General features: G+C 39.8%; 42 protein-coding genes (2 of these 42 only partly in view). 27 read left to right on the forward strand and 15 right to left on the reverse strand.

The features are described 5' to 3' along the window. Both I5349_RS06060 and rbfA read right to left on the reverse strand, forming a co-directional pair. A protein-coding gene (locus I5349_RS06060; protein WP_226389849.1) for an ABC transporter permease crosses the window boundary here: on the reverse strand, positions 1-1,013 show its 5' portion. Its footprint begins 214 nt before the window's first position; 1,013 of the gene's 1,227 nt are visible here — the first part of the coding sequence; its start codon is at positions 1,011-1,013; its stop codon lies beyond the left edge, outside the window. A gap of 10 nt (positions 1,014-1,023) precedes the next feature. Further along, complete coding sequence (gene rbfA, locus I5349_RS06065) at positions 1,024-1,407, reverse strand: 30S ribosome-binding factor RbfA (protein WP_226389850.1); 384 nt, start codon at positions 1,405-1,407, stop codon at positions 1,024-1,026. A gap of 133 nt (positions 1,408-1,540) precedes the next feature. Between rbfA and I5349_RS06070 the strand changes: the two genes are divergently transcribed. Continuing rightward, complete coding sequence (locus tag I5349_RS06070; protein ID WP_226389851.1) at positions 1,541-2,923, forward strand: glycosyltransferase family protein; 1,383 nt, start codon at positions 1,541-1,543, stop codon at positions 2,921-2,923. Here I5349_RS06070 and rpiB read toward each other — a convergent pair. Genes rpiB through glyA form a run of 3 tightly spaced genes read right to left on the reverse strand, consistent with a single transcriptional unit; the run spans position 2,920 to position 5,493 of the window. Further along, positions 2,920-3,348: a ribose 5-phosphate isomerase B gene (gene rpiB, locus I5349_RS06075; RefSeq protein ID WP_226389852.1), complete on the reverse strand. Its 429-nt coding sequence runs from the start codon at positions 3,346-3,348 to the stop codon at positions 2,920-2,922. The genes I5349_RS06070 and rpiB overlap by 4 nt on opposite strands. A gap of 31 nt (positions 3,349-3,379) precedes the next feature. Next, positions 3,380-4,168: a twin-arginine translocase subunit TatC gene (gene tatC / locus I5349_RS06080; RefSeq protein ID WP_226390151.1), complete on the reverse strand. Its 789-nt coding sequence runs from the start codon at positions 4,166-4,168 to the stop codon at positions 3,380-3,382. 56 nt (positions 4,169-4,224) lie between these two features. Then, positions 4,225-5,493, reverse strand: coding sequence for a serine hydroxymethyltransferase (glyA, locus tag I5349_RS06085; RefSeq protein WP_226389853.1), 1,269 nt, complete (start codon positions 5,491-5,493; stop codon positions 4,225-4,227). A gap of 183 nt (positions 5,494-5,676) precedes the next feature. On the opposite strand from glyA, the gene I5349_RS06090 reads away from it, so the two are divergent. After that, positions 5,677-6,219: a prephenate dehydratase domain-containing protein gene (locus I5349_RS06090; RefSeq protein WP_226389854.1), complete on the forward strand. Its 543-nt coding sequence runs from the start codon at positions 5,677-5,679 to the stop codon at positions 6,217-6,219. A gap of 49 nt (positions 6,220-6,268) precedes the next feature. On the opposite strand, the gene gldJ is transcribed toward I5349_RS06090, so the two are convergent. Together gldJ and mfd are read right to left on the reverse strand one after the other, a co-directional pair. Next, the gene (gldJ, locus tag I5349_RS06095) at positions 6,269-7,549 is read right to left on the reverse strand and encodes a gliding motility lipoprotein GldJ (protein WP_498366192.1); all 1,281 of its coding nucleotides are present in this window, start codon (positions 7,547-7,549) and stop codon (positions 6,269-6,271) included. Positions 7,550-7,642: 93 nt separating this feature from the next. Then, entirely contained in the window at positions 7,643-11,002 is a 3,360-nt protein-coding gene (gene mfd, locus I5349_RS06100; protein ID WP_226389856.1) for a transcription-repair coupling factor, read from the reverse strand. Between the two features lie 132 nt (positions 11,003-11,134). Here mfd and I5349_RS06105 point away from each other — a divergent pair, with 132 nt between their 5' ends. Beyond that, a complete protein-coding gene (locus I5349_RS06105; RefSeq protein ID WP_226389857.1) occupies positions 11,135-11,767 on the forward strand; it encodes a cytochrome c oxidase subunit 3 in 633 nt (210 codons plus the stop codon). A 118-nt stretch (positions 11,768-11,885) separates the two neighbouring features. Here the strand turns inward: I5349_RS06105 and I5349_RS06110 are convergent, their stop codons facing one another. The 4 genes from I5349_RS06110 to I5349_RS06125 all read right to left on the reverse strand — a co-directional run bounded on the left by I5349_RS06110 (position 11,886) and on the right by I5349_RS06125 (position 20,351). After that, the gene (locus I5349_RS06110; RefSeq protein WP_226389858.1) at positions 11,886-14,318 is read right to left on the reverse strand and encodes a TonB-dependent receptor; all 2,433 of its coding nucleotides are present in this window, start codon (positions 14,316-14,318) and stop codon (positions 11,886-11,888) included. A 163-nt stretch (positions 14,319-14,481) separates the two neighbouring features. Further along, a complete protein-coding gene (locus tag I5349_RS06115; RefSeq protein WP_226389859.1) occupies positions 14,482-15,612 on the reverse strand; it encodes an efflux RND transporter periplasmic adaptor subunit in 1,131 nt (376 codons plus the stop codon). Next, positions 15,599-19,909 (reverse strand): CusA/CzcA family heavy metal efflux RND transporter, encoded by a 4,311-nt coding sequence (locus I5349_RS06120; RefSeq protein WP_226389860.1) that lies wholly within the window; start codon positions 19,907-19,909, stop codon positions 15,599-15,601. The genes I5349_RS06115 and I5349_RS06120 overlap by 14 nt, the downstream gene beginning before the upstream one ends. 61 nt (positions 19,910-19,970) lie before the next feature. After that, on the reverse strand, positions 19,971-20,351 hold the full coding sequence (locus I5349_RS06125; RefSeq protein ID WP_226389861.1) for a hypothetical protein: 381 nt from the start codon (positions 20,349-20,351) through the stop codon (positions 19,971-19,973). Between the two features lie 125 nt (positions 20,352-20,476). Between I5349_RS06125 and I5349_RS06130 the strand changes: the two genes are divergently transcribed. Further along, positions 20,477-20,926, forward strand: coding sequence for an SRPBCC family protein (locus I5349_RS06130; protein ID WP_226389862.1), 450 nt, complete (start codon positions 20,477-20,479; stop codon positions 20,924-20,926). Between the two features lie 35 nt (positions 20,927-20,961). On the opposite strand, the gene I5349_RS06135 is transcribed toward I5349_RS06130, so the two are convergent. Further along, complete coding sequence (locus I5349_RS06135) at positions 20,962-21,429, reverse strand: Fur family transcriptional regulator (RefSeq protein WP_226389863.1); 468 nt, start codon at positions 21,427-21,429, stop codon at positions 20,962-20,964. 229 nt (positions 21,430-21,658) lie between these two features. Here I5349_RS06135 and I5349_RS06140 point away from each other — a divergent pair, with 229 nt between their 5' ends. The 3 genes from I5349_RS06140 to I5349_RS06150 all read left to right on the forward strand — a co-directional run bounded on the left by I5349_RS06140 (position 21,659) and on the right by I5349_RS06150 (position 24,987). Then, a complete protein-coding gene (locus tag I5349_RS06140) occupies positions 21,659-22,222 on the forward strand; it encodes a hypothetical protein (protein ID WP_226389864.1) in 564 nt (187 codons plus the stop codon). Between the two features lie 72 nt (positions 22,223-22,294). After that, positions 22,295-23,539 (forward strand): aspartyl protease family protein, encoded by a 1,245-nt coding sequence (locus I5349_RS06145; protein ID WP_226389865.1) that lies wholly within the window; start codon positions 22,295-22,297, stop codon positions 23,537-23,539. After that, entirely contained in the window at positions 23,539-24,987 is a 1,449-nt protein-coding gene (locus I5349_RS06150) for an SDR family oxidoreductase (RefSeq protein WP_226389866.1), read from the forward strand. Before I5349_RS06145 ends, I5349_RS06150 begins: the two co-directional genes overlap by 1 nt. Here I5349_RS06150 and I5349_RS06155 read toward each other — a convergent pair. Beyond that, a complete protein-coding gene (locus tag I5349_RS06155; RefSeq protein WP_226389867.1) occupies positions 24,984-25,448 on the reverse strand; it encodes a response regulator in 465 nt (154 codons plus the stop codon). The genes I5349_RS06150 and I5349_RS06155 overlap by 4 nt on opposite strands. A 196-nt stretch (positions 25,449-25,644) precedes the next feature. Between I5349_RS06155 and I5349_RS06160 the strand changes: the two genes are divergently transcribed. From I5349_RS06160 to I5349_RS06180, 5 genes are read left to right on the forward strand one after another with little or no spacing between them, the layout of a single operon-like run. Further along, positions 25,645-26,739: a ThiF family adenylyltransferase gene (locus I5349_RS06160; protein ID WP_226389868.1), complete on the forward strand. Its 1,095-nt coding sequence runs from the start codon at positions 25,645-25,647 to the stop codon at positions 26,737-26,739. A 13-nt stretch (positions 26,740-26,752) separates the two neighbouring features. Then, on the forward strand, positions 26,753-27,535 hold the full coding sequence (locus I5349_RS06165; protein ID WP_226389869.1) for a hypothetical protein: 783 nt from the start codon (positions 26,753-26,755) through the stop codon (positions 27,533-27,535). Positions 27,536-27,563: 28 nt separating this feature from the next. Then, positions 27,564-29,693: a sensor histidine kinase gene (locus I5349_RS06170; RefSeq protein WP_226389870.1), complete on the forward strand. Its 2,130-nt coding sequence runs from the start codon at positions 27,564-27,566 to the stop codon at positions 29,691-29,693. A gap of 5 nt (positions 29,694-29,698) precedes the next feature. Continuing rightward, positions 29,699-30,805 carry a hybrid sensor histidine kinase/response regulator gene (locus tag I5349_RS06175; protein ID WP_226389871.1) on the forward strand — a complete coding sequence of 369 codons (1,107 nt, stop codon included), beginning with the start codon at positions 29,699-29,701 and terminating at the stop codon, positions 30,803-30,805. A gap of 37 nt (positions 30,806-30,842) precedes the next feature. After that, positions 30,843-33,884 carry a PAS domain S-box protein gene (locus I5349_RS06180; RefSeq protein ID WP_226389872.1) on the forward strand — a complete coding sequence of 1,014 codons (3,042 nt, stop codon included), beginning with the start codon at positions 30,843-30,845 and terminating at the stop codon, positions 33,882-33,884. Here the strand turns inward: I5349_RS06180 and I5349_RS06185 are convergent, their stop codons facing one another. Continuing rightward, positions 33,885-34,394 carry a DinB family protein gene (locus I5349_RS06185; protein ID WP_226389873.1) on the reverse strand — a complete coding sequence of 170 codons (510 nt, stop codon included), beginning with the start codon at positions 34,392-34,394 and terminating at the stop codon, positions 33,885-33,887. It lies immediately after the preceding gene. A 1-nt stretch (position 34,395) separates the two neighbouring features. Next, complete coding sequence (locus tag I5349_RS06190; RefSeq protein WP_226389874.1) at positions 34,396-34,887, reverse strand: DUF6702 family protein; 492 nt, start codon at positions 34,885-34,887, stop codon at positions 34,396-34,398. Between the two features lie 102 nt (positions 34,888-34,989). Here I5349_RS06190 and I5349_RS06195 point away from each other — a divergent pair, with 102 nt between their 5' ends. The 15 genes from I5349_RS06195 to I5349_RS06265 form a co-directional block, all read left to right on the forward strand. After that, on the forward strand, positions 34,990-35,574 hold the full coding sequence (locus tag I5349_RS06195; protein ID WP_226389875.1) for a HupE/UreJ family protein: 585 nt from the start codon (positions 34,990-34,992) through the stop codon (positions 35,572-35,574). Positions 35,575-35,584: 10 nt separating this feature from the next. Continuing rightward, positions 35,585-37,909 (forward strand): M1 family metallopeptidase, encoded by a 2,325-nt coding sequence (locus tag I5349_RS06200; protein ID WP_226389876.1) that lies wholly within the window; start codon positions 35,585-35,587, stop codon positions 37,907-37,909. Between the two features lie 402 nt (positions 37,910-38,311). Beyond that, on the forward strand, positions 38,312-39,364 hold the full coding sequence (locus tag I5349_RS06205; protein ID WP_226389877.1) for a DNA cytosine methyltransferase: 1,053 nt from the start codon (positions 38,312-38,314) through the stop codon (positions 39,362-39,364). Then, on the forward strand, positions 39,357-42,347 hold the full coding sequence (locus tag I5349_RS06210) for an ATP-binding protein (RefSeq protein ID WP_226389878.1): 2,991 nt from the start codon (positions 39,357-39,359) through the stop codon (positions 42,345-42,347). Before I5349_RS06205 ends, I5349_RS06210 begins: the two co-directional genes overlap by 8 nt. Beyond that, positions 42,340-43,938, forward strand: coding sequence for a response regulator receiver domain (locus I5349_RS06215; RefSeq protein WP_226389879.1), 1,599 nt, complete (start codon positions 42,340-42,342; stop codon positions 43,936-43,938). The genes I5349_RS06210 and I5349_RS06215 overlap by 8 nt, the downstream gene beginning before the upstream one ends. Positions 43,939-44,029: 91 nt before the next feature. Beyond that, positions 44,030-45,139, forward strand: a complete 1,110-nt coding sequence (locus I5349_RS06220; RefSeq protein WP_226389880.1) for an alkene reductase — start codon at positions 44,030-44,032, stop codon at positions 45,137-45,139. Positions 45,140-45,293: 154 nt separating this feature from the next. After that, positions 45,294-46,157 carry a helix-turn-helix domain-containing protein gene (locus tag I5349_RS06225; protein WP_226389881.1) on the forward strand — a complete coding sequence of 288 codons (864 nt, stop codon included), beginning with the start codon at positions 45,294-45,296 and terminating at the stop codon, positions 46,155-46,157. 1,283 nt (positions 46,158-47,440) lie between these two features. Beyond that, on the forward strand, positions 47,441-48,193 hold the full coding sequence (locus I5349_RS06230) for a hypothetical protein (protein ID WP_226389882.1): 753 nt from the start codon (positions 47,441-47,443) through the stop codon (positions 48,191-48,193). A 248-nt stretch (positions 48,194-48,441) separates the two neighbouring features. Beyond that, positions 48,442-50,529, forward strand: a complete 2,088-nt coding sequence (locus I5349_RS06235) for a type I restriction-modification system subunit M (protein WP_226389883.1) — start codon at positions 48,442-48,444, stop codon at positions 50,527-50,529. Between the two features lie 35 nt (positions 50,530-50,564). Beyond that, positions 50,565-51,998 (forward strand): restriction endonuclease subunit S, encoded by a 1,434-nt coding sequence (locus I5349_RS06240; RefSeq protein WP_226389884.1) that lies wholly within the window; start codon positions 50,565-50,567, stop codon positions 51,996-51,998. A gap of 1 nt (position 51,999) precedes the next feature. After that, positions 52,000-52,641 carry a hypothetical protein gene (locus I5349_RS06245; protein WP_226389885.1) on the forward strand — a complete coding sequence of 214 codons (642 nt, stop codon included), beginning with the start codon at positions 52,000-52,002 and terminating at the stop codon, positions 52,639-52,641. Further along, positions 52,638-54,890 carry an AAA family ATPase gene (locus I5349_RS06250; RefSeq protein WP_226389886.1) on the forward strand — a complete coding sequence of 751 codons (2,253 nt, stop codon included), beginning with the start codon at positions 52,638-52,640 and terminating at the stop codon, positions 54,888-54,890. Before I5349_RS06245 ends, I5349_RS06250 begins: the two co-directional genes overlap by 4 nt. A 200-nt stretch (positions 54,891-55,090) precedes the next feature. Further along, the gene (locus tag I5349_RS06255) at positions 55,091-55,996 is read left to right on the forward strand and encodes an alpha/beta hydrolase (RefSeq protein ID WP_226389887.1); all 906 of its coding nucleotides are present in this window, start codon (positions 55,091-55,093) and stop codon (positions 55,994-55,996) included. 636 nt (positions 55,997-56,632) lie between these two features. Beyond that, positions 56,633-56,995 carry a hypothetical protein gene (locus tag I5349_RS06260; RefSeq protein WP_226389888.1) on the forward strand — a complete coding sequence of 121 codons (363 nt, stop codon included), beginning with the start codon at positions 56,633-56,635 and terminating at the stop codon, positions 56,993-56,995. 65 nt (positions 56,996-57,060) lie between these two features. Continuing rightward, a protein-coding gene (locus tag I5349_RS06265) for a TonB-dependent receptor (protein ID WP_226389889.1) crosses the window boundary here: on the forward strand, positions 57,061-57,671 show its start. The gene runs 1,732 nt beyond the window's last position; 611 of the gene's 2,343 nt are visible here — the first part of the coding sequence; it begins with the start codon at positions 57,061-57,063; its stop codon lies beyond the right edge, outside the window.

The raw sequence follows: 57,671 nt of genomic DNA on the forward strand, positions 1-57,671 counted from the left end.
AATGCAGCACCGCTAAAGGCGATGATGGCTCCTATTTTTCTAAAAATTTGCTTGATCTGTTGATCTGTGGCGCCCATGGCTTTGAGAATGGCCACGTCTTTTTTCTTTTCTATCCCGAGCATAGATAGTGAAAAGAAAATATTGAAAGATGCTACAGCTAGGATAAAACTGAAAGTAATATAAACAAAGAGTTTTTCGATCTGAATAGCCTTGAGTAGAGAGGAGTGTTGTTCGTCTGCATTTAGTACGGTAAACTCAGCGCCAAGTGCTGATTTAAGTGCCGACTGGACGCTTTTGATTTTAGATGCTGTAGAGACTTCTACTTCTAGCGCAGTACGCTTTCCCTCATAGCTCATTAGAGACTCCGCAAAAGCGATGGGCACGATTACATAATTGTCATCAATTTCTTTTTCTAGTGCAAAAAAGGCGTTTGGTTTGATACTGCTCACCTCATAGAGCGTACTAGGATCGATGCTACCAGCCCTAGCTGTGGCTTTTGGATAGAAGACCTGCAGGACACTAAAGTCATTGTCAAGCTCAGCCCCTAGTCTGTAAAAGATGCCTCTGCCCATGATCGCATATTCTTTATTGCCAGACTGAAGGGCATATTTTCCGATGAAGATACCGTTTTTTAGCCTTTCTTGCTGGATAAACTCCTCAGAGACTCCTTTGAGTGTAGCGACTACTTGAGCGTTATTGTATTTGAAGAGTGCGTTGTCTTCGATGACTTCTGCCACAGATGAGACGCCTTCAATGGCTTTGATCTTAGATTTAAGCGAATCTGTATAGAGGAATGATTTGCCTACTGCTGGGCTGATCTTGATAGGCGCATCGAAGGCACTGTACATGGTCTTGATGCTGGTCTCTATTCCATTAAAAACCGACAATACGATGATCAGCGCCATCGTCCCCACCGCTACACCTACCATGGAGATAAGTGTGAGGATACTGATGAAGTTTCTCTTCTTTTTGGAGAGAAAGTATCGGTTAGCTATGAAATAGGTAAAATTCAAGGCAGAAATATTAGTCTTCCTCCTCTTCGTCTTCCTCAGGGGCTGGAGGAATGTCAAGCCCCGCTAGGAGTTTTTCGATATGGTCTGCATACTCTCCAGAGTCATCTAAGAAGAAAGCGAAGCTCGGTACGATGCGCACTTGCTTACCTATACGAAGACCTAGATGCTTTCTGATTTCTGATTTGCGCTCACCGAGAGCAGTCATCGTCTCTGCGGATTTATCACTAGGCAAAAAACTCAAGTAAAACTTAGCAAAGCTAAGATCTGGACTCACTTTAGTATCTTTTACAGTGATCAATACCTTACCAAAGGCATTGCTCATCTCTTTTTGTAAGATTTCTCCTAATTCTTTTTGGAGCAGTTTGGCGTATTTCTGTTGTCTTGTACTTTCCATTGTCTTGCAAATATTGCATATTTTTTAGTGAAATTCTTGTCAAAGCTTTAATTTCGTGCTGATTGAGTTCCTTTGTCCACCTTTCTCACACGCCATTTTGTTACGTTTTTTTAGAATCAACGACCCTTTCAGATTGATCTTGATATTTCTGATCTTATGTATATCGAGAGGGCTTATCCTATGGCTTGGTGTACCGCTAAGCATCCCTGAACTTAACTGGCTAGTGATCGGTGAGCGAATGAGCGATGGACATCATCTTTATACAGGTCTAGTAGATGATATCGCGCCACTTTCTGCTACGGTTTACTGGATACTTTATACGCTCTTTGGCAAGTCTGTAGTGGCTTATCACTTGCTAGCTATTTTGATAGCCGCTATACAGATCGTTACTTTTAATAATCTTTTGATCAAGTATAAATCGCTGAGTGAAAACACCTATGTGCCCGCACTGGTCTTGACTCTATTGTACTTTGTCTCTTTTGATTTTTTGATGCTATCGCCAGCTTTTATGAGTTTGACACTGGTCATATTGGTATTGGATTACTTGTTAGAGATCATTCAGACCAACCGGGCTAGTCACTACAATGTGCTTATTTCAGGCTTGCTCTTGGGTATAGCTACCCTTTTTTATCTACCTGCGGGGGTATTGCTCTTGGTAGTTATCTTATCTTATTTGTTCTACACAGGCAATGGCTTGCAGTACTACCTGCTTTTTATAGCTAGTTTCATTCAGCCACTATTTGTTGCAGGGTTGTACTATTACTGGATAGACGGCTTTGAGGAATATGCCAATTACTTTCTGATTGGTTCACTGACGATCAATGCTTATGAATACGTCACTTTAGACCTTTTCCTATTCATCTTTGGTCTACCAACGATCTATTTGTTTTTAGGTTTATTCAGCACGCTATTTAGTGCTAGAGGCACGGTAAATCAACAAAAACAGAAGCAGATTTTTTTGATGTTTATGCTAGCGATGGCGCTTAGTGTCTTTTTGGCCAATAAGAAGACCCCTTATCAGTTTATATTGATGCTGCCTGCTGTAGCTTTTTTCATCACCAATTTTTTATTAAATATCAAAAGAAAGCTCTTCAGTAGCATTGCTTTTTATCTCTTTGTACTGGGCATGTTGGGTAATTTTTACTTTTCCAAGTTTGTCTTTTTTAGAGAGTTTGATGACGCATCTATCAGTAGTTTTTTTGTGTCAATAGATGAGAAATATCAACGGTATGCTGGCAAGAAAATCTTGGTCATCGGAGAGGATCTCAATTATTATCAAAATGCCAAATTGGCTACTCCATATTTAGAGTATAGACTTACGAGACAGCTACTAAATGATACCCAAGATGTAAAAAACTTACTGGCGATCATAGCAGCTTTTGAGGCGGATATGCCAGAAGTAGTGATTGATGAAAAAGGGCTTTTCCCAAAGCTTAGAGAGAGTATTCCTCTGCTAAACGAAAGGTATCAGCGATCTTTGACAACAGCTGATGTATATTTGTTAAAAAAGGATTAGCAAGGGATTTTATCCACACGCTTTTGATGTCTACCTCCTTCAAAATCTGTGGTGAGGAATGTTTCAACCATTTTCTCAGCCATCTCATAACTCACAAATCTAGCGGGGATACTAATGATATTGGCGTCATTATGCTGACGAGCGAGCGCAGCAAGTTCTTCATTCCAGCAGATGGCAGCCCTGATTTTTTGATGCTTATTGGCGGTGATAGCTACGCCATTGCCACTACCGCAGATGATGATCCCTAGGTCATGTTCGCCTTTTTCCAAAGCGATACAAAGTGGGTGTATGTAGTCCGGATAATCTACTGAAGCTTCTGAGTCAGTACCAAAGTCTCTGACTTCATGACCTTTTGATTTGAGATAGTTGATGAGGTCTTTTTTGTACAAAAATCCCGCATGATCTCCTCCTATGGCTATTTTCATTTGTTTTGGCTGTTAGATGAATACTATTTGTCTAAGCTAAATCTTCTTTTCTTTTTCGAGAGACGAATCTGGCTACAAAGATACCTACTTCATATAAGAACATCATCGGAAATGAAATCAGGAGTTGGCTGATCACATCTGGCGGGGTGATGATGGCAGAAACAATCAAGATAACTACAATAGAGTGCTTTCTATAAGTTTTCATCGTGACGTCAGTAATCAAGCCCGACTTGGCTAAGAAGTATACCACGATCGGCAGCTGAAACATTAGTCCGCAAGCAAGTACCAGCATAGTAAGGGTATTGACATAGGATATGATGTCAAACTCATTGAGTATGGCAGCATCTACCTTGTAGTTTCCTAGGAAGTTGATAGAAAGAGGTGCTACTATGAAATAGCCGAAAAGCACGCCTGACAAAAAGAGTAAACTCACAAAAAAAGTAGCTCCTCTGGCGGCATTACGCTCTTTTGGATATAATCCAGGACTGACAAATCGCCAAATTTCCCAAAACACATAAGGAAAGGCCAAAACAAATCCAAGAACTACAGAGGTAAGGATATGCATGGTGAATTGCCCTGTCATATCTCGGCTTTGGATCTCGAAAGATAACTCACTGATGCAGAGCGCAGGAGTCTCTAGCTTCACCGCTAAATCACATAGATACTGATAGGTAATAAAGTCGATCTTAGAGGGACCTAAGATGACCACTCCCCATACAAAATCCACCAACAAGAAAGCAGCGATCGCAATGACTACAATCGCAATCGCTGATCTGACGATATGCCACCTGAGTTCTTCTAAGTGGTCCAAAAAGGACATTTCCTTTTCGTCCTCATCATGTAATTGATCTGCTGCTGGCAAGGTAACTTAGTTTATTAGTATAGTGGAAACTGTGTCATCCACTTGTTTACTTCTGATTTAAGCGAAGCTAAGGCTTGCTCATTTTCATGGTTGGTCAGAGCCTGGTCGATGAAACTTACAATCTGCTCCATGTCTGATTCTTTCATGCCTCTAGTAGTGATGGCAGCAGTGCCTATCCTCATACCTGAAGTTACAAATGGAGACTTATCATCAAAAGGCACCATGTTTTTATTGATAGTGATATCAGCCTTGATCAAGGTATTTTCAGCGAGCTTACCTGTCCAGCCTTTAGAGCGGAGGTCGATGAGCATGAGGTGATTATCTGTACCGCCAGAGATGATGTCATAGCCTTTGTCTATAAAAGCTTTAGCCATTACTTGAGCGTTTTTCTGTACTTGCAAGATATACTCCATGTATTCATCTGAGTAAGCTTCTTCGAAAGCAATCGCTTTGGCAGCGATGATGTGCTCCAGAGGGCCACCTTGTGTACCAGGGAATACAGCAGAGTCTAAAAGTGAGGACATCATGCGTACTTCACCTTTTGGTGTCTTGAGACCAAATGGATTTTCGAAATCTTCGCCCATCATGATCAAACCACCTCTTGGCCCGCGAAGGGTTTTATGCGTGGTAGTCGTGACGATATGACAAAATTCTAACGGATCGTTTAGCAAGCCTCTAGCGATCAGTCCTGATGGATGAGATATGTCTGCTAGCAATAGAGCACCTACGGCATCAGCGGCTTCTCTTAGTCTCTCATAATCCCAATCTCTACTATAGGCAGAAGCACCACAGATGATAAGCTTTGGTTTGATTGCTTTTGCTTTTTCTACTACCTTATCCCAATCGATAAGACCAGTTTCTTTCTCCACACCATAGAAGTGTGGCTCATATAACTTACCAGAGAAGTTGACAGGTGATCCGTGTGTGAGGTGACCGCCATGTGCTAAGTCAAAGCCAAGGATTCTATCACCAGCATTAAGACAGGCTAAAAATACAGCGGCATTGGCTTGTGCGCCAGAGTGTGGCTGTACATTGGCCCAAGAAGCACCAAAAAGTCTTTTGGCTCTGTCAATAGCTAGTTGTTCTATCTCATCGACTACTTCGCATCCACCATAGTAGCGTTTGCCAGGTAGGCCCTCCGCATATTTATTTGTCAGCACACTACCAGCTGCCTCCATCACTTGTTTTGAAGTGAAGTTTTCTGAGGCGATCAATTCTATACCGTATGTTTGTCTATGCTCTTCCTTCTTGATGAGGTCGAAGATTACTTGGTCTCTCTTCATGCTTTTGGATTTTCTGATGGGAGCCAAAGTGTGATTATATCCTTTTGGCACATGGCTTCAAAATTAAGTTAAAGGCACTTATTATCCAATTGGAAATGTACTTATTAGCGGCTCTGGATTACGAGATTTTCATAAGGTCAAAGCTTTGGTCAAGATATGAAATGAATATTTTATCTTTGCTTTATGAAAGGCACATCACTGACTTTATTTTTAGGGCCTCAGGGGAGTTTTACCCAGCAAGCGGCCAAGCGGCTGATGCCTAAAGCACATCTCAGAGAAGCGGGTTCTATAGAGGAGATATTTGAATTGCTAGACAAGCAAAAAGATACGTATGCAGTAGTACCCTTGAGAAATTCACTAGCAGGAGATGTCAGTGAGACCGTAGCGCTTCTACAGCGGTATCCTATGGTCGAGATCGAGAGCTCACATGTACTGAAGGTTTCGCTTTGTTTGGCAGCAAATGCTGCTGAACCCGTAGAAGAGATCTATTCCAAGGATATCGCTTTTGAACAGTGCAGTGTTTTTTTAAAGGTGAATTACCCTCATGTAAAATTGACTAAAGTAAACTCAACTTCAGAGGGCGCTAAACTAGCTACTGAAAATCGTCATACGGCTGCGATATGCTCAGAGCTAGCAGCTAATACTTATGGCCTTAGCGTATTAGCAAAAGATATTCAAAACAATCAGGATAATCAAACAACCTTTATCCTCATCCGCTCTACATAAAAAAAGCCGAACTCATCGTCCGGCTTTATATTTCTAGTTCGTTGAAAGCTTATTTACCCTCTCCTCCTACTGCGATCATCGCGCAACGGAATCCAATCGTAGCCGTAGCTGAATCTCTGTGCATATACCTTCTAGTACCAGGTGCTAGCCAATAAGCAACATCTGACCAGCCTCCACCTTTGTACACTTTAGAGTCATCACTGATGGTCATTCTACCTGTATAGTCTCCTTGTACGTCTCTTCTACCGTCTCTTCTGACAGGGTTGAGATCATCAAAGTCTTGGAATGAAAGTGGACGGTAGGTATCATATACCCACTCATTTACGTTTCCAGCCATATTGTAAAGACCGAAGTCGTTTGGCATAAACTTGTATACGTTGTCAGGGATGATCTCTCCATCATTGGTGATGCCACCAGCTATACCACCGTAGTCACCTCGACCTCTTTTAAAGTTGGCTAGGAAGTCACCTTGCTTGTTTTTCTTGTTGATAGTGTATGGATTTCTAAGGCCTCTACCATCCCAAGGATAGATACGTCCATACTCTTGATTTTCTTCGAGGTACTGCGTACCGATCATACCTTTGGCAGCATATTCCCACTCTGACTCAGTAGGTAATCTGTACTCAGGTAATACGAGACCTTGCTCGATGAGTTGAAATTTATTTGGCATGGCAAAAGGATCGGTAGGGTCTACTGCGGCTGTAGCAGTGGTATCAGGCCCACCTCTTCGGCCTCTTCCACCAGAACCTTCATTCATCACTTCAAATACTTTCTTTGTTCTCCACTTGCTGTAGTCCACTGCTTTAGCCCATGATACACCCACTACTGGATAGAAGTTAAAACCTGGATGTCTGAAGTAGTACTCTACATACATGTCATTGAAAGACAGCGGAGATCTCCATACGTTAGTATCAGGAAGATTGTCTCTGTAGAGCTTATCATTAATTTTTTTGAGATCATTGAGAAATTCTCTGTAGTCAATATTAGTCACTTCAGTCTCATCCATATAAAATGAAGCTACTGTGACTGTACGTTCTACGTTATCTCTGAGGCCCATGACATCAGATTCTTGTGCTCCAAGTACTGTACGACCACCTTGTATGTAAATCAACTTAGGACCTACTACTTCACCAGCTACTCTTGATACTTGAAAAAGCGAAGAATCTCTACCGCTTAGGTCATATCTAGCACCTGTAGAAGCACTATATCCACCTGGATTACTAGCAGTTCGGATATTATCCTTCTTTAAAAAACAACCCGTCATCATAGATGCCACTAGGACAAATAAAAATCCGGTTTTAATTGAATTGCGAGTCGAGCTCATTTTCATGACAATTTAAGGTTCAATTCAAGTTGCTAATATAGAATTATGTTTATGATAACACAATCAATGATAGCAGCTAAAGGTCAAAATTAATCAAAATTAGTTATAATTTAACATTTCCCTTGCGATGGAAATGGCCTGATTTACAGTGTTTACTCGCTCAAAGCTGATGATTAAACGCTTCTTGTGTTCTTTTATTTTACTATGCCTTGCATGTGCTGAGACGTATTTGATGATTTTGTTAAATGTCTCCGATTTAAAATAAGCTTCATTTTCTTGGCCGAGGACATAGCACTTCATCATTTCATTTTTAATAGACAGTTTTTCAAAGCCTAATTGCTCAGCTACCCATCTCAGTCTCACGGTCTCTATCAAGTCTTGTACCACATCTGGCAAAGGTCCAAATCTATCTTTTAAAGTAGTGATAAACTTGGTAATTTCATCCTCCGTTTTGATGTTGTCTAGCTTTGAGTATAGGCTCAATCGCTCAGAGATATTGGATACATAAGACTCTGGGATCAATATCTCTAGATCAGTCTCTATCACACAGTCTTGTACTAAGATCTTTGTTTTCTCCTTTAAATCTTGCTCAAAGAGATACGCAAACTCGTTCTCCTTCAGTTCGGTGATCGCCTCGTCTAGAATCTTATGATACATGTCAAATCCAATATCTGTAATAAAGCCGCTTTGCTCTGCTCCAAGCATATTACCTGCACCACGGATGTCTAAGTCTCTCATAGCTACTTTGAAGCCATCACCTAGATCAGAGAACTCTTCTAGCGTCTGTAGTCGCTTGCGTGCTTCTATGGTGAGGACCGAGGTTGGCTGCGTGAGCAAGTAGCAGAAAGCTTTTTTGTTGCTTCTACCAACCCGACCCCGCATTTGATGGAGATCAGAGAGGCCAAACATATGAGCCCTGTTGATCATGATTGTGTTGGCATTTGGGATATCAAGTCCAGACTCGATGATGTTTGTCGAGACTAGCACATCATATTCGCCTTCTATGAATTTGACCATGATATTTTCTAGCTTAGCCCCATCCATCTGCCCATGAGCTACTGCTATGCGGGCATCTGGCACCATGCGCAGGATGAGATTTCCGATCGCTTCGATATCGCTGATTCTATTGTGTACAAAGAATACTTGGCCGCCTCTCCTCAACTCAAAAGAGATCGCATCTCTGATGATCGTCTCATCAAAAGTATGGATTTCTGTGGTCACAGGCTGTCTATTAGGTGGTGGGGTGGCAATCACGCTGAGGTCCCGCGCGCCCATGAGAGAAAAATGTAGCGTGCGCGGAATAGGCGTGGCTGTCAAGGTTAGCACATCCACATTTACCCGCATTTCTTTGAGTCGGTCTTTTACTTTTACACCGAACTTCTGCTCTTCATCGATGATGAGGATACCTAGGTCTTTAAACTGTACATCTTTATTGACTATGCGATGTGTACCTACTAGGATGTCCACCTGTCCATCTGCTACTCTTTTGAGTATTTCTCTGATTTGCTTGGCTGATTTGAAGCGATTGATGTATTCCACTACTACAGGGAAGTTAGCTAGGCGCTCACTAAAAGTACGGAAGTGCTGCATGGCCAGGATAGTCGTAGGCACGAGCACTGCAGCCTGTTTTCGATCATTGACCGCTTTGAAAGCGGCACGAATGGCTACTTCCGTCTTGCCAAAGCCAACGTCTCCACAGACAAGCCTATCCATAGGATAGTTTTTTTCCATATCAGCCTTAACATCTGCTGTAGCCTTGGCTTGATCTGGTGTGTCTTCATATAAAAAGGAAGATTCTAGCTCTGCTTGCAAGAAGCCATCCGCAGTAAATGCAAAACCAGGAGAGGCCTTTCTCTTAGCATAGAGACTGATCAGGTCTTTGGCGATGTCCTGAACCTGTTTTTTAACTTTGCGCTTTTTATTATCCCAGTCGGCAGAACCTAACTTACTCATGGCTGGAGGAGTGCCTTCTTTGCCAGAGTACTTACTGATCTTGTGTAGGGCGTGAATGTTTACATAGAGTAGGTCATCATCTCTGTAGATGATGCGTAGTGCTTCTTGCATTTTGCCTCCTACGTCTACTTTTTCCAGCCCAGCAAATCTCCCTACTCCATAGTCTACATGCGTGATATAGTCTCCAGGCTGTAGGGTTTTGAGTTCTTTGAGTGTGAGTGCCTTGGACTTACTCGCACGCTCTTTGACTTGATATCTGTGGAATCGCTCAAACAATTGATGGTCTGTGTAGCAGACGAGCTTGAGCTGTTTATCTACAAAACCTTCTCTGAGAGCAATCCCTAGCGTCTGCACTTGAAGAGTCGGATCTAACTCTTCGAATATGGTGAGGAGCCTTTCGATCTGCTTCTCGGAGTCGGATAGCAAGATGTTGGTGAAGGACTTGCGTTCATTTTCTAGTAGGTTTTCTACCAGTAGCTGAAAATTTTTATTAAAAGAAGGCTGAGGCTGCGCCTCGAACTGGTGAATAAAGTCTGCTTTTCCAATGAACTTATTACCAAACTGAACTTGCTTGAAGTTATCAGCCCCTTTTTGAAAAGTTTTAGCTGTTTCAAAGAGTGCACTAGGCTCGAGTACAATGGCCTTTTTGGTTTTTTTCTCTGAGATCTCTTCAAAGCGATCTTCTGCTTTTTCAAAAGAGGTGTTGAGTACATCATGTAGGAGCTCGAGATCTTTGTGCCAGATGATGGCATCGCTCGGTAAAAAGTCCAAAAACGACTGTCTGACTTCGTGTAGCAGCTTAGTTTGAACATTGGGGATGATGCTGATCTCTGCTACTTCATCGCTCGATAACTGTGTGTCAGCATCAAATAGGCGGATGCTTTCTATTTCTTTACCAAAAAGCTCCATACGGTATGGCTGATCAGTAGCATAAGAAAAGACATCGATGATCCCTCCTCTGACTGCAAACTGTCCGGGCTCATAGACAAAGTCAGTTTTCTCGAAGTCATAGCTATTGAGGAGTTCAGCTAAAAATTCGATATCAACTTTTTCTCCCTTGTGTGCCTTGAAAGTATTAGCGGTTAGGGCTTTTTTGTTGATCACTTTCTCAGTCAGTGCTTCAGGATAAGTGACGATGAGCTGATTTTGTACTTTGTTTCCACTGATTTGGCTGAGGATCTCTGCTCGCATCAGGATGTTAGCATTGTCTATTTCCTCGGTTTGATAGGCGCGCTTATATGAGCTAGGAAATAGATGGATTGTTTTTTCTCGTCCAAATAACTGCTGCAAGTCATAGACAAAATAAGCCGCTTCTTCTTTGTCCCGACAGATGATGAGGTGGAAGCCTTCGTTCAAAGTGTAGACAGCAGCTGTAAGCACAGCATCTAGACTTCCCGAAAGTCCTTTGAGTTGTGCGGATTTGATAGAAGAGGTTTTGAGCTTCTCAGCGATGGTTCGGATCAGACCATCAGCAGTGTATAGTGAGATAAAATCCTGAGCGTTCAAACTTTATGATTGGTAAATTGAGTGGCAAATTTAAACTATATAAATGGCGATACCTTAGAGAAAGGTTTAAGATTTGATGAAATAATTTCTAAGGAATGAGAACTATAATAAGCGTAAGAAGTTTATGTGCATATGAATAAGCCAGTAGCCAAATCGTCAGAAAAAGAGCGCCTCAGCACCTTTGAGCGCATAGAGCGGATGCATCCGTTTCAGACGATCATCTATTTGGCTATGTTTGGTAGTGGGTTGATATTCTTATTCTTTGTTATTGCCTTTTTATTATCACAGCCAGATGGACTGGTTTTCAATCGTTTTTATATCCCGAAGGCTTTCATAGCAAGTTCTTTTGCCATATTGATCTCCAGTTATACGGTCAGTAGATTACGTTTATTCTATGTGGAGGATAATATTCGACAGTTACTGATCTATACAGGAGCTACACTGATACTTGGCTTAGTTTTTACTTTCTTACAGGTTTTAGGTTGGAAAGAGCTAGATGATATGGGGATCAAGTTCAATGGCTTGCCTAGTGGGAGTTTTCTCTACATTATTTCAGGCATACACTTGGTGCACTTACTTGGCGCATTGATTTTTGCTATTTCTTTGTTTTTGAGAGTTCTCAAAATAGCTGTAGATCCTGTAGACACTTTGATCTTTGCTACCAATCCTTTTGATCAGTTAAAGATCAGACTTTTTGCTACTTACTGGCACTTCATGGATGCGCTTTGGATCATTTTATTTTTCGTTTTTCTATTAAGTTTTTAAAGCATTCAGAAAATCAATTCATTTCATATTCCTTCAATATTGTTGGTCATCAAACTATAAAAATTCAGGCTGACAGAAATTTCTCCGTCAGCCTGTTTTGTTTTTTGAGGTCAAAAAATTAATTCAATCTGCTGCGCTCTTCGTCACTACCGCTTCTAGAGTTGACATTGAATTTCTCTCCTTTGTTGAATCTATATCTGAGGGTAACACGCACTCCCTGCTGACTTCTATACTGTCTAAAGCTCGTATCGATCTGTTCAAAATCTACTGCTCCACGGATTTTTTGTGTTCTGAAAAGGTCTGTAGCATTTACCGCAATGCTGTATTTGCCATCGGCAAAGCTCTTGTTCAGTCCTAGGTCTACCCAACCAAATCCGCTAATGGCAAGCTGACCATCTTGAAAAGGACCTACATACATACCCATCAGTTCTACTTTGAAGCCCTTTGGCAAGTTGATGTTGTGCTGACTGCGAATGTTGAAAGAGGTCTGGCTCACTTCCAGTAAATCTTCGCCTATCTGTGACTGGAACCTACTGTGGAATGTCTCGATATAGTTGCTCACACCCCACCACTTCGTGATGTCGACTGGGATCATAAAGTTGATATTATAGAAACTCGCATTATCTAGGTTGGCCATGCGCAGACGACTGGTTTTAGTCTCTTCGTCTTGGTACATCACTTGGTTAAAGATATCTGTTGTGCGACTATACCTTAGGGTCACCTGATAGCTGTTTTTAAATACTTGAGTGACTTCAAAATTGCTAGAAAACATCGGTCTCAAATTCGGATTACCTTCCTCAGTAGTCAACGGATCTATGTAAAACACATAAGGATTTAAGCTACGGTAGTTTGGTCTGGTGATCCTTCTGTTGACATTGTAGATGATCTTATAGTCAGGCGTGATTTGCTGCTGTACAAATACACTTGGAAATAAGCTTACATACTGTTGTCTATTGAGTTGATTGAGCGTGATCGACTCACCAGTGATATCAGAGTACTCCGCTCTAAGCCCGAGTTGTGCACTGACTTTTTCCCCCCAATTGGTATTATAGTTACTATATGCCGCTAGGACATTTTCAGTGTAGATAAACCTATTGCTATTAGGATCAGTGATCCATGGCTCATTAGGTGTTCTTCTGCTAAGGTCAAGGTTATTGTCAGAGTTGATCCAGCTGCCTTTTAGTCCCGCAGCAAATGACTTTCCTTTAGCAAGTGGTTTGCTGAAGTCAACTTTAGCGGTAAGGATGCGATAGTCCATATCATTGATCGTACGGATATCATCTCTATCAGCATTGGCAAAGTCCTCATTGACCCAGTAGCTATTAGCTAGTATGCCATTGCTAGAGACGCGCATCTTAGCCACATCTATGTCCGAAGTAAGTCTAGTACCCATCGTATCAAGTTTGCCTACATAGTGGAAGTTGGCAAAGAGACGGTTATTGTCCTGCTGATTGTCATTGAGTGAGCTGATACGATTGATGTCTGTAGTGTTGGGATTTGTGATTGTAGTATTAGAAATAGCATCTACTCCATTGTCAAAATTTGCCCAAGACACATTCGTTCCTACACTGTGCTGATCATTTATCTGGTAGTCGAGCCCACCATTTGCGATGACGTTAGACCTGTTTTCATCAAGTCGAGTAGCCTGATTGAAGCTAGCGACTCCTTCTGACTGTTGGAAATTTCTAGTGATATTGAGGTCATTGAATACATTGTTTTGACCCGCATTGAGACTTGTCGTATAAGTCCATTTATTATTTTTGATATTTAGCGAGGCACCAGCATTACTTGAATACAGACCGTTATATTGTCCACCGACAAAAGCACTTCCATTCATACCGTTGAGTGTGTTTTTCTTCAATACGATATTGATGACACCTCCTGCGCCTTCAGCGTCAAACTGTGAGCCTGGATTGTTGATTACTTCTATACTCTTGAGATTGTCAGCAGGCATCGCTCTGAGGAAATTGGCTAGATCGGCTGCACTCATGTAGGTAGGGCGCTCATCGATCATGACGATGACACCTGCACGGCCATTGAGTTTGATATTGCCATCTCCATCGACAAATACTCCAGGCGATCTTCCGATCACATCTAGTGCATTGTTTCCTTCTGCCATCACGGTACCTTCTACATTGACCACCGTTCTGTCGGCTTTGATAGTGACTTCTGGTCTTGTGCTAGAGACGGTGACTTCATTGAGTAGCTCAGCGGACTCTTTGACTTGGAGTATGCCAAAGTCCTTTTGGCTACCTGATGTGAGTTTCATCGTTTCAGATTGGAAAGTATCAAAGCCAATAGCGCTGACCTTGAGTATAGCCTCTCCTGTATAAGTAGTCTTAAGAGCAAACTTACCCGATTCATCAGAAACCACTCCAGTGATGAGTGATTGGTCGGAATTTTTGATCAAAACCACATTGGCAAATGCGACCGCTTCGCCAGATTCAGTTTGTAGTGTGCCAGATAGCAAACTCTCTTGCTGGGCATGGCTAGGTGTAGTCAATTGAAAACTGAAAAATAAAACTACACAGCTTAAAAATTTTGATAACATGATTTGCTTGCTTTGAAAAGTGAATGATTTCTCTGCTAGCTGAAATATTGATGCCAAAAAATATTAAACAACTGTTAATCAATGATTTATATAGTTTTTTAAAAAATTAACTGTCCAAAAAGCGGACATCTTTTCGGACAGTTGATCTGATTGATTTAAGCATTTACTCTTCGGTACTTTGACTGGCCGCTATGTAGTAGGCACCACTCTGTACCCAAGTAGATGACTGCTGTTCAGGGCTCAATTCAATGAGCGAAACCCAATCTCCTGAGCTTGCGCCTATCTTTATAGGCGTCTTTATGAAACCTTCACTCGTTTTGATAAAACCATAAGTAGCGCCACCTTCCTGAATGATGGCGCTTTTAGGAAGTGCCCAGTTTTGTTCTTCAGAGCTATAAACCGTAGCATTGATATAGACTCCTGGTCTGAGAAAATCATAGTCTGCTTCGGGGTGTGCATGTACTAGGATGATGCGTTCATGAGGGTCTACTTGTTGCCCGATGAGTACGATCTCTCCTTGATAGCTTTTGTCTCCGCTGCCTGGGAAAGTGAAATCAAGTTTTTGACCAATTTTGACTTTGAGGATATCTTTTTCATAGACTTTAAGTTCTAAGTGCATGTGTGTCTTGTCTATCATCTGATACATGACTTGATTGGGATCCATGTATTTGCCGATGCTTAGGTTGTTTTGGGTGATATAGCCAGAGATCGGGGCTAAGATATCAAGACTTGAAATCAACTTATTTGCAGAGATATTAGCTGTATTTATGCCCATAAGTTCTAGTTGTGCTTTGATACTAGCAAGAGAAGCTTGCGTGATCTGCCAGCTATTTTCTACTTCTTGAAACTGCTTGAGTGAGGAAGCATCTCCTGACCTCAGTTGTTTTTGACGTTCGTACTCTTGGTCCAAAAATCTATGCTGACTTTGAAGTTCGAGAAACTGCTGCTGCATTTTGATCAGTTCAGGGTGTTGAAGGGTAGCTAGTTTAGTACCTTTTTTGACATAATCTCCAGGGTAAAAATGTGTCTCCTTTACGAAAGCACCAATGGGAGCTGTGATATTAGCGGTACTTTCGGGAGGCACATCTACTACACCTGTACATTGAAAAGTCTCGGTCAAGTGCTTCTTTTCCAGTGCTCCCCATGAGATTTGAGCAGCCGCTATTTGATCAGCTGTAAGAATGATATTGTTTGATGAGTTGAAGACTTCCTGCTCCTTAGTTTCAGGGTTATTTTGGCAAGCTACTAAGAGTGGGAGCCAAAACGTTAGGCTGATATATTTATTGATTTTCATGATTGTAGTAGTCGATTTTTAGAATTAGGTCATTGTAGTTGAAAATAGTCTCTAGGTGCTGCAGTCGAATGTTCATAGCTGTAGAGAGACTTTGGAGATACTCTATGTAAGAAGCCTGACCGCTATCATACTGTATTTGGGCAGTTTCTTCTAGCTGAGTAGCTTGCTGTAGCGCATATTCCTCATAATATGCTAGCTGCTTGGTGAGCAATATTTGATTGCTTTGAAGCTGTTGAAGCTCACGATTGATCTCAAACCGCATACGATCCATCTCAATCTGCGCTTGCTGATGAGCGATTTTACTTTGCTGTATTTTGGCGCTGTTTGGTACAAACCAAATTGGGACAGATAGCCCCACTTTGAAGCCATTTAGTCCCGTAAATGGGCCTGCAGGATCACTGATATTTTGGACAAAGTACCCGAGATTAAGCTCTGGGAATAGCTGACTTTTTTGCACACGAATCTCCTGAGAAGCTACTTGCACCTGTGCTTGTTGTAGTTGCCACATTAAAGTGCTTTCCGCATGAGGGGCTTCCACTACATTCAGTGACACTAGACTGTCTCTTAATATGATATCTTCCTCACTGAACAGCCAGTACTTTAATGCTTGCATGGCTTGTGATAGCATTTGCTCAGCCTGAAGGAGTTGATTAGAAAGTGCCATTTTATTTGTCTGAGCAGTAGTACGCTCTAATAGCGAGATTTCTCCAGTAGCGAATCTTAAGGCCGCTTTTTCATCAAATCTTTCGTAATACACATAGGTGTTTTTGATGAGGTCTAACTGTGACTGTCTAAAGAGGGTCTCTTGATAGGCTCGACTCACCTCATAGGAGAGTTGCGCTATAGTCAGCTGCTTTTGTGTATTTGTAAACTCGGTGATGGCTGAAGCTTTTTTGGCTCTCTGTAGGTGAGCAGGAATACTCCCCAAGTTTTGATTAATCTCAAAATACGGGTCTCGCTGGGGGAAGTTTTGCTGACCATAGGTATAGTTGAGGTCTGTCATGCCCAAAGCGAAACTTTCTTTTTTACTGAGTCGCTGAGCTGAGACGGCTAGTTCTGCTGACTCCACCAGCGGATGATGTGCTATAGCGTATGCTTTGGCTTCTGCTAAAGTTAGTTCTTTGGCATCTTGTGCATATAATAAAGATGCACTAAAGAGGCATAGTATCAGTAGCAATGATTTTTTGGGGGTTTTAAAAGAAAAGACTTCGCCCAAATAATACAAGGCTGGCAATACCAATAGTGTGAGTAGTGTAGCTGTGATAAGCCCTCCAATTACTACTGTGGCGAGCGGTTTTTGAACTTCTGCACCTGCGCTATTACTCAAAGCCATCGGCAAAAAACCCATAGAAGCTACAGCCGCAGTCATGATGACAGGTCTGAGTCTTACTTTTGCTCCCTCTTTGATTAAGCTGATTAAGTCCATATTTTTTTCTTCTTTGAGTGAGTTAAGATAGCTGATGAGGACAATGCCATTGAGGACTGCTACTCCGAATAGAGCGATAAACCCTACACCTGCAGAGATACTAAAAGGCATGCCTCTTAAGTAAAGGGCTCCTACTCCTCCAATAGCTGATAGCGGTACTGCTGTGAATATCATCAGCGTATATTTCACAGAACGAAAAGTAAAGTAGAGTAAAATAATGATTAGCAGAAGTGCGATAGGCACTGCAACAGCCAGTCGTTTTTCCGCATTTTTAAGGTTTTCAAATTGCCCCCCATAAGTGACATAGTATCCAGGATCTAGCTGGAGACCTTTCGACAACTTTTTATTGATTTCATTTACCAAGCTTTCCACATCTCTATTGCGAACATTGATGCCGATAGTAATGCGTCTATTGGTATTTTCCCTTGAGATTTGTAGTGGACCTTCTTGCTGAGAGACTTCCGCTACTTGCGAAAGAGGGATACTAGATCCATCAGTTAGTGGGATCATCAAGCTGCTAAGCTCAAGAGTCTGCCTCTCTTGTTCGCGTAGTCTCACGACCAAGTCAAACCTACGCTCTCCCTCATAGACGACCCCCGTCTGAGCACCACCTATGGCGGCTTTTACAACTTGGTTGACCTCAGACACTTGGAGTCCATAGCGTGCCATAAGTGTAGGTTGATAGTTGATCCGATACTGAGGCGAACCTTCTATCTGCTCTACTTTGATGTCTCCGGCACCGTCAATGTCTCTGATCATACGAGCAGCTTCTTGTGCTTTTTCTGATAGGACATTTAAGTCATCACCATATATTTTGACAGCTATGTCGGTTTTCACACCCGTCATCAGTTCATTGAATCTGAGTTGTATAGGTTGGGTAAAATCAAAAGAAGCATGCACTAAGACACTCAGCTTTTCCTTCATCAGGTCTGCTAAGTCTTCTCTATTGTCTGCGCTGACCCATTCGTCTTTTTCTTTGAGCAAAATCATCACATCGGCTTCCTCTACAGACATGGGGTCTGTGGGGATTTCGGCTGTACCGATTTTGGAGATCACGCCTGTCACCTCTGGGAAGTTGTCCAAAAGGATTTTTTCAGCCTTAGTGGAGGTTTTGATGCTCTCCTCTAGGGACGATCCAGGTGGGAGTGTGATCTGCATGGCCAAGTCACCTTCCTCCAGCGTAGGGATAAACTCGCCTCCCATCTTGAGAAATGCCATGACTGTCAAGATAAATAGAGAAAGTGCGATCAATACTGTTTTGCGCGCATGAGATAGTGCTACCGAAAGTAATGGCATGTAGCCACGCTGAAGCCAAGCGATGATCTTGTCCGAGAAGTTTTCCTTATGGTTGATTTCTTTTTTGAGGAAAAGCGCAGACATCATCGGCACGTAAGTCAGCGAAAGGATGAATGCTCCCAATATCGCAAAGCTTACTGTCTGTGCCATCGGGCCAAATGTTTTCCCCTCGATACCTGTGAGCGCAAGTATAGGTAAGTAAACGATGAGGATGATGATTTCGCCAAAAGCCGCAGAGGTTCTGATTTTAGCAGCAGCACTAAATACAGACTCATCCATTTGATCTTGGGTGAGCTTGGTGCCACTCTTAGTTTTGTGGAAATAGTGCAAGATGCTCTCTACGATGATCACTGATCCATCTACTACGATCCCAAAGTCGATGGCTCCTAGCGACATGAGGTTAGCAGAGATGCCGAATATATGCATCATCGCTAGGGCAAAAAGCATCGCTAAAGGAATCACCGAAGCCACAATCAGTCCCGCTCGGAAGTTACCAAGAAGTAGCACCAAAACGAAGATGACAATGAGCCCTCCTTCTATCAGATTTTTGGAAACAGTAGCAATGGTTTTATCCACTAGCTTAGAGCGGTCAAGATAAGGGACTATGCTGACCCCATCGGGTAGACTTTTTTGTACTTCTGCTACTTTGGCTTTGACCAAATCGATCGTTTTAGAGGAGTTGGCTCCTTTGAGCATGAGGGTGATGCCTCCTACAGCCTCTCCCTTGCCATCCTTGGTCATAGCACCATATCTCAGTGCGCTGCCAAATGTTACCTCCGCCACTTGACTGATAAGAATAGGTACGCCATTGATAGATTTGATCACGATCTGCTCTATGTCACTAGGGCTTTTGATGAGTCCTTCTGCTCGGATCGCATAAGCCTTTTGTCCATCATTGAGATAGCCTCCACCGATATTTTGATTACTTTTTTCAAGTGCTGATATGACATCTAAAAGACTTAGACCAAAGCTCTGAAGTGATTGAGAGTTGACACTGACTTCATACTGCTTGAGATATCCGCCAAATGAACTCACCTCTACGATACCTGGTATGCCAGAGAGCTGTCTTTTGACGATCCAGTCTTGAATAGATCGTAGCTCCATCGCATTATAAAGGTGTTTTTTATCTGGGCTGATTTCTAGTGTGTATTGATAGATTTCGCCTAGTCCTGTAGTGATCGGCATGAGTTCTGGACTTCCCATTCCAGAGGGGATTTCTTCAGAGGCTTTCAGTATTTGTTCTGATACCAGCTGTCGGGCATCGAGTATGGGAAAATCCTCTTCAAATACGATGGTCACTACTGACAGTCCATAGCGAGAAATGGAGCGGATCTCTTCCACACTTGGGAGGTTGGCCATGGCCAGTTCTACAGGAAAAGTGACAAATTGCTCCATCTCCTCTGGTGCTAGTGCGGGAGATACGGTGACTACTTGAACCTGATTGTTGGTGATGTCAGGGACGGCATCTAAAGCGAGCTGAGTAGCTGAGTAAGTACCCCAACCTATCAGCCCTAGCATCAAGATTATGATGATTAGCTTATTCTTGATGCTATAGCGGATGATTTGATCAATCATGATAGCAGATATTGATGTGAGAAATGTAAATAGTGCGCTTTGAGGAGCGCAAGAGGTCACATCAGATGCGTGGAGGCTGGATCAAAAGACCGAGGTCTAATGAATCATAAAAGTTAGCATAGAAGCTAGTATAAGATACTCCTTGAGGAATATCAGTAAAATCAAAGGAGAATAAGTTAGGCATGAAAAGTTGAAGGCCTGATACTTGGCTACCAAATAGAGGAAGGGCTGTTTCATGTACAGGTTCTTCATGTTGACTACCGATGCTATAATGCATGACGATGAAATCTATCATATCAAAGTCACCACTCGCTTGTGCTTTATGATAGTTGAAATGGTCAATGAAAGCAGGGATTTTTGAAAACTCACCAGTGGCACTCATCGGCAGGAGACTTGCCAAAAAGAGAAATGAGGCCATTAAAACTGCTACTAGTGGTTTCATGGTCGAAATGTACATGGAACTCTGTAAAATAAAAATCCAATCATGTAAAATATACTGCTAGGCCTACAGGAGCTATTTCAAAACATTTTACTCCATTTAGCGGTCATGATGGAAAGCAATCAATCATGCATATCCAAATTCAGACAGAAGTTTCGGCAGATCATTTATCCGTTAAGGAAGGTTTCACACAAGACCTTTTTTTGAAACTTAATCCCCCTTTTCCCCCTGTCAAACTATTGAAATTTGATGGCTGTGATACTGGTGATCAAGTCAGCTTGGAGCTCAATTTTATCTTTTTTAAGCAGAGGTGGGATAGTCTCATCACCGAAGATCGTACAGACGAACAGATTTTCATGTTTGTAGATGAGGGTGTGAAACTCCCTTTTTTCTTAAAGTATTGGAAACACAGGCATATCGTAGAGGCTCGAGGAGATGCATCGGTGATCATAGATGATATTAGTTTTAAAGCTCCATTTCTATTGCTGACATGGCTGCTGTATCCTGTACTTTATTTGCAGTTTCTCTATAGAAAGCCGATTTACAAGCGAGTATTTACAAAAAAAGCACGTCAGTAAGACGTGCTTGGGTTTTGGGTTTATGGTGTTTGGACTCAGCCAAGTTTGAGATTTTCGCAATCCTCGATCACACAATCTCCATATAGTACAAGTGAGTGACTGGTGATCTTAGAATCCAGTGACTTACCCATAGCTTCTTTGATATCATTGATGCGCGCATCTGAGAACTCTCTGATTTTGCGACATTGGTTGCAGACATGGTGGTCATGATGCTTGTAAGTGAGCGCTTGTTCGTAGAGGGCTACTTTATCTTTGAACTGGTGTTTGACAGCTAGGCCACATTCTACTAGCAAATCTAGCGTATTGTAGATCGTAGCGCGACTGATGGTATAGCCTTTATTTCTCATTTTGAGAAAAAGATTTTCTACATCGATGTGCTCATCTTGTGGCAATGCATATAGCTCATCTATGACGGAAAATCGCTCTGGTGTCTTGCGACTGCCTTGTCTTGAGAGATAGTCTTCAAATATGCGCTTTGCTTTGTCTATGATATGCTTATCCACCGCCTCTTGATTTTGTGTTCGACTTTAAATATGCGTGAATTTCTATTGTAAATCAAATCAAGGGATAAATAAATTGCTGTACTCTAGAGGGCAATATAGCGTGCAGATTCGTACACCCTGTGAGAGATATACTTAGCTTTTTGTGCTTAAAACTTTAAGTTTCCGTATTTTGACTAACTTCAAGCTTTTGGGAACGATATTTGGCAAAAATCAGGGGAATGAAATTTTTATGTTGATCTATCATATCAAAATGGGTTGGAACAGGATCAGGGCCATAGAGTATGGCAAGGCGCATCTAATTGGGATGATCCTAGAAACTTGTATCTTTTTATTTATCCTCCAGTTTATCATGGACAAGCAGGTGCTGTATAGCCTGATCACAGACTGGTTGGAGCCGATCATTTGGTTGTTTCCCTTTTTACTAACCTTTTTCAGCTTTTTATTTTATCTACACATCTATTACTCTGTGTTTATCAATAGGCGCAAAGAACTTGCCCTTCGTACACTGATGGGTGCTTCGGCTATGAAGCTCTGCTGCTTGGCCTATGCAGAGATTCTGGTCAAAGTCAATGTAGCCATTTTTACCGCAGTAGCGCTTATTGAAGGTTTCTTGTTTGTCCTTCAATACCTCTTTGACCTATATATGGTGATTCCATCTTACATCTCTTGGATGACGATCTTGATCACTTGGGGCTCATTTAATTTACTAGGCTTAGTGGCGTTGATGTTTTTTAGGATAAAAATCAAAACAGCCCCTCCTAGCATCCTAATTCATCAAAATCCAAGAGTCTAAATATTCCTCGTAACAATTTGATGCTGAAAGCTATTATTTGATTAAATTATCAAAAAGAAGGTCATCAAATTTATGCGCTTCATCAAATCGGGGTTGTTTGGTCTATTTATATTCCTGAGTACTCAAGTCCTTGGTCAACAGTTCGAGGTGAGTGGATTCTTTCTGACCAACAATCAACGAAAAGTCGAAATTCCTTTTGAGAATCATGGTAACCTGATCATCGTGAAAATGATGCTTCAGAACCAGCTTCCACTCAACTTTGTGGTAGATACGGGTGTACGCTATACTCTGCTGATAGACAAGGTTTACAGTGATCTGATCAATATCAATTATGATCGTCAGCTTGCGCTCATGGGTCCAGATGGTAAAAATACTGTCAATGCTTACGTTGCCTCTGGAGTTGACTACCTCGTATTAGGAGGTTTGATCGCGAGAAACCAATCTTTCTTGGTCTTGGAAGAAGATTATCTAGACTTGAAGAGCTTTTTGGGGCTTCCTATTCATGGGATTATTGGGTTTGATCTCTTTGATCGCTTTGTGGTAGAGCTCAACTACGATGATATGATCATGACATTGCATGAGCCGAGGAGTTTTAAGCGCCCTAAGCGCATGCGCAAGGTGCCACTGGAGATCATCGACACGAAGCCTTATATCACGATAGATATCCAACAGAGAAATGGCAAAGTGCTGAAAAATGCTAAAATGCTGGTAGACACTGGCGCCAGTCATGCGATCATGATCAATAGGGAAACAACTGATGATGTCTTTATGCCTGATCGTCAGCTGGAGACTAGTCTAGGACGTGGACTTGGGGGTGAGATCGGTGGTGTAGTTGGTAGAGTGGACAAAGTTTCTTTCAACCGTTTCACCTTTCGTGAGGTACTTACATCCTATCCAGATCCGAATGATTTTTCATCTATCATCAAAGACACAGGTCGCTTCGGCACGGTGGGAGCCGATATTTTCTCCAAGCTTCGGATCATCATCGATTATGATAAAAAGCAATTATTTCTAGCCAAAGGAGGCAGGTATAGAGAACGTTTTGAATTTAACATGTCTGGGATTGAGTTTAAAGCGCAGGAACTATTAGGCAAGAAGATAGTTATCAACTCTATACGCGAAGGGACACCTGGAGATGATGCAGGACTTCAAAAAGGGGATATCCTCTATGCGCTTAATGGTTCACTAGCTTCTTCTATGACTTTGACTCAGGTAAATGATTTGATGAGCTCTAAAGATGGCAGGACTATCAGGATGGTTGTCTTGAGAAATGGTGAAAAGCTTCGCGTCAAGTTTGATCTAAAGCGACTCATTTAATGAAAATATTACTGACAGGAGCCAATGGGTACATTGGTCGAAGACTACTTCCACTGCTTGTACAGGCAGGGCATCGAGTGGTCTGTCTTGTCAGAGATGTGGACAGGATAGACTTGGAGGAGGATCTACGAGCTAAAGTCAGCTTAGTAGAAGCAGATCTTCTAAAACCTGATACTTTAGAAAGTCTCCCTACAGATATAGATGTAGCCTACTATTTGGTGCATTCGATGGGCAAGACTTCCACAGATTTCACCAAGCTAGAAAAAGCTTGTGCAGAAAACTTCCAATCTTACCTTGTCAATACTACAGTCAAGCAGGTCATTTACTTAGGAGGTATCTCCAATGATGATGGACTGTCTAAGCACTTGACTTCTCGAAAAAATGTAGAGACTTATCTGCAGTCGTCTCATTACGCATTGACAGTCTTACGTGCTCCTATCATCATAGGATCTGGGAGTGCTTCCTTTGAGATCATTAGGGATTTGGTAGAAAAACTTCCCGTCATGATTGCTCCTAAGTGGTTGCAGACAAAGTGCCAGCCTATCGCGATCAGAAATGTGCTGGAGTACCTCAAAGGGGTGGCTCTTAATGAAGGAACCTATGACAAGATCTTTGACATAGGAGGTCCTGAGTCACTCACGTACAAAGAGATGCTGCTGAAATTTGGAGAAGTGAGAGGGCTGAAGCGATGGATTTTTACTGTGCCAGTACTTACACCAAAGCTATCCTCGCTTTGGCTGTACTTTGTGACATCTACTTCTTTTGGACTAGCGAGAAGCTTGGTGGACAGCATGCGCAATGAAGTAGTCGTCAAGACTGGGGAGATACGGGCATATGTGCCTGTAGAGCTGATTCAATATGATCATGCAGTCAATTTAGCATTTAACAAGATCGCACAAAATGAAGTCATCTCCAGTTGGAAAGATAGCTTCGTAGCCAGTGCAGATGACCTACAGCGAAGCCAATATATCCAAGTACCTAAGTATGGTTGTTTTGTAGATAAAAAAGTCAGAAAGGTGCCAGCGGAGGATATCCCGCGGATTGTCCAAAACATATGGTCTATTGGTGGTGAGAGAGGATGGTATTTCTGGGGCTTTCTTTGGAAGGTTAGAGGCTATATGGACAAGTTAGTCGGTGGTGTGGGACTAAGAAGAGGGCGCAGAGATCCTTTTCATTTGGTAGCTGGAGATGCGCTTGACTTTTGGAGGGTACTATTGGCAGATCGAGAAGAACGTAGACTTTTATTACTAGCGGAGATGAAGCTTCCTGGAGAAGCTTGGCTAGAGTTTCATATTAGAAAGACCAAGGATGGATATTTTTTAGTACAAAACGCTACTTTCAGACCTCAGGGAATTATGGGCAGGCTTTACTGGTACTCAGTTTTGCCTTTTCACTTATTTATCTTCAATGGGATGATCAATCGGCTGATTGCCTATCGCCCAGCTTAGGAAAGTAGTTTTTGTCTCAGGAGAAACTCTAATTGTTCGTTGGCTCGAATCAGGCTTTTAGTCAGCTCCTTATTTTCTTTTCTTAGTGCAAACATCTCATAAGCGTTTTTGATAATGTTTTTGAGATACTGCTCTTCCCAAGGTTTCGTGATATAGTGATATACTTGCCCCTTATTGATAGCATCGATCACTGCTTGGATATCTGTGTACCCTGTGAGGAGTATCCTGATAGGCTCAGGATAAAGTGGGATGATCGTCTCAAGAAACTCCACTCCTGTCATCCCCGGCATGCGCTGATCAGTGATAATGATTTCTATAGGATTCTCGGCCAAAATCTTCTGTCCTTCTAGTCCTGATTCGGCTACAAAGACATTATAATCTTTTCTAAAAGCTGCTTTAAATGAATGAAGATTATTCACTTCATCATCTACATACAGAATGTTTATTTTATCAGCCGACATCAAATGCTTCAGTTATGGTTTGAGATTCAATAAAGTTAGTACAAAAGGCCTTAAGTTTTTTGTGTTAAATAAAATTAGGCAAAAATTTTAAGTTCAGTCTAAGGTCTCTATATTTATTGGTAAAAATATTATAAAATATCCAAGAATTCAATTGAGCAAATTTTAGAAACCTTGGATTTTTGCTTTGACTCGACCTATGCTTGACAAACTTTTAAACCCTGATTTTAGCCTTCAAAAGGTATATACTCCAACTTTTTTTGATCTAAAGGACCAGGCAGATAGTGAGCAATTGGCTCAGCTACTCAAGTCAGATCCTAAAATAGTGGTCAGTAATACGATACTAAGCCAAATAGCAGAGTTGATCAAAAATAGGCATCCTCAAGAGAAGTTTTCTGAGGAGCGACTACAGGCTCTTGCCCTTGAAGAGCTAGGAAATCAGCAGCAAACATATGGTCTTTGGGTCTACTACCCATGGCTGAGAAAACTCATTCATATTCTTAGAAAGGACGACTTTATTAGTTTACGAACCTCTCGTAATCGCTTCAAAATCACACCAGAAGAGCAAGCATTACTTGCACAAAAGAAGATTGCTTTAATTGGTCTTTCTGTGGGGCAATCAGTGGCGATGAGCCTGACTATGGAGCGTGGCTATGGTGAACTGGTCATCGCTGACTTTGATATCTTAGAACTCACCAATATCAATAGAATCAGGTCAGGCGTGCACAATATCGGCTTGCAAAAGACGGTGGCAGTAGCTAGAGAGATTGCTGAGATCGACCCCTATCTAAAAGTAACTTGCTTTCATGAGGGAGTCACTGCGGCTAATTTGGATGAATTTCTCACGGCAAACGGGCGAGTGGATCTACTCATAGACGAATGTGATAGTCTGGAAGTCAAGATCATGGCCAGACAGCGTGCTAGACAGCTGCAGATACCAGTTCTGATGGATACTAGTGATCGAGGAATGCTTGATATAGAGCGATTTGATTTGGAGCCTCAGCGTCCACTATTTCACGGGATGTTGAAGCCTATCTTTGGTGATGGTTCCGAGGAGATCACCCCTGAAAATAGAACCCAAGTATTAATGACAATTATAGATTTCGATAAGCTATCAAATGAGGCTAAATATTCGCTCGGACAAATAGGTAAAACAATTTCAACTTGGCCTCAATTAGGCGCTTCTGTCACTTATGGAGGAGGCATCACAGCTGAAATGTCAAGGAAAGTCCTCCTAGGAAAAACACTTGTTTCCGGTAGATATTATGTAGATTTGGATCAGATTATTCAATGAAAAATCCTCTCTAATGGTAACTATAAAAGCTTTCAGAGCCATTGATTATCCAGATGAATGCGATCTGTTCATAGAGGGCCATAGTAAAGTGCTTACTAGTATAGGGGTTAATAAGGTTACTTCAAGTAAGCACAGTTGGAAGGATAATCCTGCTGCGTTTGTGATTATAGTAAAGTCTGAAGATGGAGAAAGGGTTCTAGGCGGTGCTAGAGTTCATCTTTGTGGTGGTACTCAAATGCTACCAATAGAAGAGGCTACTGGGGAGATGGATGATAAGATCTATGAGATCATAGATAAGTACGCAGAAAGAGGTTCTGGAGAGATTTGTGGACTTTGGAACTCTAGAGAGGTGGCAGGCCTAGGTATTGGAAGTGTTTTTTTAACTCGAGCTGCCGTAGCTATCTCACAATTGATCGGCTTGGAAAGTTTATTTGCACTATGCGCTCCTTATACTGTGAGAATGGCAGAGACACTAGGTTATGAACTACTCGAGAATATCGGAAATAAGGGGACGTTTTACTACCCAAAACTAGATCTTTTAGCTACCTCAATGGTGCTAAAAGATGTACAGACATTGAGCAAGGCCGAAGATGAAGATAAAAAAAATATATTTGAGTTGAGTAGAAACCCTGTGGGGAGGCGAGTAGAGATTCTTAGAAATAAAGAGGTGGAAATTAGTTATAACTTGCTGATTGATAACCTAGAAGAGTTTAGTTTTAAAGATGTTTTGAATATGCATACAAAGCAGCAACTGATAGAAAAATTTGCAAAAGATAATGACATTCAAATCCTTTAAGATTTTAATTGGGTTATTGGCGCTTCCAATGATTTTGTCAGCACAAGATGTGGAAGACGTATTGATCATGTCTAGTGACGAGTCTGTTCCTATTGATAAAGGGGTTTACATTAATAAGTCTGCTTCTGATCTGTCCATTTTTGAAGTTATAAAACTACCGATAGATCAAAATTGGGAACGAGCTACGAATAAAGTGCCTAATATAGGGGTAAACAAAACGCCTGTTTGGGTCAAATTCGATATAAAGAATCTCTCAGATAAAAATGAATTTCTATTAGAGTTAGCATATCCTAATATTGACAATATCACTTTTTACAAATTTAAAGACAATCAGTTTGTTGACAGCTTACAAATAACTGAATTTCAGGGTTTTAAACAGAGATATTTTGACCATCATAATTTTTACTTTCCCCTTTCTCCAAAATATGGAGAGACAGTCAATGTATTTGTTAAAATAAGTAATGGAGGACAAACACTTCTTCCATTTGAAGTAGGCTCTTTGAAGAACTTTGTTCAAAAAAACACTACCAAAGACATCTTTAATGGAGTATATTTCGGCATTATTGCCGCTATGTTTTTTTACAACCTTTTCTTGTTTTTCACTATCAAAGAAAAGATTTATCTCTATTATATTTTTTATCTATTGATCATGATTGGAACCCAACTGACGCTCCAAGGATATGGATTTAGATTTATCTGGCCAGAGAGTCCAGGCTTTGCTAAAATAAGCGTTTATTTATTTGGGTCTCTTTCTGGGATCACTGTGGTGATGTTTGTGAGAGAATTTCTTCAAACAAAAGCCATCATACCTTTTATAGATAAGATACTTATAGGCTTGGTTTTGCTTGATTCCAGTGCTCTTGTATTTGCCATGCTCAGTCAATACGAGATTAGTTACAAAATCATTGACTTTGTTGCAGGTGCTGGATCATTCTTCGTTCTAGGTGTGGCTATCTATTTAGCTAAAAAGGGTGTACACTCAGCTAAGTTTTTCTTGTTGGCATGGTCTATTTTTCTAGTGAGTATATTGATCTATGTCATGAAAAATTACGACTTGCTTCCATTTTCTATCCACTCTAATATCGTGCTGCAGGTAGGGTCTGCTTTGGAGGTGATCCTACTCTCCTTTGCGCTAGCTGATAAGATCAACATCCTGAAACAAGAGAAAGAGAGATCTCAAATAGAAATGCTCGAGGCGCTAAAAGAAAACGAGCGAATCATCAAAAGGCAAAATGAACTTTTGGAGTCTAAAGTCAAGGAACGTACTGTCGATCTAGAGAAAGCCAATGATGACTTGAGCACAGCTATCAAGGACCTCAAAGACGCACAAACACAACTTGTAGATGCGGAAAAGATGGCCTCTCTGGGTCAGCTAACAGCGGGAATTGCGCATGAGATCAATAACCCTATCAACTTCGTCAGCTCAAATGTCAGTCCGCTGAGAAGGGATATAGATGACCTACTGTCCTTACTCAACTTGTATGAGTCTAAAGCGGGAGTTTTCTTTGACAATGCAGCTCAAGAAGAGATCAAAAAGGCGAGGCAAGAGATGGATATCGACTATGTCAAAGAAGAAATAGAACTGCTTCTCAGAGGTATGCAGGATGGGGCTTCACGTACGGTAGAGATTGTAAAGGGCTTGAAGTTGTTCTCCAGAGTAGATGAGCAAGATGTCAAAAAAGTGGATATCCATGAGGGTATCGACTCGACCTTGATCCTGCTCAATAGCAGCATGAAAGACATGATAGATGTGCAAAAGGACTACGGGTCACTGCCATTGATTGAGTGCTTTCCAGGTAAGTTGAATCAGGTCTTTATGAATATCATCTCCAACTCGGTGCAGGCTATCGCCAATGTACCAGATAGGACAGAAAGAGGGCTGATCCATATCACCACGACCACACTGGCAGAAAACTACATCAGCATCAGTATCAAAGATAATGGCCCAGGAATACCAGAAGAGGTTAAGTATAAAATTTTTGAACCATTCTTCACCACCAAGGCTGTGGGAGAAGGTACTGGACTAGGACTCTCTATAGTATATAAGATCATCGAAAGCCACAAAGGCGAGATAAAAGTCAAAAGCCAAGTAGGAAAAGGCTCTGAGTTTATCATAACTTTACCTATCTTTCAAGAACAGCGAAAGGTAGCATATTAAATATCATGAGCGAACAAAAAATCAATATCCTCTATGTAGATGATGAGTTTAACAACCTCACGGCATTCAAAGCGGGCTTCCGCTTGGACTACCAAGTCTTTACAGCACTCAATGCCAAAGAGGGGATGGAGATCTTGGACAAAGAAGATATCCACATCATAGTAGCCGACCAGAGAATGCCTGAGATCACAGGTGTTCAGTTTTTTGAATCTATCAGAGAGAAGCATCCAGACCCGATCAGAATATTGCTCACAGGCTATTCAGACATCAATGCCGTCATCGATGCCATCAATAAGGGAAAAATCTACCACTTTATAGATAAGCCTTGGGATCAAAAGGAGATCAAAGTTGCGATCAACAATGCGTATGAAATCTATCGTACGAGAAAAGAACTCAAGGCCAAAAATGAGTCTTTGGTCAAAGCTTATGAAGAGCTCAATAAGTTTGTCTACAGTGTGTCGCATGACTTGCGCTCTCCGTTGATGTCGATCCTTGGAGTTGTCAAGTTAGCCAAGTCTGAGCCTAGAGAGCCAGAGAGCTTAGAGTACTTTGAGATGATCGAAAAGATGGTCAACAAGCTCGATGAGTTTATCCACAACATCATCAATTACTATAAAACTACTCGGGAAGAAGACTTCATCAAAGAGATTGATTTCAATAAGCTCGTCAAGGAAATCATGGGAAGCTATGAATACTTGCCAGAGTCTAAGCATATAGAGTTTGACATTCAGATAGATCAGCCTGAAATCTGTATCTCTGATGAAGTCAAAATGAAAATCATCCTCAGTAACTTGATCTCAAATGCGATCAAATATCAAAAGGAGAGCAATGATCAAAAGCGAGTAAAGGTAGAAATCAAGGTAGATCAGTCTCATGTTCATATAGCGGTCACCGACAACGGTATCGGTATAGAAGATGAGTACAAAGAATCTATATTCAAGATATTCTTCAGAGCCACACAGCGCAATGTTGGGTCAGGCATCGGGCTGTATATCGTCAAAGAGTCCATACATAAACTAGGTGGCGAGATCCATGTGAGCTCTCAGTTCAATGAGGGGAGTAAGTTTGTTGTAAAACTCCCAAGCAGAGTTGCTTTAGCAGAGGAGACTTGATCGTCTATGATTTACACTAAGAGGAGATAGGGGTCAAATGAAAGATACAGTGAGTAATGAACTCATAGAAGTAGTTGCCAGTGAGAAAATGTATTTCTTTTCTATACAAATAGACAAGGATCAGCAGCTTTCGTGGAATTACCTAGATGAGGATTTCAAGAACCTGCTTGACCTGCACCATGTCGTATTAGATAAGGTGCCATATCTTCTATTTGTGGCTTTTCACGAAGGCAAAGCCGTTCTAGAGATCAATACCTCAAAGGTGACCCTACTTCGCTTTTTGATCAAAGACACTAAGCTATCAAACATAGGAAGCAGTCGACTTCTGGCAGGTAAGCTGGTAGAAATCAATGATGACTTAGAGTCAAGCCTCTCAGACATGTCGCCAGTCAAAATGCTCCTCTCACAGCAGCTTGTGGGTGTAGGAGTTTTTTCTTTTAAAGAGGCTTTTCAGCATGACGATACAGATACGCTGAGACTGAAGCTACGACAGGCAGTCCCACAAATGAGACTTACTCGCTGCAATGATGTTTTTGCAAGACAATACGCTACTTCAAAAGATCGATTAGCAGACCGAGAGCTATTAGCATTTTTTGATGGGGATTTAGAAGCAGCGCTTTATGATATTGCTATCGTGATCGAAAGAGATCAGCATACGATCATTTCCCATGAGACGCGCCTAGATGGCTCCAAGATGATTGTTGAGGGTAATTATTTTACCCTTTATGACAAAAATCACTGGGTCAAAGGAGTCTTAGTTTTGCAAAAGGACATCACAGACAAAGAAAAGGCTTTTGAAGAGCTCATGGGCGCTGAGCGACTCAGTGAGTTGATCAAAAGAAAAACAGGCCAAATATTTTTTGATTTCAATGCTGTCAATAGGACGATACATTTCAGTGGAGCTTTTGAAGATGTGACAGGCTACTCTTTAGAGAAGTATGGCTATATCAATGTCGATAAGGTCAATAAACTCGTGCACAAAGACGACTTTGAGTACTTAGCCGGCATGTTTAAACAAGCTATTGAGAAAAAGGAAAATCTCAAAGTGAAGTTTCGTGTGTGGAATAAGACAGGTGGAGTCGTTTTCGTGGAGGCATCTGGCATCACATATACAGATGAAGCTGACTGTACGCTCATGGTCGGAGTGATCAAAAATATCACCCAAGAGATCAATTTCGAAGAGGAAATCAAACGCAGCGAGGTACGCTATAGACAGATATTTGAGTCTTCTCCATTGGGGATTTTCCAGTTTGATAGACATGGTGAGATCACGGATTTTAATGCCCGTTTCGTAGAGGTACTTGGCAGCCAAGCGGATAAGTTGACATCCTTTAATATGCTAGAAAGCGTAAAGAATGAAGGTGTGATCAAAGCCATCAAAGAAGCGCTTGAGGATAAGAAGGGTTTTTACGAAGGAGAATATAAAGCAGTAACTGGTAAAAATACTGCCATCATCAGGCTTCATACACACAAGCTTTCGGGCTTTGATCTCTACATCGGTATCGTAGAGGATATCAGTGAGAAAAAAGTTGCGCTTAAAAATCTCGAAGTGATCTCGAAAGTCACGGCTAGTCTGACTGGAGATACCTTTTTCAATACGTTGGTAGAGCAGCTTACTACGCATTATAAGATGCGCTATGCTTTCATCGGAGAACTATCAGAAAATCAGCGACAGGTACACATGTTAGCTTGCTCTAAGGATGGTAAGTTAGAAAAGCCTTTTGACTATGAACTAGCGCATACACCATGTGAGGATGTGCTGGAGTTAGAGATCTGTCATATCTTGGAAAAAGTGCAAGCTAGCTATCCTAAGGATCAGTTGCTGGTGGACATGAATATAGAGGCCTACATCGGAGCAGTGATCAGTGGTGCTCATGGAGAGCCTATTGGTATCCTTGTCATGATGCATGATGAACCGATGCCTGATCGCTATAATGTCAGAGAGACGCTCAAAATATTTGCTGATAGGGCTGGTGCAGAGATCCAAAGAAAGCGCGCTAACCAACAAATAGCGGAAAGTGAAACACTCTACAGAGCGATAGCAGAAAACTTCCCTAAAGGGACAGTGGATGTCCTAGACACTTCACTGAATTATATCTATACACATGGCTTGGAGTATAATGATCTCGACATCAAGCCAGAAGATCTAATCGGCAAACCACACCTGAACAAATACTCTAAAGATGTAGCTGATCGAGCAGAGGAAAATCTCCGCAAGGTACTCTTAGGCGAATCCGTGATGTATGAGATCAGCTACTTTGGCAATGACTACCTGAAAAGTGGTGTACCACTCTATGATGCTGATGGACAGATCAACCGTATCTTACTTGTCACTCAGAACATCACTGAAAGTAAAATAGCGGAAAGAGAGCGTGAGAAGCTCATCCGAGACCTCACTTTCCAAAATGACGAGCTACAGAAGTTTGCCTATATCACTTCGCATAATTTGAGATCTCCTGTGGTCAATATTGTGGCTTTACTGTCTATGTATGAAAAGGATAATCCTCAAGCAGAGGATAATCAACTCATCATAGAAAAATTGGAAAAATCGGCACATCTACTAGACGCGACATTGCATGATTTGGTGGAGATCGTTTCCCTGAGAAAGGAAAAGGCTGTCAAGCCAGATGATGTGGATTTTGATGAGCTGGTACAAAACGTCAAGCATAGTATCCAAAAGCAAGTGGATGATGCACAAGCGGTCATAGAGACGGACTTTGCGGCAGCTCCGATCATTCACTACCCTTATGTGCATCTGGACAATATCCTGCTCAATCTTTTGACAAATGCCATCAAGTACCGTTCGCCTGAGCGCAACTTACATGTACAGATCAAGACCGAACGTGCAGATGATTTTATCAAGCTGACCTTTACCGACAATGGCCTAGGGATAGACTTGGAACGCTACAAGGATCGCATTTTTGGACTTTATCAGCGCTTTCACTCCCATGCAGATGGGAAAGGTTTAGGACTCTATCTGGTGAGAGAGCAAATCCGATCTTTGGATGGTAATATCGAGATAGATAGTGAGGTCGATAAAGGAACGACTTTTTACGTTTATCTCAAAGATATTCGCTGATCACCAACCTACATAATTGGGAGGCGTGATGCCCTCTGCTCTGAGGTAAATAATGAGTTGCCCCCTGTGATGCGCTACGTGATCATTCATCAGTGCCAGAATCTGCCTCTTGGTCAGATCCCCTGCAAAAAACGATACCGTCTCTTCTAGCATTTCAGGAGTGATTTGCTTGACTTGTGCGAGTGCAAAGTCATAAGCCATCTCGGTCAGTTTGACGAGTTCGGCTTTGGTATAGGTGCTTTGTTTGAGATCTCCAGTAAACTCTTGTCCTTTGATGATATAGGTACTGCTCAGCCAGACCATATTCTGGGCGATGTGCTGTATCTGACGCTCAAAGGTCATGACACCTTCTACTGGCTTGCCAGTGAGCAGAGCTTCGGGAGTAGCTTCTATGATTGTTAATGTGTAGGCTTTAGAGTTAAGCCACTTTTTTTCAAATTCTGAGATCACATCTTGGCTTTTGGCTTGGTATCCAAAGCACAAGAGAAAAAGGAATAATAGGTTTTTCATTTTAGTCAAATTTCAAGGTGCCTTTTCGGCTTGCGGGATGGAGGAGCAGGCTTTTGATCTTTCCATTGAGGTCAAAGTTGATCACATTCTGCTGCTCTTCGAAGTCATCTAGCAGGATTTCATTTCTGACATTTACTTCCTTAGGAGTATTGGTACGATTACTTTCTAGGTACACCCAGACAGCGTCTTCTTCTACTTCATAGCCAAGATAGTTCATGTTGAGGCTAGTGCCATTGACACTGATGCTTACTTTATCCGCTAGGTATTTTTTGATCAAAAGGTTGAGCGTCTCAGGATTTTCGGGCTTTAGGATATTGACTTTTTGCTGGTAGGCATTATCTAGGCCTTTCTCGAGGTCGTCCCAAAAGATCTTTTGTGTCATCTCTACTTTTTGGCTGGTAGGATTATATCTCAAGTCACACAAACTGATGTAGAAAGGATGAAGGGTCACCATCCAACCCCATAAAAGTACCGATATATAAGCGAGAGGCATTTGAGATCAATTTTGCTTAGAGTTTGCAAATTATGCATTAATATTACAATCTGGAAACAAATAGGGATGGTCGGTAGTCTTCCCTTTTAATTCAAAAATCACATGTCGCAGTTTACTTTGTATTTCAAGCTTGGAATGCAGCATATCTTAGACCTTCAGGGTTACGATCATATTTTGTTTATTGTAGCGCTTTGCGCGGTCTATTTAGTGAGGGATTGGAAAAAAATCCTCATTCTAGTAACAGCTTTCACCATCGGTCACTCCATCACCCTTGCGATGGCTACTTTCAATGTCATCAAGGTCAATGCAGACTTGATCGAGTTTTTGATTCCTGTGACCATCTTTATCACAGCAGCCTTTAATATCGCACGCGCCAAATCTACAGGGGTTTCAGGAAACATTCAGCTCAATTATGGTTTTGCGATCATCTTTGGCTTGATACATGGGCTTGGTTTTTCTAACTACTTGAAGAGTCTTTTAGGGAAAAATGCAGACATCGTGCAGCAACTTTTAGCCTTTAATCTAGGCTTAGAATTGGGTCAACTGCTCATAGTTTCCATATTCCTTGCCTTATCCTTTGTGTTTATTGGTATATTTGGAGTAAACAGGAGGGACTGGAACATGGTTATCTCCTCTGCGATAGCAGGTATTTCACTTGTCTTATTATTAGAAGCAAAATATTGGTAAAAAAATGTCTATGAAGAAGCTTTTACTTTCCTTGATGATTTTGGCTTTAGGTTTTAGTACCTATGCGCAAAATGAACAAAAACATGCATATAAATTTGAGCAGCTCGGTACGATGCTCCGCTCGCCAAACGTGTACCGTACCGCCTCAGGTGCACCGGGTCATCTCTATTGGCAGCAGAAGGCCGACTACAAGATCAAAGTAGCCCTCGATGATGCCAAGCAGCGCATCACAGGCTCTGAGGTAGTGACTTACTACAACAACTCCCCAGATGTCTTGACTTACCTTTGGATCCAATTGGATCAAAACCAAAGAGCTAAGGATACTGATACTTACAAGACACAGCCTAGCAGCATCAACCCTCGTATGTCGATGACGCAGCTTCAAAACATCATCTGGCACAACGAGGAGCTTGGCTATCAGATCAAATCTGTCAAAGATGCCACAGGAAAAGACCTGCCAGTCGCGATCAACAAGACTATGATGCGCATTGACTTGCCTCAGCCGTTGGCTTCTGGGGAAAAGTTTGAGTTTGCGATCGATTGGGAATTCAATATTCACGACAGAGCAGGTTTCATCGGTGGTCGTCCTGGCTACGAGTATTTTGCAGAAGATGGCAACTATCTCTACACGATGGCCGAGTGGTTTCCACGCATGGCGGTGTACTCAGACTTTGAAGGCTGGCAAAACCTACAGTTTATCGGCAGAGGTGAGTTTGCCCTTGTCTTTGGTGACTATGAAGTAGAGATCACAGTACCAGCAGATCATATGGTGGCTTCTACTGGAGAACTACAAAACGCTAAGGAAGTCCTTTCTGCTACTGAGTTTGACAGATGGACTAAGGCACAGAACACTTTTGACAAACCAGTAATCATCCGTACACAAGCGGAAGCTGAGAAACTAGAAAAAGGGAAGGCGAAGGATACTAAGACTTGGAAGTTTAGTGCAGAAAATGTTAGAGACTTTGCTTGGACATCTTCTAGAAAATATATCTGGGATGCCATGGCTGTAGAGCTAGCAGGCAAGAAAGTAATGGCGATGTCCTACTATGCCAAGGAAGCCAATCCACTGTATGAGACTTTTTCTACACGTGTAGTAGCGCATACTTTGAAGACATACTCGAAGTTTACCTTTGACTATCCATATCCAGTAGCCATCTCTGTGGAGGCTTCAAATGGTATGGAATACCCAATGATCTGCTTCAACTATGGTCGTCCTGAGAAGGATGGTACCTACTCTGAGGCCACTAAAAACGGTATGATAGGAGTAATCATCCACGAAGTTGGACACAACTTCTTCCCGATGATCGTCAACTCTGATGAGCGTCAGTGGACTTGGATGGATGAGGGCTTGAATACTTTCCTACAGTTCTTAACAGAGCGTGAATGGGATGCTGATTTTCCATCAAGAAGAGGTCCTGCGGATAAGATAGTCCCTTATATGAGGTCTAGTAAAAACTTGCTGGAGCCTATCATGACTAATTCTGAAAACATCATTCAGTTTGGGCCAAATGCCTATGCGAAGCCAGCCACAGCGCTCAATATCTTGAGAGAGACTGTGATGGGTCGTGAGCTATTTGATTATGCTTTCAAAGAGTACAGCAAGCGTTGGATGTTTAAGCATCCGACTCCGGATGATTTCTTCCGTACGATGGAAGATGCCTCGGCAGTTGACCTTGATTGGTTCTGGAGAGGTTGGTTCTTTAGCACAGATGCGGTTGATATCTCTCTAGCAGATGTGAAGTGGTATAAGCTAGATAATAGAACGCCTAAGCAGAAAAAAGATGCTGCCAGAGCAGCAGCGGAAGCAGATGATAACTATATCTCTAAGATCCGTAACAAGGAAGCGATTCCTCAGACCTATGTCGATCAGAATCCTGCAGCTAGAGACTTCTACAATACCTATGATGCCTTTGCAGTCACTCCAGATGATGAGCAAGCTTATCAGCGATTTATGAGCTCTCTTTCTGCTGATGAAAAAGCCTTGCTTAATAGTGGTATGAACTTCTACGAGATCACTTTTGACAATATCGGTGGACTAGTGATGCCATTGATCTTAGAGTTTACCTATGCTGATGGTACTACTGAAGTAGAGCATATCCCAGCACAGATCTGGAGATACAATGAAGAGCAAGTGACACGTGTTTTCCCTAAGATGAAGGAAGTCACTGCGATCAGACTGGATCCATACAGAGAGACGGCTGATATCGATGAAGCCAACAACTATTGGCCAAGACAGTTTGTCCCATCTAGATTTGACATGTTTAAGCAGCAGCAAGGTGCAAGGGGTGCTTCTACAGGAGGCAATCCAATGCAGCGTGCCAAGCAGAAGAAATAAGATTTAGTAAATACACTACAGCAAAGCAACCTCAGCGATGGGGTTGCTTTTTTGTTGGCGCTTAGAGTCGCACTATCAAGTCAGGTAGATCTAATAAGGAGCTTCCTAGCTATACCCCTTGTATCCCTAAGGATATCTCAGGAGTGTACGGCTAAAATACGGCTATGATACGGCTATAAAGTGGGAAATACCGATGTCAGTTTGTGTCAGAAAGGAGGTGTTGGATATCAGATTAATTACTAAAAAGTTAGAATTTCATAAAATTGAAGGATATGCTAGACAAGGTTTTTTTACTTGCTCAAAATTAGTGCTATATTCGATAGTTAAATTATTTTCTTGAAATTGTGGTTTTGTTACAAGAAAATTATAACGAAATTCATATAGTCTTTAATTATTTGCTTTATGTTAAAAGCTGTTGATTTTTTTTGTTCTGGGGGCGGCATGAGTTTTGGAATGCAAGAGGCAGGTATACAGCTGATTGCAGGAATTGATTCGGACTTATCTTGTAAAGAAACTTATGAAGCAAATATAACGGGAGCCCAGTTTATCCATGCCGATGTGACAGCTTTAAAGGAGGAAGAGCTAGAAAGTAAGCTTGGCTTAAAAAGAAATGATGATGAATTAATTTTAATTGGTTGTAGTCCTTGTCAATTCTGGAGTATAATCAATACAGATAAAACAAAGTCATCTAAATCGAAAAATCTCTTGATAGAGTTTAAACGCTTCGTTACATATTTTCTGCCAGGATATGTTGTTGTTGAAAATGTACCAGGTGTTTTAAGAAGAAAAGAAGAGAGTGGCTTAAACGAATTTATTGAGTGGTTAATAGGCAATGGATATAAAAAACCTCATTTTAAAGTTCATAACGTCAATGATTTTGGTGTTCCTCAAAGCAGGAAAAGATTTACTTTAATAGCGACACGTATCTCACCCAATGAAATTATACCAGAAGAGTTGAAAGATAGAAAAGCTATTGTAAGGGATGTTTTGGGAGAAAAAAACGGTTTCCCCAAAATAGATGCAGGTCATAGGGATAGTTCCGATTTTCTCCATACAGTTCCAAGCTTAAGTGATATTAATAAAAGAAGATTAAAAAAAGTACTTAAAGACGGAGGAAATAGGCTAGGGTTTGCAAATGAACCTGAATTACAATTAAAATGCTTTATAGGTCGTGATCAATCTTTTAAAGACACATTTGGTAGGCTTTGGTGGGACAGGCCTTCTCCTACAATTACCACAAAATTTTTCAGTATATCTAATGGCAGATTTGTTCATCCAGAAGAAGACAGGGCTTTATCGATTAGAGAAGGTGCTACACTACAGTCATTTCCTTTGTATTATAAATTCAAGGGTAAAAGTGTGGCCAACATCGCAAGGATGATTGGAAACGCAGTCCCACCAAAATATGCAACTGCAATCGGTAAGGCAATAATTAAAAATCATTCAAATGGCTAATTTTAAAACAAGAGCGAGAGCATTGGATTTACTTGGGAGACAGCAAATAGCTGGAATTCCAACTGCTATAAATGAGTTGATAAAAAATGCTCATGATGCTTATGCTGATAAATTTGATATCGATTTTCTAAGAAAAGATAATATTCTCGTTTTAAGGGATGATGGACTAGGAATGACCAGGGATGAGTTTGAAACTCGTTGGCTAACAATAGGAACAGAAAGTAAGTTTATTAATTCAAAAACCTCGCTCCCACCTAAGGATAGTTCCAAACCATCTCGACCGATTATGGGAGAAAAAGGTATAGGAAGACTTGCCATTGCCTCAATTGGAAAACAGGCCCTTATTATAACAAAAGCTAAACAAAGACCAGAAAACCATAAAATAGTAGCAATACTTATCAATTGGGAGATCTTTGAACTTGCTGGTATAAATTTGGAGGATATCGCTATTCCCATAAAGGAGTTCAATGAATTACCGGATGAAAATGATATTGAATTAATAAAGCAAGAACTACAAGAGTCACTAGAAAATCTTTTGGATAAAAAAGTGATTTCAGGAAGTGATTTTTCTAGAATATCCTCTACAATAAACTCTTTAAAAGTCAATCCCAAGCTTCTAAATGAGCAATTAATTGGTGATTTTGATATTCAGAAAACCGATAAAGGAGGGACCTTTTTTTATATTTCTCCAGTAAGTGAAACCCTAATATTTGACATTGAGGGAGATAAAGACTCAAAAGAAGCTAGTAAAATCGAAAAAATGTTAATCGGGTTTCATAATACAATGACGCCCAATCATCCTAAACCTATAATTGACATTAATTTTAGGGACTGTAAAGGTGAAGATGGTTCCTACATCAATTTAATAGATAAAGAGCAATTTTTCACACCTGAAGAATTCGAGTTAGCAGACCATCATTTTAAAGGGAAATTTGATGAATATGGTCAATTTAGAGGAGATGTTCAAATATATCGAGAGAAAAAATACGACCATATTGTTAACTGGATGGGGAATAATTTCAAATCGACCGATTGTGGTAGTTTTGAAATAAATCTTGCATATGTTCAGGGACAGTTAAAAGATTCTGTAGTGGATTTGGAAAACTGGCATAGATTAACTGCTAAATCGGATAAATTTGGAGGATTATATATCTACAAAGATAATATTCGTGTTCTGCCTTATGGGGATTCGGATTATGACTTCTTGGATATAGAAAAAAATCGTTCTAAAAGAGCCTCAACATATTTTTTCTCCTACAGGAGAATGTTTGGAACGATTGATATCACCCATACTGGTAATTCTAAATTGATAGAAAAAGCAGGAAGAGAGGGATTCATAGAAAATAGAGCCTATAGACAATTACAAGCCATATTAAAAAATTTCTTCATTCAATTGGCAGCTGATTTTTTTGATGAAAAAGGAAAGACTCCTCAATCCGAATTTTATAATGAAAAAAAGAATGAAAGAAACAGTTTGTACAAAGCCCTTGAGAGACGAGATAAATTAGCAAAAACTAAAAAAGATAAGTTCTTAAAAGATTTGGAAACTTTCTTTATTCGACTCAATGAAAATAAGTTTGACAATGATGTACATGGTATTATTAAAGACGCACAGGATAAATTCAATTCTATCTTATATCTGAAAGATTTGGATGAAGCCAGTCAAAAAATAATTGACTCGGAATTTGAGACTAGACAAAAAATTTCAGATTACAAACGGAATATTAGTGTCCCAAATCCTAAAGGATTTACCATTTCAAAAAGCGTAAGAACAGATTTTGACACTTATCTTTCTGAATATAGAATATTAGATGAAACATTGTTTAAAAATGCTATTCAACAAATAGATAGTCTTGTATCAGATTACAGTGAGAAGTTAAATGTAGAGATAAGTAAACGAAAACGCCTGGAACAAGCGGTTGAGTTCATTTCATCAGAGGCATTGAAAAGTAATGCTAAGAAAAGAGCCGAAACAAATGAAGTAGTTACCGATGTATCAAAAAAAATAAAAGAAGTTACTGGCCAGCTGATGCTTGATTTGGATTTTCAGATCCGGTCGGTTAAAGATAAGTTTAAGAAACTGAGTATGAATGATGCTGATGATTTCGATTTGGTGGAAGAAAGAAAAAAAATGGAAACCGAAATAGAAATGATTAGTGACAGGAACACTCACGTAATGGATAGAATCATACGACAATTTGAAAGTTTCTACATTGATAAAGATGAAGATGGTAATATCATTACCAACGACCAAATTTCAGATGCTTTGGCGGAGGAACTAGACGAATTGAGAGAAAGAGTACAAGCAGATGTTGAGTTAAGTCAGTTGGGCTTGGCTGTAGGAATACTGCACCACGAATTCAGTAGTACGGTAAAATCAATAAGAAGCAGTATCCGAGATTTAAAAGCTTGGTCTGATGTTAATGATAACCTTGAAGGAGTCTATAACAACATCAAAGTAAATTTTGAACATTTAGATGGTTATTTGAATCTGTTTACTCCATTGAACAGGAGATTAAATAGAAAGAGAGAAGATATCGGACTATTGGAAATAAAAACGTTTCTTATTGACCTGTTCAAATCCCGGATGGAACGTCATAAAATTCAATTTAAACATACAAAAGGTTTTGCTTCCCATAAAATTTTCGGGTTTAGATCAACATTTTACCCTGCCTTTGTAAACTTAATAGACAACGCTATTTACTGGCTGAATCAAAGCAACCCTGAGGAAAAAGTGATTCGACTACACGCAGATGATTCTGGAGTTTTTATTTCAAATAACGGGGCTGAAATTTCGGCACAAGATAAAAGCAGAATTTTCATGATGGGATTCTCGCGAAAAGCAAACGGAAGAGGTATGGGGTTAAGTATCAGTCGAGAAGTTCTAAATGCGGAAAATTATAGCCTATCTGTTGTCACTCCTAAAGAGGGGAGTACAGTTACTTTTAAAATCGAACGTATCAAAAGAGAAGACAATGAGTGATTCATTTTTTGAAAAATCCAAAGGAATTGCAAACGACTTTATCCAAAGTATAGTATTTCTTGATGACAAAGCATATAAGACCGATGCAATAAGTACCAGTCACGATTTTGATGCTTTAAAAATCACCCAAGTATTTGCTAAAGAAAATAAAATATGTGCCGTATATAATCCTGAATCAGAATCTGATATAGATAATTTCAAATCTATTGCTAATAAAGCAGATGTTGTAATTCTGGATTGGCAAATTGTTTTCCCACAAATCGTTGAGAAAGGTTCGGAAGAAGAAGATGCACCAGACGAACCAAGGGGTATTTATACTAAGGATATCATAAAGTCAATTTTATTTGAAGATGATCAGCCAAGAAATGCTTTGAAAATCATCATGATTTATACGGGGGATTTTACAATATTGGAGTCCATAACCGAAGAAATACACAATGAGGTTTTTGATTCTTCAGATAATTATATTTTAGATAAAGACGAATTTTCTATTCAATCTTCTGAAGTAAAAATTTTGATAAGAGCTAAAAAAGCTGAAATCAGCAATGGTTCTAATAAAGAGAAATATGAAAGTAAAATGGTTTCATACGATGAAATGCCATCATTCATATTAGACGAATTTACTAAAATGACTTCTGGACTGCTATCTAACTTTGCGTTAATGTCTTTAACTACCTTGCGTAAAAATTCGAGCAAAATATTAGGACTTTTCTCAAAAGAAATGGACAGCGCTTATTTAGGTCATAAAGTTACGATTCCAAAGCAAGAAGATGCAGAAGACCTATTAATAGAATTGTTTGGAGATAGTGTAAAAGACTTATTGTTTTATTTCAATATCAACAGCATTTTACGAACAAAACTTATAGATTCTTGGGTTGAGGAGATAATAAAAGAAGAAGACTATTATTTAGGTCAAAAAACATTTAAACGGACAATTAAAGCAGCAAAAGATTTATTAAAATCATCAGAAGAATCCATCGAACAACGGTTTGCTATTTTGGATTCATCTCTTTCAAAGAGAGACAAAAGTGAACTTATAGATAATAGCACTGCCCTTTTTATGAATAATGAAACTCGTACAGAGTCAGAAAATATAAATAAGATGTTCTCAAAACTAACCCACCATAAGAGTCTTTTTATCCCTAAAAATACTAAACCTAAACTCTCATTAGGAACTTTGGTCAAAAGCAACAAGAGTGATTTTTATTATATATGTATTCAGCAAAAGTGTGATTGTGTTAGAATAGCGAAAGGTGAGGAACGAAAATTCTTATTTATACCAATGAAAGTTTCAAGTGATAAATTTGATGTTTTAACTCCTGACGGAAAAAAGCTTAAAAAGGAGAAAAGCTCTTTTTCTATAAGGACTATCAAATTTATTTGTCCTGATGACAACGGAGTTATTACTGCAATAGATGAGGGTAGTAAATTTGTGTTTAAACAAAAATACAGTAATCCAGATGATGAGCAATTTGAATGGGTTCTAGATTTAAAGGATTTACATTCTCAAAGAATTATTATAGATTATACAACTCAATTATCAAGAGTTGGTCTTAATGAGTCAGAATGGCATAGAAGATTAATGAAATAATTTTTAGAGCTTCTTGTATCTCTTTACTAGGAACTTTCCAAGTGTGTTATTTCGTTGTATATACATGCAATTTGAAAAACACACAACAGATATGAGTAATACGAAACAACCGCTTTTACAGCCCTTGGATATGAAAGGGCTTTCACTTTCTAACAGACTGGTCATGGCTCCTATGACTAGAAGTCGTGCAGACAATGCAGACAATGCGCCTACTGAGCTTCAGGCTACTTACTACAAGCAGCGTGCAAGTGCAGGCTTGATCATCACAGAAGGTTCGCAGATTTCCCCAAGAGCTGTAGGATATATCAATACGCCTGGTATTTTTTCATCTGCACAAGTGGAAGGATGGAAACTAAGTACAAAAGCTGTACACGAAGCTGGTGGTAAGATCTTTATCCAACTTTGGCACGTAGGTAGGATTTCACATTCGGATTTTCACGATGGCAAACTGCCACTAGCGCCCTCTGCGATCAATCCACAAGCGAAGTCATATACTCCTAAAGGCTTCAAAGATACTGAGACGCCTCAAGAGATGACGATCGAGGAGATCAAGCAAACGATCCAAGACTTTAAAAATGGCTCAAAGAACGCTATGGAAGCAGGTTTTGATGGTGTAGAGATTCACGCATCCAATGGGTATCTACTCCACCAGTTTTTTAGTCGCACCTCAAATGTGAGAACAGATGAGTATGGCGGTTCTATCGAGAACAGAGCAAGGATTCTCTTTGAGATCATCGATGAGATCAAGCAAGTAATGCCTGAAAACAGAATCGGTGTTCGTCTCAACCCTTCACTACATGGTGTCTTTGGTATGACGATGGATGAGGAGTCTATCCCTACTTTTGACTATATCGTAGAGCGACTAAACCAGTATGATTTGGCATATCTGCATTTGTCAGAGCCATTCTCTGATGTGAGTGGATTATCCTTTGCGGAGCCAAACATTGCTAAGCGTTATCGCCCGATGTATAAGGGTACGCTGATCATCAATGCAGGCTTTGACCAAGAGAAAGGAAACCAAGTAATCTTAGAAGGTTTGGCTGATGCCGTGGCTTATGGTAAGCCGTTTATCTCTAACCCAGACTTGGCAGAGCGATTTGAGCAAAATGCTGAATTGGCTGAGTGGGATGAGGCTACTTTTTACACGCCAGGGCCAAAAGGTTACACAGATTACCCAGCTTTGTCTGAAGTGAAGGCTTAAGGAAAGCATGCATGATAGTATAAGAAGGCATCCAATTGGGTGCCTTTTTTGTGTTTTAAGACTTCCCTAGATACGGCATTAATTTCTAAAAAGGCCCTCTCCATCAAATGTCGTGGGAATGTCGGGTAAAATCCTCCCGAAATTCAGGTTATCTTTGGAGAAATCAATCCAGATTGCCATGGTCAAACAAACAACTATCACGATGAAACAACCAGCACTCGGCCAGAAAATCCAAGAATGGAGAAAGGCCAAAGGATTGACACAAGAAGAGCTTGTGGAAAGATGTAATATCAATGTGCGTACGATTCAGCGCATCGAAGCAGGGGAAGTGACGCCTCGCTCCTATACGATCCGAGCGATCATGGAGGTACTGGATATCAAGCCAGAGGATCTGCCAGAGATCACTGACACGATGGAGACCAAGGAGGTAGCGGCACTCACTAAGTGGCTTAGGTTCTCCTTTGTTGCGGGGATTATTTACCTCGTCTTTGCGATCATAGAGTCTATTTTTGATGCAAGTCTATTTATTGGAGAAGATGACTTCTCTGTGGCGGAGGGCTACTTCTACAATTTTGTCAAGATGGGTGTTCTAGTACTTTTTATGATGTTCATGATGAGCTTTTATAAGCTTGGGCAGCTCTATGATAATCTCCTGATGAAAGTCTCCACGGTGTTTTTGATCATCCTGACAGTCTTATTCATTACGGAAGATGTGGTAGTGTATTGGATGCAGGTTGACTTGTATTCGGGACTGCTTATGCGTTCGCTGATCGCAGGCTTGTTGTATGTGCTATTTGCTTCGGCTTTTTTGCATCTCTCTCGTGGCAAAGGCAATCTCTACCTCGTCACAGGGGTGGTCGGTCTGCTGACAGGTGTATGCTTTATGACTTATGTATTGGCTGTACCAGGACTGATATTACTCACTGCTTTTGAGCTGCTGTTGATCGTATTGCTACACAAGGAGTATCAAGCGAGAAGTGGGGAGCAGTCCTTTCCTGCAGTAGAGATGACTGCTTAAGAGGTAATGACTCCAGGTCTAGCTTCCTAATCGATGAGGGTGTTCATGGGTTGGGAAGCTTTTTTGTGCTTGAGTGGTTCTGCTTATTAAAATCGTTGTAAATGATCATCTCGCCCGTCCTCGTTGCAAACGAAGGACGATAGCTTAGCTAGTAAATCCAAGATGTCAAAGAACGGAGCTCGGCCGTGAATGTGAGCAAATTGGGGAAGGAGGTTTGAATTCACAAACGAACGTTCGTTTCGTGCGCATTATGCGTATTATTCGTTTTATTCGCCAGATATAGGGGGAAGTAAAGGAAGAGTCGGGGAAGAGTCGAGGATAAGTCGAGGAAGAGTCGAGGATAACTCCTTTTGAAAATGGCTCAAAATATAAAAATATTAATATCATTAATTATAAATATGCAATTTAAGAAAAGATAATTGTGACACAAATTGTCAAAAGATTTGGGTAAATTTAGAGGTGATTTTGAGAGGGATGAGTGGGTATTATGGAGTGATGATCGTCTCTCATCTGGATTGCTTCGGGTCAAGCCCTCGTTAAATTATTTAAATTTCATTGTCCTTTTTTAGAGACGCCATTAATGGCGTCTGTACATGACCAAAAAGACAAGCCAAAATAATGCTCCCTAAAGTGAGCCAAGCCTTCCTCCCCTCCAGGCTAGCGCACCCTCGGTATTTTGGCGACCCACCGCGAAGACGAGGTATTGTAGGTTAAATGGTCGTTTCATCCGGTGAATATTGCGACCAGCTAGTAGTGGTAGGTCTGTAGCATTTCTGCTATGAGACCCTCCCAAAGGGAGGTAAACCTTCCTTTGTCAGGGTGACAAAACGGGTATGGTGCTTTCAAATGGGTATCTCTAGACCCCGAAGTGGGTCGCATAGATGATAGGGTGATGATCATCTGGGTTGCTTCGGGTCAAGCCCTCGCAAAGACGCTGCAAAAAGAAAATATCATATATTAAAAAAGACGCTATAAACGGAAACGTCCTGTAGGTCGTCTCTACGATGGTGCTACAATCGAAACAGCGCAGAAGGCATTTGCGAGATAATGTGAATTAACTTACTCAATAGATTCTTTGTCCTCCTCCTCGGGGTCTTTTTTATGACTACACCACCTCACAAATATCAAATGCATGGCTTCTAGGAAGGGCAAAGTATTACAAAAATAGAAGTCCTCCTCTATGGATTTAAGTTTAAACCATTCCATTTGTCAAAATTTCACTGAGAATGTATGTAGTTGGGATGGTTTACTTTATATTGTTAAGAGAAAAATGAATTCAACTAATGGGAAAGAGCAAAGGTGAGCAGATTAAAGAAATGGCTTTAAAGGTTCTTGAGATGCATCCAGATGGATTGAAATATACTGAACTAAGGAAGTCGATTAACCAACAAGAGGGTGGTAAGTCATTCAACTCAAACACTATAAATGGAAATATTTGGAACCTTGATGCAGTTTTACCGGATCAAGTCTACAAGCCGTCAAGAGGTTTGTTTCGATTGACTAAATTTAAGGAGACAGACTCAGAGGAGTTAATCAAAGATGTTCAGATAGAGCAAAAGAAGGTAAAAGAGGAAGATTTTTATGAACCATTCGCTAACTGGTTACAAAATGAAATAGAAGATGTCACTCAAGCTATATCACTAGGAGGAAATAGGTTTAAGGATAAATGGGGAACGCCTGATGTGATGGGGAAGAAACAAAGCAAGAAGAGTGATATCATAGAAGGGCCTATTGAAATTGTCTCTGCTGAAATTAAAACCGACTCTAATCAGCTGATAACGGCATTTGGACAAACATGTGCTTATAAGTTGTTTAGCCATAAATGTTATCTGGTTATTCCAAATAACTCACAGCAAGATGAAATTGCACGAATTGATTCACTCTGTCAAATTTTCGGCATTGGTCTAGTATTGTTTAATCCTGAAAATAAGGAAGAACCCGACTTCGAAATCAGAAATAGACCAGTGAAATCTGAGCCTGATTTATTTTATACAAATAAGTATTTGGTTAAAGTTGAAAAGGAATTGTTTAGTTAGCCGATAGTTGATTTGATGGATTATTTAAGAGTGGTTACTAAAGTGTAATTTATATCTTAATTAAAATTCTACTAATGCAATTAGGATACTAATATTGATCTGAGAATTAATGAGAAAGTAATATTAATATTGAATAGTATTCAGCTTAAGTATAATAAAATAAGTCTAAAAGATCAAAAAAACCTTTTATTCGATCAGAAAAATATCACAAACAGATATTTTACTAATAATAAGTATGAATTAAAGAAATGGAAGAAACTATAAAAATGATATTAGCAGACATACTCAAAGACTCGAACTACAAACTGACACAGTTCAGTGCCGAGAAAGTGAAATTCCTGGAAGAGAATATAATCGTTCGAGAAACAAGAGGAAAAGACACTCCTTACATTAACTGTTTGGTTAGAAAAAAAGAAATCAAATTGACACCAGAAGAAGCAGTAAGACAGCTTTATGTAATGGTGCTTATGCAAGACTTTGGTTATCCGACTGACCGAATGGAATTAGAGTATGCCGTTTCTTTCGGACGAGAAAAGAAACGTGCTGATATTGTCATTTTTGACCGAGACAAAACGACTTCGCCCTATATCATGGTGGAGTTGAAAAAACCGAAACTCAAAGACGGTAAAGAACAACTTAAATCATATTGCAACGCCACAGGCGCACCAATCGGAATTTGGAGTAACGGTGATTCCATTTCGTTCTACCACCGAAAAGACCCTAACTATTTTGAAGATATTCCGGGCATTCCAAAGGAAGACCAAAAGCTTTCTGAAATACTTTCTGAACGTTGGACGATTGAAGACCTGATTGAAAAAGACAAACTTGTAACGGAAAGAAAATCGCTGAAAGACCTGATTCTTGAAATGGAAGATGAAGTGTTGGCAAATGCAGGTGTTGACGTTTTTGAAGAATTATTCAAACTGATTTTCACCAAACTCTTTGACGAATTGGAAAGCGGACGAAACCGCTCACGTCATTTAGAGTTCAGAAATTACGGAGACACAGAAAGCGAACTCAAAACCAAAATTCAGCGACTTTTTGACCAATCAAAAAAGAAATGGGAAGGCGTTTTTACTGATGATGCCAAAATCATGCTTACACCTTCTCACCTTTCGGTTTGTGTTTCTTCATTGCAAGACGTTAAACTCTTCAACTCAAATTTGGATGTTGTAGATGAAGCATTCGAATATCTCATAAACAAAAGTAGCAAGGGAGAAAAAGGGCAATATTTTACCCCACGTTATGTAATTGACATGTGCGTAAAAATGCTCAATCCTCATACTGACGAAACAATCATTGACACAGCAGCAGGAAGTTGTGGTTTCCCAGTTCACACCATTTTCCATGTTTGGGAAAAGATTTTGGAAGCCAAAGGATTAGACAAAAGCCACCTTTTCACTTTAGAAGAAAAGCCTGTTGAATGTTTAGACTATGTAAGAGACAAAGTATTCGCCATAGACTTTGACGAGAAAGCAGTTCGTGTTGGTAGAACGCTCAACCTGATTGCAGGTGATGGGCAAACCAACGTACTACACTTGAATACTTTAGATTGGGAGCGTTGGGACGAAAAAACTGAAGATGAAGATTGGCAAGACGTGTATTTTGAAGGTTGGAAAAAACTCAAAAAACTACGTGCTGACAAAAACAGCAACCGAGATTTTGGATTTGATATTCTCATGGCAAATCCGCCATTTGCAGGCGATATAAAAGAGAGCCGAATTTTAGCGAAATATGAATTGGGTAAAAAAGCAAATGGAAAGTATCAAACCAAAGTTGGGCGTGATATTCTGTTCATAGAACGCAATCTTGACTTTTTGAAACCAGGCGGACGTATGGCAATTGTTTTACCACAAGGAAGATTCAATAACAGTAGCGATAAACAAATTAGAGATTTTATTGCTGAACATGGACGGATTTTAGCGGTTGTTGGATTACATGGTAATGTATTTAAACCGCATACAGGAACAAAAACCAGCGTTCTGTTTGTGCAAAAATGGGATGATCAACTTTGCCCAAAAGTGGAAGACTACCCGATTTTCTTTGCCACCATGCAAGAGCCAAGCAAAGATAACAGCGGAGAGAAAATCTATTTGAAACGAAAAGACTTTCCAGAAGCCAAAGCAAAAATGGTTGCCGAAAGTGGAGACGTTCAAGACCCGACAACACACTATGAAAGCACACCACAGAATTTAGATGAATTTCTTTTGGATAGTCATGGACACCTGATTGTGAAACACGATTTATTCAACCATGATGGGCTTACCAAAGACGGTATTGCAGAAGCCTTTTTAGAATTTGCCAAAAAGGAAAAACTATCTTTTGTGGGAAAGTAGGTAGCCCTTTTAATGAAGCCAAATACAAGGCTTTGTTGGAAGGGCTTGAAATTAGTGAGGTGTTCTTTCATGAACTTTTAAAAGTAGAAACATTTAGATTTGATAGTGAATACTTTCAAAAAAAGTATCTCTATATAGATCAATTAATTTCAGGTAAGGCGAACCAGTTTAAGGAGTTCAATGATTTAGAATTATCAGTTGATGCTAGTGCATTTTATCCATCGCTAGAACCATATTATGGATCAGGTAATTTCCCATTCTTAAGAGTTAAAGATGTTGACACTAATATTGATTATGAAAATTGTATACGTATTCCTTTAGAAATTGTCAATTCCTCTAGTTTCAAAACACTAAGAATAATTTCAAAAGGAGATATTGTAATTACAAAAGGAGGAAGTATTGCGAGAGTTGGTTTAATAGAGGAGAAAACAGCTGTTACAAGAGATTTGATTTTTATAGATTCTTCACGTCTTTCTGAAATTGATTATAAATTCCTATTTCTTTATCTTTTGTCGTCAATATGTTATGATCAGCTTATTAGATCATCCTCAATGACAGCTCAGCCACACCTAACTATTACTCTTGTTAGAAATTTGAAATTATTTGAGCCTTCATATTCATTTAAGGAACAAACAGTACAAGCTTATAATCTTTCTAAGGGTTTACTTGTGAAGTCAAGAGAAGTATATCAATCTGCTGAAAAAATACTACTTGATGAACTCGGCTTAAAAAACTTCCAACCTAGTCAAGAACCTGTAAACGTTAAAAGTTTTTCAGAATCTTTTGACAGTTCAGGTCGCTTAGATGCGGAGTATTATCAAATCAAGTACGAGCAAGTAGTAGAGCGGATCAAGTCAACAAATCACGACCGACTAACAGACATAGTTAAAATCAAAAAATCCATTGAGCCAGGTTCTGCACATTATTCAGAAGAAGGTTTGCCATTTGTTCGGGTCTCAGATTATGACAAATTCGGTCTTTCAACACCTGACAAGTATTTAACAGATGAATTCTGCAAGGAAAACGCAGAATTGATTAAGAAGCTCAAGCCAAAAAAGGAAACTATACTTTTTTCAAAAGACGGAAGTGTTGGCACAGCCTACATGCTTAGAAAAGATGCTGACTTTATTACTTCGAGTGCCATTCTGCATTTGACAGTAAAAGACAAAACCAAAATAATTCCTGAATACTTGACCCTTGCCCTAAATTCAAAATTGGTTCAAATGCAAGCTGAAAGAGATGCAGGCGGTTCTATCATTCTGCATTGGCGTGTGAGCGAGATTGAAAATGTAGTTGTTCCAGTCATTGACTTTGACAAGCAAAGAGAAATTGCCGATTTGGTAGAAGAAAGTTTCAAACTAAAAAAGCAATCTGAATACCTTTTGGAAGTCGCTAAAACAGCCGTAGAAATGGCGATTGAGCAAGATGAAGAAACGGCAATTCTTTACATAAACCAAAATTCTATTTGATATGCCAGTAATTAATAATTATAGAGAAGCATGGCTTGCAAAAGCAAACATAGATTACTTTGCACCTTTTATTTCTTTGTGGCTTGCTTGCAATTCATGGTATAGGTCTCATTATTCTGATTTGACTGCTTCTAATAATCCTGAAAAAGAAGGAACTGATAGAGATTTTATAAATAAGCTAAAAACCGACTTTACTAGAAGAAATCACCTTTATAAAAATTTTGAAGATGCACTTTTAGGCTCTGATGAAAAGAAAAAAGTAAGTTTCAAAACAAATATGGAATTGCTTTTATTTTCATTAAACAGAGCTGAGCTTCAACCAGAACGTTTAGTCCAAAAGTGCTCTTTTGAATATTTTCTAACAGATTATTCGTTAAAAGACAATCCTCAATCATATGTAAATATTATTGCAACACCCAGAATAAATAAAGACAATACTGTACATAAGGATGACGCAGAGAATGTTATTAAGCTTGATACAAAGTATATCGTTAATGACATAAAAATTGTTTTTGCGGGTTTAATCGAACTTATTTACCAAATAAGAAATATGGTTATCCACGGTCACGTAAAGCCTGAAAAAGACGAACATGACGTTATAAAATACTGTTATTTAATCCTTAATGACATGATGGGGGCATGATAAAGAAAATCAACCATATAAAGAACTTTGGAGTTTTTAACGCTTATCGTAGGTCAGGGAATATTCAAGACTTTGAAAAGGTTAATATTATTTATGGTTGGAATTATTCAGGTAAAACTACTATTTCAAGAGTTTTTCAGTGCTTTGAAAGTTGTAAGTTAAAAGAGCATTATCCACAAGCAGAATTCGAACTTGAAGACTTTGAAGGCAACAAGGGTAATCAATCAAACTTGAATATTAATAATCTTGAAATCAGAGTTTTTAACTCAGATTTCATAAAAGACAATATTCATTTAGAAGGAGAAAGGTTCAACCCAATTTTACTCTTAGGTGAAGATACAAAGAAGGCACAGGAAGAACTTGAGAAGAAGAATGAAAAGCTTGGGAAAGTAAAGACGATTATTTCAAATCTTGGTAAAACTAAAACGAGTATTGATAATGAAATTCTATCAGGTCTCACGCAAAGAGCCTCTCAAATAAAAGAAACATTACAAATCGTCCAAGCATATACTCGCGCTCATATCAAGCCATTATTTGACGAGATTAAGTCAGATTATAAAAAACACATTAAAAATGATTCCGAAGTAACCCCCTTATTAAAGAAAGCAACTGCCTCTGAAAATGATAAATTGCCTGAAAAGGATGATGTGTTATATGAATTACATTTGTCAGAACTTTTAAACAGTACCAAAGAACTACTAAAGGAAATACCTGAATTTTCTAGTACCATTCAATATTTGATGGACAATCCAGATATCGCCAATTGGATTGAAAAAGGGATTCCTTTACATGAAAACAAGGAAAAATGTGAGTTCTGTGGTAATGATTTAGACAAAGACAGAATAACTCAACTAACAGCGCATTTTTCCGAAGACCTTAAAAGACACAAAAAAAGTATAAACGATTTAATTTCAAAAATTAAAGAAGCGAAACAATCAAATCCCTCATATCAAAAAAGTGACTTTTATAAAAATTTATGGAGCGATTTTGAAGTAGCTAATAGTTCATTAAAAGGACAAGTTGCTATTTATAATAAGGAACTTGGCAAATTAGTAAAGCTACTTGAAAAAAAGTTTGACAATCCATTTGTTCCAATAACTGATATAAGTTCAATCAATGATATTACAGCAGATTTTAATTCAAGCCTAAGCGATTACAATCAGGTTGTCATAAAAAACAGAAAGATTACAAAGGATTTTCAAATTGAAAAAGATAATGCAATAGATAGTTTAAAGAAACATTATACTGCAAAATTCATAGTTGATATTGAGCTCGAGAAAAAGCTGTCCAAAATCAAACTGTATGAGAATCGTGAAGCCATTTTCGGAAATTACAAGGGAAACTTAGAACAAGAAATTATAGAGCTCGAAAGCAAAGTTAGTAAGGCTCATAAAGGAAGTGAGAAATTAAATTCATTTATACAAAAATTCTTAGGACGTGATGAAATCCGTGTAGATGTAGAGAAAGAAGGTGAAAAAGAAAGGTTCCGATTAAAAAGGAAAGATACGAAAGCAGTTAATTTGAGTGAAGGAGAAAAAACAGCAATTGCATTTTCATTTTTCCTCACAAAGCTTCTTGAATGTAACGACTTAAAAAAGGTAATTGTATTTATTGACGACCCTATTTCCAGTTTGGACAGTAATCATATATTCCAAGTTAATTCCGTTATCAAGGACTTTTTGTTTTCAAAAGAAAATCTGGAAGATGTTAATCCAAAGATTTTGAACTGCAAGCAATTATTCCTATCAACTCACAATTTTGACTTTTTCAATTTGTTGCGAGAACTACCTAACCCAAAAGACGGAAATAAGTTTTATTACTTCGTTAAGCGCATAAATGAAAATGAATCTCTAATTGATAAGTTGCCAAAATCAATTAAAAATTATTCGTCTGAATATCATTACTTATTTGAATTGATATACACATTTAATAAGCAAACCGACAAAGACATTGAACTTGCACTTATTTTACCAAATGCGATGAGACGATTTGTTGAACTCTATACATATTCAAGAATTCCAGGTGATGAAAACAATTCAGTTGACAATAGAGCAGAAAAATTATGGGGAAATCAAGAGTCAAAAAGAATATTGAAGGTTTGTCATTATTTTAGTCACGGGAATAATATTGTTAGAATGGGAAAACATAATGAATATATGTGTGACATAGAAAATGCAGTTGCAGACCTTATAAGTTTGCTATCTAAAGACACTTTTCATTTTACTGAATTGGAAAAAATAATAAAATAGCCCCAAATGAACCCAACGCTTCGCATCCATACACATTGGCAAGTCGCTCAAAGCCGAACCACAAGCCAAAACTTGCCAAAGAGTATGGCTGTCTCAACGCAAGGACGAAAGAAAGGGGTAACAGGTGTTCGGCTCAATGGCGGGTGACGTGGTTCAATCAAGCTTTGTGCTTTTAAAGTTCTTATCTCTAAGCTAACCTCATGAAATACATCACCATATCTAGAAGAAGGGTAATTGTCATTGGTGTTCTTCTAGTCGTTTTATTAGCTGTTAATTTCATATGGGGCAAATTGACAAGTCCATATGGGGTTCAAAGCGTAAGTTTTACGCCAGCTACGTCAGAGTCATTTACAAAAGGAGACCTAAAGTTTTCAATCTATAGAGCGGCTACAGGGGTCAGTGAAGACATTATTTATCATTTTCATGGTAGAAACTTAGATGAAACTATATGGAATGATGACACTTACTATACATCGTTGATTCAGTCACATTGGCAAAAATCTAAAGTTAAGCCACCAACAGTGGTACTAGTTTCCTATGGCCCCGAATGGTTATTGACACCTAAGAATGGAAATGAGGAGAGTGGTTTATTGGAAGACTTTGTAGATAATTTGCCGTTTATAGAATCCAAAATTGGTAAGCCAAGAAATAGGATTTTAGTCGGTGAGTCTATGGGTGGACTGAATGTGCTGATTTTAGGGCTTACACATCCAGCGTTGTTTTCAAAAGTTGCCGCTTTATGTCCTGGAGTTTATGTAGACTCTCCCTTTTCTGATTTTAGTAAAATAAAAGATGCCCTTAAACGCACAGGAGGAGATCCCAAAGTCATTCTAGGGATTTACTGGATGGCTAAAAAATATGTGTCTAATGAGGAGGAGTGGAATAAAATATCTCCAATAGAGTTGATCAAAGAGGCTAACAATAGCTATCCAGAACTGTACTTATCATGTGGCCTTTATGATAAGTTTGGTAACTATGAAGGAACCGAGGCTCTTGTTGATCTTGCTAATTCTAAAGGAATTAAGACGCAATGGCATCCTTTGTATGGAGGGCATTGTGCTATTGATATTAAATCTTTAGCGGATTTTCTCATTTCGGTTGAGTAAGCCTTAAGTGAAGTTACTCGCTGTCAAATCCCCTCTCTCAAAAGTACAAGTGCCATTTTAAGATTTTAAACAGCTTGAAAGTTTCACTATCTGTATAATCCTTGGTATTATAGCCAGTGTATAGGAGACTTATCCCCTAGTATACTAGGGGTCTTCCTCTAGTCTTCCTTTAGTTATCCTCTAGTATACTTCTACATTATGCTTTTGGAAGGTCTAATCATGGGAGCTAGAAAGGGGCTTTTTTCAAATCCTGAGAATACAAGGAATTCTTTGAAATGGATAAAAATGGAGGTGTTGGGAGGATGTTGCCACGAATGCACGAATGAAAGCTTTCTAATGGTATAAACATGCTCGTAAGGAAGGGTTGGTAGAGGTTGAGGTTGTTTACTAGACGTTACAAATGCCCTTCTCGCTCATCCTAGTTGCAAATGAGGACGATTTGTATTATTACATTTTAGACAGAAACATATATGCAACATTGTTGCATATATGTTTCTGTTGCTTATATTTGTTCCTGATAAATATCTGAAGTGCGGTTTTGCATCAAGCTTTAGCCATTACTCAAAGCTTAAAAGTGCCGTTGATATATCTCTTGTTTCATCCATAGTGATTCAAGATTTAATTTTGATAGTGAATATGAAAGTGTTTTTAGTCATATTTTTGATCATGCTCCAGTCGTCTGTGACTTTTAGGATTTGCCTAGCGGTGACAGATTTGGCTAGCTATGAGTGTTTTCACCTGTGTCATCATGATGATCATGGCATGGGGGAACTCTGCGATGGGGATTGTTTTTTGATTGATCAAGCACATACGCTTCATAGTTTTGACTTTAAAAGCTACCCTTATGATGGGTTTGATTTCGCTTTTTTACCTGTTGATGCTTTGTTGATCATTGATCACTTACCTATACTTCAAGATTTTAGCTTATTCCATTTAAAAGACGACATACCGTGTAGTCCAGATGTACTTTTTATGGAGAGGCCTCCTCAGGTGGCTTAAAGACTTTTTACTGCTTTTCAGGCAGATTTTCTTAATCGTTTATCCATTTATTAATCCATTATTTTATGAAATCAAGAATTAGCGCTTTGCTGATTGTTCTTTTTTGTGTGGGGATGTCTCTGAATACGGCACATGCTCAAAAAGCTACGGGTACACTTCAGGGAGAGGTGCAAGATGAATCTGGTAATCCGATCGCTTTTGCCAATTTGATCATCGAAGAAACGCGTTTAGGGGCATATACCAATGAAAATGGCGTCTTTAGTATCCGAAGTATCCCCTTTGGTGATTATCGCTTGTTGATCTCCTCAGTAGGTTATGAAAGGCAGACTGTCAATGTGACGATCAATCAGGCTACTCAGCGATTGAATTTTACCCTCAAAGCGCAGGAGGACTTGAGTGAGGTGGTCATACAGTCTAGCAAAATAGCAGATTATAAGTCGCTCAATAGAATAGATGTGCCAGCGAAAGATTTGCCACTGACTCAGTCGAGTATCGATCGCAGCCTGATGCTGGAGCGCAATGTGGATGAGCTGTCTGAGGCACTTAAAGTCACGCCTGGTATCCGTGTACAGAATAACTATGGCGGGTTTCAAACTTTTAATATTAGGGGTTTCAACAACTTTGTCTTGATGGTAGACGGTGTCAGAGATGAGCGTCACAATATCTCCAACTCTGC

Origin of the sequence: Penaeicola halotolerans, from assembly GCF_016464625.1 — a bacterium.
GTDB lineage: Bacteria > Bacteroidota > Bacteroidia > Cytophagales > Cyclobacteriaceae > Penaeicola > Penaeicola halotolerans.

Coding starts and splice junctions, on each gene's coding strand:
- I5349_RS06250 (WP_226389886.1), top strand. CDS start 52,638: ATGATAAAGAAAATCAACCATATAAAGAACTTTGGAGTTTTTAACGCT.
- glyA (WP_226389853.1), bottom strand. CDS start 5,493: ATGAAGAGAGACCAAGTAATCTTCGACCTCATCAAGAAGGAAGAGCAT.
- I5349_RS06120 (WP_226389860.1), bottom strand. CDS start 19,909: ATGATTGATCAAATCATCCGCTATAGCATCAAGAATAAGCTAATCATC.
- I5349_RS06245 (WP_226389885.1), top strand. CDS start 52,000: ATGCCAGTAATTAATAATTATAGAGAAGCATGGCTTGCAAAAGCAAAC.
- I5349_RS06115 (WP_226389859.1), bottom strand. CDS start 15,612: ATGAAAATCAATAAATATATCAGCCTAACGTTTTGGCTCCCACTCTTA.
- I5349_RS06130 (WP_226389862.1), top strand. CDS start 20,477: ATGCATATCCAAATTCAGACAGAAGTTTCGGCAGATCATTTATCCGTT.
- I5349_RS06110 (WP_226389858.1), bottom strand. CDS start 14,318: ATGTTATCAAAATTTTTAAGCTGTGTAGTTTTATTTTTCAGTTTTCAA.
- I5349_RS06190 (WP_226389874.1), bottom strand. CDS start 34,887: ATGCCTCTCGCTTATATATCGGTACTTTTATGGGGTTGGATGGTGACC.
- I5349_RS06090 (WP_226389854.1), top strand. CDS start 5,677: ATGAAAGGCACATCACTGACTTTATTTTTAGGGCCTCAGGGGAGTTTT.
- I5349_RS06235 (WP_226389883.1), top strand. CDS start 48,442: ATGGAAGAAACTATAAAAATGATATTAGCAGACATACTCAAAGACTCG.
- gldJ (WP_498366192.1), bottom strand. CDS start 7,549: ATGAAAATGAGCTCGACTCGCAATTCAATTAAAACCGGATTTTTATTT.
- I5349_RS06145 (WP_226389865.1), top strand. CDS start 22,295: ATGCGCTTCATCAAATCGGGGTTGTTTGGTCTATTTATATTCCTGAGT.
- I5349_RS06185 (WP_226389873.1), bottom strand. CDS start 34,394: ATGAAAAACCTATTATTCCTTTTTCTCTTGTGCTTTGGATACCAAGCC.
- I5349_RS06200 (WP_226389876.1), top strand. CDS start 35,585: ATGAAGAAGCTTTTACTTTCCTTGATGATTTTGGCTTTAGGTTTTAGT.
- I5349_RS06260 (WP_226389888.1), top strand. CDS start 56,633: ATGAAAGTGTTTTTAGTCATATTTTTGATCATGCTCCAGTCGTCTGTG.
- I5349_RS06180 (WP_226389872.1), top strand. CDS start 30,843: ATGAAAGATACAGTGAGTAATGAACTCATAGAAGTAGTTGCCAGTGAG.
- I5349_RS06230 (WP_226389882.1), top strand. CDS start 47,441: ATGGGAAAGAGCAAAGGTGAGCAGATTAAAGAAATGGCTTTAAAGGTT.
- I5349_RS06175 (WP_226389871.1), top strand. CDS start 29,699: ATGAGCGAACAAAAAATCAATATCCTCTATGTAGATGATGAGTTTAAC.
- I5349_RS06205 (WP_226389877.1), top strand. CDS start 38,312: ATGTTAAAAGCTGTTGATTTTTTTTGTTCTGGGGGCGGCATGAGTTTT.
- rbfA (WP_226389850.1), bottom strand. CDS start 1,407: ATGGAAAGTACAAGACAACAGAAATACGCCAAACTGCTCCAAAAAGAA.
- rpiB (WP_226389852.1), bottom strand. CDS start 3,348: ATGAAAATAGCCATAGGAGGAGATCATGCGGGATTTTTGTACAAAAAA.
- I5349_RS06160 (WP_226389868.1), top strand. CDS start 25,645: ATGCTTGACAAACTTTTAAACCCTGATTTTAGCCTTCAAAAGGTATAT.
- I5349_RS06195 (WP_226389875.1), top strand. CDS start 34,990: ATGTCGCAGTTTACTTTGTATTTCAAGCTTGGAATGCAGCATATCTTA.
- I5349_RS06140 (WP_226389864.1), top strand. CDS start 21,659: ATGTTGATCTATCATATCAAAATGGGTTGGAACAGGATCAGGGCCATA.
- I5349_RS06215 (WP_226389879.1), top strand. CDS start 42,340: ATGAGTGATTCATTTTTTGAAAAATCCAAAGGAATTGCAAACGACTTT.
- I5349_RS06170 (WP_226389870.1), top strand. CDS start 27,564: ATGATTTTGTCAGCACAAGATGTGGAAGACGTATTGATCATGTCTAGT.
- I5349_RS06105 (WP_226389857.1), top strand. CDS start 11,135: ATGAATAAGCCAGTAGCCAAATCGTCAGAAAAAGAGCGCCTCAGCACC.
- I5349_RS06125 (WP_226389861.1), bottom strand. CDS start 20,351: ATGAAACCACTAGTAGCAGTTTTAATGGCCTCATTTCTCTTTTTGGCA.
- I5349_RS06255 (WP_226389887.1), top strand. CDS start 55,091: ATGAAATACATCACCATATCTAGAAGAAGGGTAATTGTCATTGGTGTT.
- I5349_RS06150 (WP_226389866.1), top strand. CDS start 23,539: ATGAAAATATTACTGACAGGAGCCAATGGGTACATTGGTCGAAGACTA.
- I5349_RS06165 (WP_226389869.1), top strand. CDS start 26,753: ATGGTAACTATAAAAGCTTTCAGAGCCATTGATTATCCAGATGAATGC.
- I5349_RS06210 (WP_226389878.1), top strand. CDS start 39,357: ATGGCTAATTTTAAAACAAGAGCGAGAGCATTGGATTTACTTGGGAGA.
- I5349_RS06220 (WP_226389880.1), top strand. CDS start 44,030: ATGAGTAATACGAAACAACCGCTTTTACAGCCCTTGGATATGAAAGGG.
- I5349_RS06155 (WP_226389867.1), bottom strand. CDS start 25,448: ATGTCGGCTGATAAAATAAACATTCTGTATGTAGATGATGAAGTGAAT.
- tatC (WP_226390151.1), bottom strand. CDS start 4,168: ATGTCCTTTTTGGACCACTTAGAAGAACTCAGGTGGCATATCGTCAGA.